Consider the following 57671-nt stretch of genomic DNA (forward strand, 5'->3'; position numbering starts at 1 on the left):
CGCGGGCGCGACCCCTTGATTGCATTTGTGGCCACGCTGGGCTACAGCCGCGCAAGCTGGGTGCGTTTTACCAACAACGAACGTGCCGACACGCTGTAAGCGATCCACGAACCACAGGGCTCAGATCGCCAGTTCCGTGGCTAAATCATGGGCATGCAGATTCCACGGCAATAGCGCCTCCACTTCTTCGACCGTTTTAGCCGCCGGCAGGCATGTCAGCACGCGTTTAAGCCAGGTATATGGCTCCAGTCCGTTCGCTTTGGCGGTCTCGACCAAGGAATAGATCACGGCGCTGGCGTGCGCGCCAGCGGGTGTATCGCTGAACAGCCAGCCTTTTCTTCCCACAACAAAGGGACGGATGCAATTCTCGACGGCATTGTTGTCCACGGGCAGATCGCCGCGCTCGGTATAGCGCACCAGGCGCGACCAGTATTTGCTCAGATACGCGAGCGCCTCGCCCAACGTGGTCTTGGGCGCCACCACCGGCAGGGTCGCATCCAGCCATTCGCGCAGCGCGGCTAGCACGGGCAGGCTACGCTCCTGGCGCGCCCGCAACCGTTGCTCGTCAGTGGCGTCCGTCATTTCTCGTTCGATACGGTACAGGCGGGCGAAGAACTCGATGGCCTGATCGGCACGACCCCGTTTGCCCTTGGGCTGTGCGCGCTTAGCTTCGACGAATTTGCGGCGCGCGTGCGCGGCGCAAATCAAATGCTCGATGCCGCCTTCGCGCACCGCCAGGTTGTAGCCGTCGTAACCGTCGGTCATCAGATACCCACGCCAGCCTTCGAGCAGGCGCAGCGGCACCTGCCCGGAGCGGCTCGGATCGTAATCGTACAGGATCACGGGTTTGCCCGGCGGACCACCGCGCTGCACCCACATATAGCTTTGGGAGGTGGGATCTTTATCGGGCTCTTTGAGCACCTGCACAGTCGTTTCATCCATGTGGATGACGGGCGAGTCGAGCAAGACGTCGCGGGCCAGGTTATGCAAGGGCTGCAAGGCCTTGGCCGCGTTGATGGCGCAGCGGGCCAGCGTCTGGCGCGGGATATCCACGCCGCTGCGCTCAAGCACACGGGCGAAGCGGTTCAGCGGCAGACCGTCCACATATTTGACGGTCAGCAACATGGCCAGGAATCCGGCGCTAAAGTTGCTGCGCGGCAAGGCGGCGGGCGGCATGGGCGCAATGACCGGCGCGGCATCCTTGCCCGGACAGGCGTAGCGCGGGCGAACCGTGCGAAGCACCTGCACTTGCATGGGAATGATGTTCAGCTGCTCGCTGACTTCTTCACCAATCTTGACCATGTGCTTGCCGCAGGCGCACAGACGTTGTTCTTGCGGCACATCGATGACGATGTCCACGCGCGGCAATTGCGGTGGCAACGCACGGCGTTTGCCACGCCCCGAGGATCGCATACGGGCGGCGCCGTTCTCGGTGTCGTCCTGTTCATCGGCATCCTCGCCCAGATCCGGCGCGGCCAGCGCCTCGGCCTCGTTAAAAAGCAGCCCCTGGCCAAGATGGGTCTCGCTGCTGGCGCCGAACATTCTGTGGCGCGCCAGACGCGCCTCTTCAAGCAGCCTCTGAACTTGGCGGGCCACCTCGGTGGCCACCCGTTGATCGAATTCGGTCGATAAGTGACGAGCGATTTCTTGTTCGAACTGCGCGGCCATGCGCGCTCGTTCGGCTTGCAGTAAGGCCTGTAATTCGTCCTGCGTCGCCGGCAAAGCGGCCGGCGCGTTGATCGCGGGAAGCTTAAGCTTGAATGGCGTGTTGGCGCGCTGGGCAGACGGAATCGGCATGCCGTCATTTTACCCGATTACCCTATGAAACGGCCTGGTAATTCAAGGTTTTATGCGGCTTATTAACCCATAAATCAAAGCCTTCGAGCAACCATTCAAACTCTTGCAGCGTCAGCGTGTGTACGACCTGACTCGAGGCCGGATCGGGCCACGCAAAGCGCTGCTTTTCCAGGCGCTTTTGCCATAGGCAAAAGCCATTGCGGTGCCAGTACAACGCCTTGATCTTGTTGCGCGCCCGGTTCACGAACACGAACAGCGCATCGCCAAACGGATTCATCTGCAATTCGTGCTCGACTAGAACGGCCAGCCCATCGATCTGCTTTCTGAAGTCCACCGGCTGGCGGCACAGATACACCGAGCCAATGCGGCTGCCCGGATGCATCAGCGCACCTGGCGCGAGACCGCCGCGCCCAGCGCGGCCAACCACTGCGCACTGGGCAACTGCGCCAGCTCCAGGCGCACCCCCGGGGCCAGAATGAGTGAACACGGCACGCGCGCATCGGCATCGCTGATCTGCACCGGCACGAACTGTCGGCTCGGTTGCGGCGCCGCCGGCAATGCCACCGCCGACGATGAGGCTTCTGACTTCAAGCGTTTGCGCCAGTAATACAGCGCCGACACCGACAAGCCTTCGCGCCTGGCATACGCCTTGGCGGGGATACCCTCAGCGGCGATCGCCGCCAAGTGATCCGACCAGTACTGCCTTCCTTTCGACATCTGCATGTGCCCTCAAAATTGAACAGAGGCCATCTTGGCTTATTCAACGCAACGCCGAAAGGATGTGCTTGGTGGATCACTTACGTAAGAGCGGTGCGCGTAGTTGTTTTTACACGGCCGAGGCGATCATCCTGAAGCCGGATGCATACAAAGCTATTTTCGCCGTTGGCGATGGTGTTTTCCCGGTGATATTCGGCTCATCTCAGCGAGGCCGCTAGGGCCAGGTTCGGCGGCTACGCTCAGCTTGAAACCGGCCTCCGTCCAATTTGAGTTTTTAGCGGCATGAAGAAGGGGGGGCATAACCAAATAGCGCGCTGAAGTGAACTCCCCACATCTCATAATATGAAAATACCGTTAAATCAGTAGATTATACGTAAATATTAATGTTGATTATGTTGTCAGGTGGGGAGTTTAGTTCGATTTTTATCGCCAAATAACTTGGCGTCTAGCACTTTTGGAACTAAATTCCCCACATTGATGCCGGAATGTCGCTGTACCCCTGTGTCAGACTAGTTGCCCAGCAACGGGCACATGACAGGCGTTGCGAGCCTACGAGCTAGTGGTTCGCGGCTCGCAATGACACGACGGCACTGTTGTCTGGCTGATCTGCATCAAAGGACTCACCAATGTTCTGACACGGGAACAGTTCTTCCTCCGCCTGAGTCCGTAATTCACTGTGTTGATCGCATACACGATCGTACTTAGCAGCTTGTATCTTGTATTGCAGCAGAGGGAACCACCAGAACGTCGCATCTTGCATTGGTGAGAACCTTTCGTGCGACACTTCCAAGCAAGTGTTGAGCTATTGCGTTTTCGCCTTGTGTACCGAGGATCACAAGGTCTGTTGCCCTTCGACGCGAGGCACGGATCAGCGTGATGGAGGCATCTCCCTGGATGATTCTGACACGCGCCGCCTTCGGCAATCGACCATTTTCACCGAACATTTTTATGACCTGCCGGCGTGCGGTTTTGGCCTTTGCATCACGGTAGCGGTCGATTTCGGTTTGGGAAGTGTTTGCCTTGAGCATGGCCAACTCGAATGCGAGCGGAATGTCGAAGACATGGATAAGCTCACGCGAAGCCATGGGTGACAAGCGGGAAGCCCACAGCGCAGCCGCTTGAGCATGGTCCGAAAAGTCCACTCCAACTGCGATATGGCTATAGGGCGCACCAGCTTCCTTGCGCACGACGAGCACAGGACAAGGAGCGCATCTGACCACGCGATCGGCTGTAGAGCCGAACACCCTCTCGCGCAAACCTTTGGCGGCACCCGGACCGATAACAATTAAATCAGCTTTATGTGACGTGGCCAAGTTTTCAATGATGTCATGAGGCTTTCCAGCTTCCACGTGCGTGATCGCCGGCTTGTCTGCCGTCTCAAGTAGGGATTGAAGCTGACGTGCGTTCTGATCCACGAGCATGCCAACAAGCGCGACCAGGTCGATTAAGGGCGGCAGGCTGGCATCGTGAAGAGGTGGGTTTTCGACAACGTGCACGGCAACGAGCTGCGCCTTATGCTGCTTGGCTAGTTGAATGGCACGGTCGGCAACACGTTGGCTGTCGTCTTCAAGAGCAAGGGCGACCAGTATGGTCTTGATTGACATAGGGCTCTTCCTTTCGGAGTCGACACAAGGGGCGGCGCGGCGCCGCCCCTTGTGTTCGCTGGTTGTCAGTGCGGGTAGCGCAGAATTGCTGCAAGATCATGGCCACCGGGTATATCTTCCTTTCTGACACCCAGAACCACCGCACCACTGGAGAATGCCCGAGCGGTGATCTCATCAATCACGCCATAAGCCTTGGCATCATCTTTATCCGCGAACGATACTGCGCCCGTTTCATCATCGACAAAACCGGCAACAACGGAATCGATATTAACCAGAAGTGTCTGGATCGCGCCGAACGTCGCCGCGCGTGCTGCGTCAGAAATGTCTGTTGTGGTGCGGCGTTCTCCTGCACGCTTTTCAAACAGTGCTTTTATGTCCGTAATTTGCTGGACGTAAGCGTTATCGAGAACCGGCCGCGTCCTTGCAGTCAGTTCGGCTTCGGTCAGATGATCGGGACTTTCCGCGATCGTCTCAGGCAATAGGTTCGAATAAGAGCAGATTTGCTTGAATACATCCGCGAGCCTCCCCGTTGCGGCCAGCACCAGCGAAGTTTCGCGGCCAGCCAGGATGGGCCGTAGTGCTGCGTCTACTTCACGAACATACTGCTGGAGCCGGACGTTATGGCCTTCCATACCTCGGATGCGACCGCTGAAAACGCGTTCATTGTTCGGGGCTCGACCTACCGACGACGCTACATCCTTGGGCAGCCCCGGCACCTTGAGCTCGACGGCAGGCAGATCGGCGTTCATTTCGAGCAGACGCACGGCATTTTCCGATAGCGCCAGAATGAACGCTGAATGTGGGAAGGTGATCGCACGAAACAATGGCTTGAGGTGATACCGGTCGGCGACCTGCGCCATGGAAACCAGATCGTTTGCAAGCCTATAAGTGCGAATACTGTCCGGTGTGGCGAAAACGGCCAGACTGTTAGCCTGGAAGCGCCAGAACTTGTCATCATCCAGAAGATCGTTGAGGCCATCCAGCAGCGCACCCAACCGCCTTTTATCGAACGCGGTTTCCTCAAGCTGCGCTTGTGCCTCTTTGATAAGGTTTCCCATTTGGATCCGGGATGCCTGAGCGTTCTGTGTGACGGGGGTTGTTTTCAAATATATTGAAACGCAGGCATCGGCACGCTTATCGGCGAGTAGAGTAAATTCGTTCCGGGTCGGAATGTCGACATAAAGCATAAACGTACCTTTCTTGGTTTCTTCTCTACCCCTTCGGGTGGAAATTAACAGTTATGGCTGCTAGAGCAATGTTTGATGATACTCGATCGCATTTTTGAAAAAATTGCGACATAACAATAATCGACTTGGCGATATCGTAACGCTTCTATTAACTCGTTCTTTGCGAAATATCAAACGGAAGCACTGCCAAACCTACTTTTGAGCTTGCTTCAAGCAATTAAAGTAAGTAGTGTATTACTTACTTACGGGGGTAATACTGAGATGGCCGACACAATCGCAATTAACACGCCTGAACCAACGGTAAACAAACTTCCCGATGCTCTCGACTCCCTGACGCACACGGCACTGGCGCGCGTCACGCGCGGGTTGTCGCCAACGGCAGGCCTGATGGCGTGGCATGACTGGGTAATCCATCTTGCGATATCGCCGGGCAAGCAGCGCAGCCTGTTCGACAAGGCGCTGGACAAGCAGCAGCGCTTCACCCAATATGCGCTACGTGCAACGGCCACGCCTCATTGCTTAAACTGTGTCGAACCTCTGGAGCAAGATCGCCGCTTTGCTGACCCTGCCTGGCAGCAATGGCCCTTTAACCTGATCCATCAGGGTTTTCTGCTGCAGCAGCAATGGTGGCACAACGCAACGACGGGCGTGCGCGGTGTATCGCGCCATCACGAAGACCTGGTCACTTTTGCCGGTCGTCAGTGGCTCGATATGTGGTCGCCGGTCAACTTTCCATGGACTAACCCCGAGGTCTTGCAGGCAACCGCACGTACAGGTGGCGCAAATCTTTGGCGCGGGGCAATGAACTTCCTTGAAGATGCGCGGCGCCATAATTTGGATGAGCCGCCTTTCGGCACCGAAGCTTTCGAGGTTGGTAAGGACGTGGCTGTCACGCCGGGCAAGGTGGTTTATCGCAATCGCCTGATCGAACTGATTCAGTATGCCCCCACAACGCCCAAGGTGCACGCCACACCAATACTGATCATCCCTTCGTGGATCATGAAGTATTATATTCTCGACCTGTCACCACACAATTCGATGGTCAAGTACCTCGTTGACCAGGGGCACACGGTGTTCATCGTTTCCTGGAAGAATCCCGGCTATGCCGACCGTAATCTGGGCATGGAAGACTACCGGCGGCTCGGAGTCATGGAGGCGCTCGATGCCGTCACGGCGATCGTGCCGGAACAAAAGGTGGACGCGGTCGGATACTGTCTGGGCGGAACGCTGCTCTCAATTGCGGCTGCCGCCATGGCGCGCGACGGCGATGAGAGGCTGCGCAGCCTCACGCTGCTGGCAGCGGGAGTCGACTTTCGTGAACCTGGCGAGCTGTCGCTGTTCATAGACGAGAGTCAGCTTGCCTGGCTGGAATCGCTCATGTGGGACAAAGGCTATCTGGATGGCGAGCAGATGGCGGGCGCCTTCCAGCTGCTCAATTCGAACGACCTGATCTGGTCGCGCCGCATGCGCGAATACCTGCTGGGCGAGCGTCAGGTCCTATTCGACCTGATGGCTTGGAACGCCGATGCCACGCGTCTGCCGTTTCGCATGCACAGCGAATATCTCAGGCGTCTGTACCTTAATAATGACTTCTCCGAGGGGCGCTACGAGGTCGACGGCCGGCCGGCGGTGCCCGGTGATATCCGCACACCGATTTTTGCCGTCGGTACCGTCCGCGATCACGTAACGCCCTGGCGGTCTGCCTACAAGATCCATCAATTGAGCAGCGGTAGCGACGTAAGTTTTGTGCTTACCAGCGGGGGGCACAACGCGGGGGTGGTGAGCGAACCGGGTCGTCCCCGGCGCAGCTTCCAGATATCCACGCGCAAGGCCGGCGAGCGCTATACCGATCCGCAGCGCTGGCGTGCTGACACGCCGCTTCAAGAGGGCTCGTGGTGGCCAAGCTGGCAAAAGTGGCTTTCCAGGCGCTCTTCTGGGCGCGTGGCGCCACCGCCTATGGGAGCAAAAGCAGTGGGGTATGCACAGATCGCTGATGCGCCTGGCACCTACGTCATGGAAAGATAGGGGTCAGGGTGCACATAATGGCTGGCCGGCGTAGACACGGTTCGCCCGTCGGATGAGCCGACTTTGTATTCAATCAAGGTTTACTAGACCAAGGAGGTCATAATGAGCACCGAAAACTTTTCCGTTAATCTCTATAAAACCAATCTCGAGTTACAGCTGCGCATCATGCAATTATTGCAAGACAACAGGCAACGTTGGCTGGAGGCCGCGCAGCAACGCAATACCGATGCCATGGCGAAGACTGAGGCTGAAATTGAAGGTTTGTCGCAGGCGGTGGATTTGCAGTCGTTTGTGACGCTACCCGCTGATACAGTTGAGCGCTTGTTCCAGACTGGTATGAGCAGCACGCAAACAATGAACGAAATAGCCATTAAAAACCAGACGGAGCTTACGGCTGGTCTCCAGCAGGCTCTTCAGGATTGGCAGAAGGGAGTGACCCAGCTTTTGGGCAGCAGTGCAAATTTCGCTCCATGGTTGCTAAGCAGTATGTCGTTGGCTGGTAAATCAGCTCCGGCTGCAAAGCAGAAAAAGACTGCGGAATAGGGAATGATCATATGAGCGACCAAAAGCGCACCGCACTGGTGACCGGCGGTAATCGGGGTCTGGGCGAGGCGATTGCCCGGGCACTATATGATGCTGGCTACGAAGTGATCATCACGCATACGCCGGGCAATCGCAAGGCTGCTGATTGGGTTAAAGGACTCGCCGCGCAAGGCATTCGCTTTTCAGCCTATGGTGTGGATGTTTCCGTCTATGAGTCCGTGCAGGAATTGGCCCGCAAGATCCATGCCGATGGGCGACAAATAGACATTCTTGTTAATAATGCGGGCATTACCCGAGACGCCACTCTGCGCAAACTTGATAAAGCCAACTGGGACTTGGTGCTTCGCACCAATCTGGACTCCATGTTCAATGTCACCAAGCCTTTCGTCGAGGCCATGATGGAACGGGGCTGGGGCCGCATTATCAATATTTCGTCGATCAACGGTAGCAAGGGACAGTTCGGCCAGACCAACTATTCAGCAGCCAAGGCGGGCGTACACGGCTTTACCATGGCGCTTGCGCAAGAGGTTGCGCGCAAAGGCGTTACGGTAAATACCGTCGCGCCAGGTTATCTTGCCACCGAGATGGTGGCGGCGGTTCCCGAAGAGACCTTGCAGCGAATCGTCAGCGGAATCCCTGTGGGTCGTCTGGGTGAGCCCGCCGAGATTGCGGCGTTGGTGACATTCATTGCTAGCGATGCTGCCGCTTTTATGACCGGGAGTAAAGTCTCTATGAATGGCGGCCAGCATATGCAATAACATCCTAGACGGTACATGCAGCCCTTCTCTATCGCGTAAAACGAAAGCAATATTATGATCGACACGGACTCACGCTCGTCCCAATCCGGCACCATGTCGGCCAATACGATACGCGGCGTTCAACGCCTTATCGAGCATGTACGCAATATGCAGGCTGTTCGTATGGCGGTGGCGCACCCGTGTGATGCTCTCAGCCTGTCCGGCGCGATCGATGCCCGCAACGCCGGCATCATTGTGCCGGTGTTGGTGGCGCCTCAGGCCAAATTGCGCGCCATCGCAAAAGAGGCCGGCATCGACCTTGCCGGCTGCGAGATCATCGATGTGCCGCACAGCCACGCGGCCGCTGCCGTCGCCGCAGAGATGGCGGGCAAGGGGGAGGTCGAGACCCTGATGAAGGGCAGCCTGCATACCGAGGAATTCCTGAGCGCGATCCTTTCTCCCTGCGCGGGCCTGCGTACTGAACGCCGCATCACCCACTGCTATGTGATGGAAACCGCTGCCTATCCGCGTCCATTCATCATTACGGATGCCGCCGTCAATGTCGCGCCCACACTGGAAGACAAAGCCGATATTGTGCGTAATGCCATTAGTTTGGCGCATGCTTTAGGCGTGGCTGAGCCCAAGGTAGCGATTCTTGCAGCGGTGGAAACCATCAATCCACGTATGCAATCGACGCTGGATGCGGCGGCATTATGCAAAATGGCTGATCGCGGCCAAATCAAAGGCGGTTTACTTGATGGACCGTTGGCTCTGGACAATGCCGTCTCGCCAGATGCCGCTCGGGTCAAGGGGATCCGTTCGGCGGTTGCGGGCCAGGCCGATATTCTGGTTGTGCCTGACTTGGAGAGTGGCAATATGCTGGCCAAGCAGTTGGAGTTTCTTGGGCAGGCCGACAGCGCCGGCATCGTCATGGGCGCGCGCGTGCCCATCGTGCTGACCAGTCGGGCCGATTCCAGCCAGACACGCCTGGTCTCTTGTGCCATCGCCCTGCTGCTGGCGCATCGCTACCGCAGTACACCCCCTTGATCGATTTTATTATTTCTTATTAGAGGACTTTCCGATGAAACTCAACTTCAAAGGCGACAGCGTCCTGGTGACTGGTGCTGGTTCGGGCATCGGCGGTGCATCAAAACCATCTGGCGAGCTGTCTCCAGAAGAGTGGCGACGCGTCATCGATGTCAATCTGAGTGGCGTGCAGTATGGCTTGCGCTTTCAGATTCCCGCCATGCTCAAGTCCGGAGGCGGCGCCATCGTCAATATGTCTTCGATCCTCGGCTTGGTCGGCAGCGCCTTGGTCGTGGATGGTGGCTATACCGCCGTCTGACCTCACCGTATAGGGCTTGCTTATGTCCAGCGATTTGATCCTCGTCCTTAATTGCGGCTCCTCCAGCATCAAGTTCGCGCTGTTCGATGCACGCTCCGAGGCGCTGACGCGCCTGCCCTTGTGGAATGGCAAGGTTCAGGGCATTGGCGGGCCGACGCCGGACTATGGCGAAACCGGTGTGCCGGTCCGCCGCGTCGAGCTGGATGCCGAACATCCGTACACCGCCGCCTTGCAGTTGATCCGCGAGCAGGTGGCTCAAAGACTGCAAGGCCGTCGTATTGTTGCGGTGGCGCATCGCGTGGTGCATGGCGGAAAACGCTATTTTGCGCCGACCCTGGTTACGGCAGACGTCATCGAGGATTTGCGCAGCTATATTCCCTTGGCCCCTTTGCACCAGCCGTTTCCGCTGGAAGCCATGGGTATATTGCTCGCTCAGCACCCCGACCTGCCGCAGGTCGCCTGCTTTGACACTGCCTTTCACTATGATCTGCCGTTAGTGGAACAAGTCTTGCCACTGCCGTATTCAGTCTGGAAGCAGGGCTTGCGCCGCTATGGCTTTCATGGACTTTCCTACGAATACATGACCTATGCCTTGCCCGAGCGATACGGCGATCTTGCTCAGGGCCGGGTGATTGTTGCACACCTGGGCAGTGGCGCTAGCCTGTGCGCAATACAAGGACTTCAAAGCGTGGCGACAACCATGGGTTTCTCTGCCTTGGACGGCCTGATGATGGGTACCCGCACGGGCGCACTTGATCCGGGTGCGGTGCTGTACCTGATGGAGATCGATAAACTCTCGCTGCAGGAAGTCGGCCACATGCTTTACCATCAATCTGGACTGCTGGGTGTGTCGGGTCTCTCATCCGAACCGCGCGTGATCGTACAACATGAAAACGACCCCGGTGAAACGGGCCTGCGAGCACAGCTTTCCCTGGCGCTTTACGTACGTCGTATTGTTCGCGAGATTGGCGCCTTGACGGCAGTGCTGGGCGGGCTGGATCTGCTGGTTTTTACCGCCGGCGTCGGCGAACACAATGCGTTTGTACGCGAGCGCGTATGCCATGATCTCGCTTTTCTGGGTGTCGAGCTCGACAAGGACACTAATGCCAGCAATGCCACACTGATTTCCACGCCCGATAGCCGGGTGCGCGTGGCCGTGGAACCGACCAACGAGGAATGGGTCATCGCACAACACACTCTGACGCTGCTTGAGTAAGCCTCAAATGCCAAGCAGGACGATGTGCCCCCATTACGCGGGAAAATCAGCAGTCGGGGCATCCCAGCCGCCGCCAAGCGCCTTGTAAAGCGCGACCAGTTGCACGGCGGCCGTCGTGTGGGCATGCACGTTTGCGGTTTCGGCCTCGTGCAGCACGCGTTCGGCAGCCAGCAGCTCAACCAACGCAATGTCGCCAGCCGCATAGCGCGCCTTGGCATGACCGTAGCTACGGCGGGTAGCCTCCACCGTCATTTGGCGCCGGTCCAGCGTATCCAGACCGGCGCGATAGTCACTCAGTGCGCGTTCAGCATCGCCAAGCGCTGTTAATACGGCCTGCTCATAGGCCAGTGCGGCTTGTTGCCCCGTCGCTTCGCGGGCACGAATCTCGGCGCGTACGCGGCCTCCGTCGAAAAGTCGCCAGGAAATCAGAGGCAGGACGGAGAATCGTGTGCTAGAGGAACTGAACCAATCACCGGTGGCTAGTGCCTGGAAACCACCGCCAACACCGATCGACAGCTTCGGAAATAGCTCGGCGGTGGCAACGCCAATGTCGGCCGTGCTGGCTGCCAGGCGTCGCTCGGCGGCGAGCACATCGGGTCGGCGACGCAGCACATCGGCACGCTCGCCCACCGGCAAGGGCAATAAAGTAAACGGCGTTGCGACAGTATTCAGCAGCGCCAGTTCACGCTCCGGCGGTGCGCCCAACAGCACGCCCAGACTCAACACAGCAGCACGCTGACGAGCCTGAATGCCCGGCAGCGTGGCATTGGCAGCGGCCCATTGTGCATAGGCCGCGTCCACATCCGAAGTGGACGCATCGCCTAGCGCTTGGCGCTTACGCACCAGTTTGAGTGTGTGCTCCAGGGTTTTCAGCATGGCTTGTTGGGTTTGCAATTCCTGTTCAGCACCGGCGGCGGTGAACCAAGCACGGGCGACCTCGGCCACGATACGCATGCGTACCCCCTGCGCATCGGCTTCGGCTGCCTGCAGCTGCGCATCGGCGCCCTCCAGCGCGCGCTGTTTGGCACCAAACAGATCGGCCTCCCAGGCCGCATCGAAGCCCGCGTCGTAAATCGTTTGAGTGGCTTCGAGGCCGGGCATAGAACCAACTGGTAAGGGGCCGTTCTCGCTTTGCCTACGTCGGTTAACGCTGGCACTCGCGCCTGCGACAGGGAGCTGCTCACCAGCGACCCGATCGCGCAGTGCGCGTGCTTCGTCGATGCGCGCTGCTGCAACCCGCAGATCGAGGTTGGCGGCCAATGCGGTGTCAATCAGGCGCTCGAGCACCGGGTCACCTAGCGTTGACCACCAGCGTGCTAGATCCGTCGGTGCCGATGTGACCGTGTCGGCCTGGCTCCAGCCATCACCAGTGGTAACTGGCGGTGGCGCGTAATAGTCGGGCCCGACCGCACAAGCTGTCAGAAATACGCTAGCCAGCAGTAGCGCGACGGGGCGCAAGCGCCGGATCGCTTGATGTAATGCGCAAGCCCTGGCGGTTGGGTCAGTGTGTGTCATTGCAAACGCTCTCGAACGAAAACAGTGGCCATCGTGAGTGATACCAGAGCGATGATCGCCAGCGGCCAGAGACTGGCGAGGATATCGCCCAGCGGCAACGCCTTGAGGAAGCTGCCCTGTACGATGATCAGGAAATGGGTCAATGGAATGGCCTGGGCCAGCCATTGCAGCAGCGTCGGCATGTTTTCCACCGGTGTCGCAAAGCCCGACATCAGCACGGCAGGCACGCCGATGGCAAAACCGCCAAGTATGGCTTGCTGCTGGGTCGCGCTGATAGCAGAAATCATCAAGCCGATACCCACCACGGAAAGGATGAATAGCACCAGACTCATCAAAAGCAGCCAGAACGAACCGCTAAAAGGAATCTGAAACAGTACGATGGCTGCGGCGATCATCATTAAGCCCAGCATCGTGCCGATGGCCAGTGCCGGTAATGATTTGGAAATAATGATCTCAGGCGTCGAGGTGGGCGAAACCAATAGCTGGTCGAAGGTGCCCAGCTCGCGTTCGCGAGCAATCGACAGAGAGGTAATGAGCAAGGCGCTAAAAAGAGCCAGGATGCCGGAGAGGCCGGGCACGATAAACCAGCGGTAAATCAGATTGGGATTGAACCAGTTGCGTACCACTAGCGGCGCCGCAGGCATAATCTCGGGGTTTATCTGGGCGCCGACCTCGGCGGCAATAGCCGACAGATAGCTGACCGTAATCTGGCCTGAATTGCTGCGCCGGCCATCGATCAATACCTGCACCTGACCACTGTCACCGGCAGCGATGGCACGGGAGAAATCCATGGGAATATCGAGCGCGGCAATCACTTTGCTCCGGTCGATCAAGCTGCGCAGTTCCTGGTTGTTGGCCACGTGGTGGATCTGGTTGATGAATTCGGCGCGGTCCAGGCGTGTCACCAGTTCGTGCGACCAACGGCCCGCATCCTGGTTGTGCACGGCAATATCGACATTACGCACTTCCAGCGTGGCTGCGAAGGCGAACACCAACAGCTGCAGCAGGGGTGGTACAAACACGACCATTCGGCTGCGCGGATCGCGCAGGATGCTAAGCACTTCTTTGATGATCTGAGCGCGCAGCCGGGTGAAGGAGAAGGCGCTGGATAGGTGTGACATAGCGTCTACTCCAGATTCTTACGCGTGGCGCGCTTGGCCAGCACAAAAAAGAACACGCCGATGGCCGCCATAGCCAACAGATTTGGCAGGAACGCCGCCCAGATGTCGCCGGCCAGAAATACCGTTTTCAAGGAAGAGACGAAATAACGTGCAGGAACGAACCAGGTGAGGATCTGGATCGGCCACGGCATGGCGTCAATCTCGTACAGGAAGCCCGAGAGCATGAAGGCGGGCAAAAAACCGGAGAACAGCGCAATCTGCGCTGCCAGAAACTGGTTTCGGGTAACCGAGGAGATCAGCAAACCCTGGCCCAGCGCGGGCACCATGAACACGGCAGAGAGTAGCAGAAGCGCGGCCAATGATCCGCGCAGCGGCACATCAAATACAAACACCGCCAGCGCCGCAGCGCCTAGCGTGGACAGCATGCCGAGCACGAAATAAGGCAGCAGCTTGCCAATCAGGATTTCCACCACCGAAGCGGGGGTGGACAACACCGCCTCCATGGTGCCGCGTTCCCATTCGCGCGCCACCACCAGCGCGGTGAGCATGGTGCCGATGATGGTCATGACGATGGCGATAGCACCGGGCACGAGCGAGCGGCGGCTTTCCAGTTCGGCGTTGAACCAGTAGCGCGGCTCCAGCACCACGGCGGTGGAAGGTGCTTCGGCACCCAGCCCGGCGCGCCAGGTCTGCACGACCCCTTGTGCGTAGTTGGCAACGTAGTTCGCGGTATTGGGTTGCGAACCATCGGTGATGACCTGGATCAGCGGCTCACCGTCACGCCTGGCAAGCCTTTGCTCAAAGTCCTGCGGGATCACCACGAATCCGCGCAGCTTGCCCGATACGACTTGCTCGGCCACTTCGCGCCTATCCTGCGCAAACGTCACGTCCAGATAGCGGGTACCGGCAAAAGCGGCGGCGAGCTCCTGGGCAGGCGCCGATGGCGACTCCAGCACCACGCCGATGCGCACGTCGCGCACATCCAGCGAAACCGCATAGGCAAACAGAAACAGCAACACCACCGGCAATACGAAAGCAATCAGCAGCGTGGACGGATCGCGTATCGCCTGCAGACTTTCCTTGAGCACCAGAGCCCACAAACGCTGCGGATCGAAGCGCCGCATGGCGGCGGCAGACATCTGATTGGCGCGGTACAAGTTGTTCAGGTCGCTCATGCCGCCGCCTTGATGCGGGCTTCGTCGGCCAGGTCAGCGGACTCGACCAAATGGATGAACGTATCTTCCATGGTCGGATCGGGCCGGGCCTCGCTGACTGTATCGCGCTTGAGCGCATCGGGTGTATCCAAAGCAATCAACCGGGCGCGGTATAGCATGGCCACCCGGTCGCAGTACTCGGCCTCGTCCATGAAATGGGTCGTGACCATTATCGTTACGCCCTTGCGGGCGAGACCATTGATGTGAGTCCAGAACTCGCGCCGCGTGATGGGATCCACGCCTGATGTCGGCTCATCCAGAAACAGCACAGGCGGGCGATGCATGACCGCGCAGGCCAGCGCCAGGCGTTGTTTGAAGCCCAATGGCAGCGAGTCGGGCGCTGCGGACAACCAAGATTCAAGATCGAAAGTAGCTATCATCTCGTCGATGCGCGTACGCCGCGTGGCGCCTTCCAGTCCGTACACGCCTGCGGAGAACTCCAGGTTTTGTCGCACCGACAGCAAGCCATAGAGCGAGAACTTCTGCGCCATATAGCCAAGCTGGGCTTTGGCCGCGCCGGTGGCCCGACGCAGGTCCAGACCCACCACATGCGCTTCCCCATGGGTGGGTTTGAGCAGCCCGCACAACATCTTGAAGGTGGTTGATTTGCCCGCTCCATTGGGGCCGAGCAGCCCGAAGATTTCGCCTTTATTCACCTCGAAACTGACGTTGTCGGTGGCGGTGAAATCACCGAAGCGTTTGGTCAGGTTGCGGCAGGAAACGGCAATATTCGAATCGAGTTCTACCGGCGATAGGCGCTCGGCCAGCGCCGATGTGCCGCCGGGGCCGCCACCCAGCAGATCGATGAAGGCATCCTCGAAGCGGGGCGGCACTGCAGCCAGGCGCGCATCAACCCGATCGGCCAGCGTCTGGACCTGTCCGACGTTGGAGTCGGCTCGCAGCACCACACGCACGCCGGCACCTTGGATGACACCATCGCCGATGCTGTCGAGATTCAGCGCCTCGGCGAGCACTGCACGGCGCTGCTCGCCAACGTCCTCCAGGCGAAAGCTGCGATCCTGAAGACGCCCGGTCAATCTGGCTGGCGGACCGTCGTAAGCAAGCTGACCCTCGTTGAGCAACAGTACGCTGTCGCAGCGTTCGGCCTCGTCGAGATAGGCGGTGGACCAAACCACGGCCATGCCCTCGTCGGTCAGCGCCTGCACCATGCGCCACAGATCCTGGCGGCTGACCGGATCGACACCGACGCTGGGCTCATCCAGCAACAGCACTTTCGGGCGCGCCATCAGGGCGCAGGCCAGGCCCAGTTTTTGTTTCATGCCGCCGGACAGCTTTCCGGCCAAGCGCTTGGTAAATGGACCAAGGCGGGTGAAATCGAGCAGTTCGGCGAACAGGTCAGTGTGCTGATTGGCATCCATACCGCGCAAGCGTGCATACAGACGCATGTTTTCCATCACCGACAAATCTTCGTACAGGCCAAATCGCTGCGGCATGTAGCCGCTCGCAACGTGAATGGCATCGTTGTCGTCCACGACGTCGAAACCTGCCAGGGTGACGCGACCAGCGTTCGGCGCCAACAGGCCGGTGAGGATGCGCATCAGGGTCGTCTTGCCGGCGCCATCCGGTCCGACCAGGCCGGTGAGGCGCCCGTAGTGGATGCGAGCGCTCAAGGATCGCAAGGCGTGTACGTCGCCAAAATGCTTGTCCACATTGTCGATGACGACAGCAACATCGCCGTTTGTAGGTGACGTAGGGGTGTTGTTGGGCATATCAAGAACCCTTTTCGTGGGTGCCAGCAACAGTCCCGGTATCGACCTCGATGGTCACCGGCATGCCCTGACGCAGTCCAGTGTCGGCATCGGCGTTGTCAATCACGATCCGCAAGCGGTAAACCAGGTCGGTGCGAAGATCCGTGGTCTCTACTGTCTTGGGCGTGAACTCGGCGCGCGGCGAGATGAAGCCGATCTGGCCTTGATAGACCTTGTCGGAAGAATCGTTGCGCACGCGCACATGCGTCCCGGGAGCGATGCGACCCAGATCCGGTTCGCCGACATAAGCGCGCACGTATACCGGCGCGTCAAGGCTCAAGCTATATACCGTGCTTTGGTTGGCGACCATGCTGCCGGGTTCGCGCACACGTGCAATCACGGTGCCGTTGCTTGGCGCCGTCAATTCAGTATCGGCCAGGGCAGTGGCGGCCTGTGCCCGCGATGCGCTCGCCACAGCCAGTTTGGCTTCGCCGGCGGCGATGTCTTCGCTACGAAAGCCTTCCTCGGCTTGCGACAGTGCGGCTTCAGCCGCCTTGACTACGGCAACCGCTTGATCTCTGGCAGCGCGCGCGGCATCGACCGTTCGTTGGCTGCTGGCGCCGGATGCGAGCAGACCGCTTTGGCGCCGATAATTGCGCTCGGCGTCGCGGGCGGCAGCCGATGCCTGGTTGACTGCCGCCTGCGCCTGGGCGATTTCTTGCGGGCGCAGACCACGACGTAGCCTGTTCAGTTCCGCCTGCGCTACCTGTACCGAGGCTTCGGTGGCCGCCAGCGCGTCCCGATAGGGCTGTGCATCCAGCAGCGCCATGCGAGCGCCGGCGCTGACAGTATCGCCTTCATCGAAGGTCATTTGCGCTACGCGTCCGGGCTGGCGAAAGGCCAGTTGTACTTCGCGGATGTCGACGTTGCCGTACAGACGCAACAGGTCATGGTCAGGCGGCGTACGCTGCGTCCATAACCACGCGGCGCCCGCCGCGAGGACAGCGAGAACTATCACGATCCAGCGGACCTTGTGGGTGGGAGTTTTTTGGGGGCTCATGGGTGAATTCCGAGTCGAAAGGCTGGTTCGGTATAGTTGGGGTTTTGATGTTCCTGGGCTGCTTTTCGGGCCGAATCGAGTGAACTGAGGTTCATTGCGCGGGGACTTCGGAAACAGGGGGTGCCAGCAGGCGCCATGCTGCAAGTGCAATACCTGCCCACACGAGGGTGCGTGTGCTCATCGCGATGAGTGTGCGTAGTTCCCAGGTGCCGCCGAAATACAAAAATACGCCAAACGCCGCAAACGTCAGCGCGGTTGCTGCGGCAATGGCGGTGGACAGCATCATTGACCAGCGTCGGCGCAGCCACAGTCCGACCCCGGCGATGATGTAGAAAAAACCCGCCAGAAAGTTGAACCAGAGCACGAATGGCACATAGTTTCCGGCTGCGGCGCGTGAGACGCCGTCAAAGAACAAGACAGCGCCGCCTTCTTTGATGGTCAGCAGGCCGAAGCCGATGACAATCAGGGAAATCACACGCATCCAGATATGACGCTGACTGTGTACTGTCATAGTTATTGCTCCCGGTTCTTTTGAAAAGTTTACGGATCGTCGTGGCACTTGCGAAGCAGACGGATGTTTTATGTGCTGCTTTTGATACCGCGGCGGTAGATGGCAAATACCCCCGGCGCGTCGCGTCGGATGCCAGCTACGTCGCCGACTAACAGAGACTGCATGACCAAGCCCTGGATGGTGCCGATGAACAGGACGGCGGCGGCGTCGACATCCAGCTCCGCATCCAGGGGTCGTCTCAGAAAACGGAAAATAAAGCACGTTAAGCCGGATTTGCGCTGGGCCGTGACGTGCTTTGTGCTTAGCTGCGCTATTTAGCCATGTCGCTCGCGCAGCGCACGCACGCCGCGACCTAGTTTGCGACGCAACAAGGTGCGCAAGGTCGTGCCGTCGGAATAGCCGACCAAGCCGGCGATGCGCTCGATACTTTCCTCGGTCGTCTGCAATAAGTGCACCGCGCGCTCCACGCGCAAGTCTTGGAAATACGTCAACGGCGACTTGCCCAGCACGGCCTGCAGGCGCCGTCCCAGCGTCCGTTCGCTGCTGCCCACGGAGCGGGCGGCATCGCTCATCGAAAAGCCCAGGGCCAGTCGCTCTCTGGCCCACTGTTCGAAGCGCTCGACGATCGGGTCGGCATGCGCTACCTGATCGGCAATCATGAACACTGCTTGCGACGCGCGCGGCTCGATTAGCAGGTAGCGCGCGCATAGCGCGGCCAACGTTGGGCTCTGGCCACGCACCACGCCCAGCCCCAGATCGAGATGGGCCAGCGCCGCGCCTGCCGTGGTGAAACCGGGCGAATTAACCAGCATCCGTGATTCGTCGAGCGCCACCAGCGGATAGCGCTGATGAAACAGCGCTGATAGCCACCAGGATGTGGTCGCGCTTTGTCCGTCGAGCAGCCCGGTTTCGGCCAGCACGAAGGTGCTGGTGCAGGCGGCTCCAATATGCACGCCTGCTGCGGCCCATTGCCGCAGCCAGGTGCCAGCCTCGATGACGTCGGGACGCGTCAACGCCGCTAACAAAGGCTGCGGCATTTTGCTGCCCAGTGCGGGGAGCAGCACGACATCGGGCCTGGGCAAGGCCGTCACCCGCGTGACGGGAACGCTCAACCCCTGCGCCGTGTGCACCTCTTGGCGCACTCCCACTAGGCGCATGTCTAGCTGCAACGAAGACTGCTCGCGCTGCCCCAACTCGTTGGCGGTACCGATGACGTCCAGCAGCGACGCAAGGCCAATATCGAATACCCCATTGAGGGCAAATACATAGATGAGCATGGCGGATAATATATCATTAATGGCGATTCCGCCACTATACTCCGCTACCGCTCGAGCCTAAGATTTGTTCCTCCATCAACAACTCTCAAGGAACACACATCATGGTCAAGCTTGCTATTCGCGCCACACTGGTCGCAAAACCTGGCAAGGAAGCCGCCGTCGAAGCATTTCTCAAGAGCGCACTGCCGCTGGCCATGCGGGAGGCCGGTACCACGCTCTGGTTCGCGCTCAAGATCACGCCGTCGACGTTTGGCATCTTCGACGCCTTCGCCGACGAGGCGGGCCGTGACGCGCATCTGGCCGGGCCGATCGCCGCTGCACTGATGGCACAAGCGTCTGAACTGCTGGCTCATGCGCCCGTCATCGAAAAAATCGACGTGCTGGCCGTTAAGTTGCCAGCAGCGAGCTGAAAGCACAAGGAAATCGTGCGCCAAGCCGTTGGCCTGTTCACGTTGTCCAGTTGACCTATACCCTAACTAGGCGTCAGGCATTGCGTCCGACATGCGTCAGGATTGTCATTTTCAGAAGACGACTGCACCATTCAGCGCGGTTTGAAGCCTCTTGTGCATACGGCTCCTGACAGCCAGATATCAGGACTCCTCTGCACGAAACTCGTCTATGCTCAATACTCGTATGCACCAAAGCGAGATGAGCATGGCGACCGATACCGCACCGATTACCGAGCACGGCGTGGCCACCCTGCCAGAACAGGCATGGGAGCGTGCGCGTCGTCGCGCGGAGATCATTGGGCCGTTGGCGCAGTCGGAGACGGTTGGGCATGAAGCGGCCGACGCGGCAGCCCAGGCATTGGGGCTGTCCCGGCGGCAGGTCTACGTCCTGATCCGCCGTGCCCGGCTAGGATCGGGGCTGGTCACTGACTTGGCTCTTGGGCAGTCGAGCGGTGGCAAAGGTAAAGGCCGCTTGCCGGAGTCGGTCGAACGAATCATCCGCGAGTTACTGCAAAAGCGCTTCCTGACCAAGCAGAAGCGTAGCTTGGCGGCGTTCCACCGCGAAGTTGTGCGGGCGTGCAAGCTGCAAAAGCTGCGGGTGCCGGCGCGCAACACGGTGGCTCTGCGGATCGCCGGCCTCGATCCGCGCGAGGTCACTCACCGCCGGGAAGGACAAGATGCCGCCCGCGACCTGCAAGGTGTTGGTGGTGTTCCGCCACCCGTCTCCGCGCCGCTGGAGCAGGTGCAGATCGACCACACAGTCATCGACCTGATCGTGGTGGACGAGCGCGACCGGCAACCGATTGGCCGTCCATACCTGACCCTCGCCATCGACGTATTCACCCGCTGCGTGGTTGGCATGGTCGTTACGCTGGAAGCCCCGTCCGCCGTCTCGGTCGGCTTGTGCTTGGTGCATGCCGCCTGCGACAAGCGCCCTTGGTTGGAAGGGTTGAACGTAGAGATGGATTGGCCGATGAGCGGCAAGCCCAGACTGCTCTACTTGGACAACGCGGCTGAGTTCAAGAGCGAGGCGCTGCGCCGTGGCTGCGAGCAGCATGGCATCCGGTTGGACTATCGCCCGCTCGGGCAGCCGCACTACGGCGGTATCGTGGAACGGATCATCGGCACGGCGATGCAGATGATCCACGACGAATTGCCGGGGACGACCTTCTCCAATCCTGACCAGCGCGGGGAATACGCCTCCGAGAAGATGGCCGCCCTGACACTGCGCGAGCTGGAGCGCTGGCTCACATTGGCGGTCGGCACCTATCACGGCTCCGTGCACAACGGCCTGCTCCAACCGCCGGCCGCGCGCTGGGCCGAAGCTATCACGCGGACCGGCGTGCCAACCGTCATCACTCGCGCTACGGCTTTTCTGGTCGATTTTCTGCCCATCATCCGCCGCACGCTGACCCGCACCGGCTTCGTCATCGACCACATCCACTACTACGCCGATGCGCTCAAGCCGTGGATAGCTCGGCGGGACCGCTTGCCTGCGTTCCTGATCCGGCGCGACCCGCGCGACATCAGCCGCATATGGGTGCTGGAACCAGAGGGGCAGCACTACCTGGAAATTCCCTACCGTACCTTGTCGCACCCGGCTGTCACCCTCTGGGAACAACGACAGGCGCTGGCGAAATTGCGGCAGCAAGGGCGCGAACAGGTGGATGAGTCGGCGTTGTTCCGCATGATCGGCCAGATGCGCGAAATCGTTACCACCGCGCAGAAGGCTACGCGCAAGGCGCGGCGCGACGCGGATCGACGCCAGCATCTCAAGGCAACGGCAACGCCTGTCAAAACCACGCCACCACCGGGCGCTGACATGGATGGGCAGCAGGCAGACAACCAGCCGCCGGCCAAACCGTTCGACCAGATTGAGGAGTGGTAGCCGTGGAAGAATATCCCATCATCGACTTGTCCCACCTGCTGCCGGCGGCCCAGGGCTTGGCCCGTCTCCCGGCGGACGAACGCATCCATCGCCTTCGCGCCGACCGCTGGATCGGCTATCCGCGAGCAGTCGAGGCGCTGAACCGGCTGGAAATCCTGTATACGTGGCCAAACAAGCAACGCATGCCCAACCTGCTGCTGGTCGGCCCGACCAACAACGGCAAGTCGATGATCGTCGAGAAGTTCCGGCGCACGCATCCGGCCAGAGCCGACGCCGACCAGGAGCACATTCCGGTACTGGTCGTGCAGATGCCATCCGAACCGTCGGTAATCCGCTTCTACGTCGCGCTGCTCGCGGCGATGGGTGCGCCATTGCGACCGCGCCCACGGCTGCCAGAAATGGAACAACTGGCGCTGGCACTGCTGCGCAAGGTCGGCGTGCGCATGCTGGTGATCGACGAGTTGCACAACGTCCTGGCCGGTAACAGCGTCAATCGCCGGGAATTCCTCAATCTCCTGCGCTTCCTCGGCAATGAACTGCGCATCCCACTGGTCGGGGTCGGCACGCGCGACGCCTACCTGGCCATCCGCTCCGATGACCAGTTGGAAAATCGCTTCGAGCCGATGATGCTGCCGGTATGGGAGGCCAATCACGATTGCTGCTCACTGCTGGCCAGTTTCGCCGCTTCGCTTCCACTGCGGCGACCCTCGTCGATTGCCACGCTGGACATGGCCCGCTACCTGCTCACACGCAGCGAGGGCACCATCGGCGAACTGGCGCACTTGCTGATGGCGGCGGCCATCGTCGCCGTGGAGAGCGGCGAGGAAGCGATCAACCATCGCACGCTGAGCATGGCCGATTACACCGGTCCCAGCGAGCGGCGGCGGCAATTCGAGCGGGAACTGATGTGAAGCCAGCGCCACGCTGGCCACTGCATCCGGCCCCCAGAGAAGGCGAAGCCTTGTCTTCGTGGCTCAACCGCGTGGCCCTTTGCTATCACATGGAGGTGTCCGAGCTGCTGGAGCACGATCTTGGTCACGCTCAGGTTGATGACCTGGATACCGCGCCACCACTGGCGCTGTTGGCGATGCTCTCCCAGCGGAGCGGCATCGAGCCGGACCGGCTGCGTTGCATGAGTTTCGCCGGCTGGGTGCCTTGGCTACTGGACAGCCTTGATGATCAGATTCCAGACGCATTGGAAACCTATGCGTTCCAGCTCTCGGTGCTGCTGCCGAAACTCCGCCGTAGGACGCGATCCATCACGAGCTGGCGTGCCTGGCTGCCCAGCCAGCCGATACATCGCGCCTGTCCTCTCTGTCTGAACGACCCGGCAAACCAAGCCGTACTGCTTGCATGGAAGCTGCCCCTGATGCTGAGCTGCCCGCTGCATGGCTGCTGGCTAGAATCCTATTGGGGCGTGCCTGGGCGGTTTCTCGGCTGGGAGAACGCCGACACTGCGTCGCGCACCGCCAGCGACGCGATTGCAGTGATGGACCGGCGTACCTGGCAGGCACTGACGACCGGCCATGTGGAACTGCCGTGCCGACGCATCCACGCTGGATTGTGGTTTCGACTGCTACGCACGCTGCTCGATGAGCTGAACACCCCGCTTTCGGCGTGCGGAACCTACGCGGGGTATCTCCGCCAAGTCTGGCAAGGCTGCGGGCATCCGCTGCGTGCTGGGCAAAGTCTGTGGCGACCGTATGAAACCCTGAACCCGGCAATACGGTTGCAGATGCTGGAGGCGGCGGCAACGGCAATCAGCTTGATCGAGGTGAGGGATATCAGCCCGCCAGGCGAGCATGCAAAGCTGTTCTGGTCCGAGCCCCAAACCGGGTTCACCAGTGGTCTGCCGGCGAAACCGCCGAAGCCCGAACCCGTCAATCACTGGCAACGGGCGGTCCAAGCTATCAGTGAGGCGATCATTGAAGCCCGGCACGACCCCGAGACGGCACGCTCGCTGTTCGCGTTGGCTTCCTATGGTCGGCGCGATCCCGCTTCCCTGGAACAGTTGCGCGCCACCTTTGCAAAGGAAGGCATTCCCCCGGAATTTCTGTCACATTACGAGGCTGATGGACCCTTTGCATGTCTTAGACAGAATGACGGGTTAAGTGACAAATTTTGACGACCAGAACTTTCCGGTGCACACTGTCACATAATCGAACGTATATGTGACAGGTGCAAGATGCTGATTGGCTACATGCGGGTATCGAAAGCAGACGGCTCACAGGCCACCGACTTGCAGCGTGATGCACTGATCGCTGCCGGCGTCGATCCGGCCCATCTCTACGAGGATCAAGCGTCGGGCAAACGCGAGGATCGTCCCGGCCTGTTGAGCTGCCTGAAGGCGCTACGACCGGGGGATACGTTGATGGTGTGGAAACTTGACCGGCTCGGGCGCGATCTGCGGCATCTCATCAACACCGTGCATGACCTGACCGGGCGAGGCATCGGTCTGAAAGTGTTGACTGGGCACGGTGCAGCCATTGACACCACGACGGCCGCCGGCAAGTTGGTCTTCGGCATCTTCGCCGCGCTGGCCGAGTTCGAGCGCGAACTGATTACCGAGCGCACGATTGCAGGATTGGCTTCGGCGAGGGCGCGCGGTAGGAAGGGCGGCCGGCCCTTCAAGATGACTGCCGCCAAGTTGCGGCTGGCGATGGCCGCTATGGGGCAGCCCGAAACCAAGGTCGGCGATCTATGTCAGGAACTGGGCATCACAAGACAGACCTTGTATCGGCACATTTCGCCGAAGGGCGAGTTGCGCCTTGATGGCGAGAAACTGCTCAGTCAAGTTTGATGGCAGGACAGCGGTTACTGTAGACGAATCGTGACGACTGGTTGAGTCAGTATGTCCTACCTGTTATCACTTGAACGCCAATAACAGAACGCCTCCGGCGACCATCGAAATGCCGGACCACTCCCTCAGTGACGGGCGTTCGCCCAAAAAGGCGAAAGCAAATACCGCCACCAGGACAAGACTGAGTTTATCCACTGGCGCAACCTTGGATGCATCGCCAATCTTGAGTGCGCGGAAGTAGCAGACCCACGATGCCCCTGTCGCCAAGCCGGACAGCCCGAGAAAAAGCCATGTCTTGGGTGATAACTCCAAGGGGTTGGTCCATTTCCCCGTGTAGGCAACAAACGCCGACAGGACGACGATGATGATGGCCGTGCGGATCAAGGTGGCCAGATCGGAATCAACTCCCTGAATGCCAACCTTGGCAAAAATAGCCGTCAGTGCCGCAAGGATAGCGGACAGCAAAGCCCAATAAAACCACCCCGCCGAATTAACCATTTAGCCTGCCTCCGCGTTTCTCAAACCGCTACCGCATGGGAGCGATAACGGCAACATTTAAGCCAGTTTGCTTCTCTTGATCTGAGAAGTCGAGGCGGATTTCAGCACCGATGCGATTGGCAATCGTCTGGACAATGGATAGTCCCAGACCCGAGCCGATCTGCTCGCTCCCCAGCGTGCGGTAGAAGGGATCAAACACTCGATCCCGTTCAGCCAACGGAATGCCAGGCCCACTGTCCTGAATACGTAGTACGACCTTCCCTTCCGAAACACCCACAGAAAGATCAACACGCCCTCCCTCTGGCGTGTAGCGGATGGCGTTATCGACTAGGTTCTTGACCACAGCGATCATGTCCAGCTCGCTTGCCCACACTTCGGCGTCCAGCGCGCCTTCGACACCGATGTCGATGTGCTTGGCCTCGGCCAGCGGCATGAGGTCTTCCAGCACGCGGCGGTAGATGCTCTGGACAGATACAGGCGACTTCGGCAGGTCGGTGGCCGACTGTGCCTTGGCCAAGGTCAAGAGTTGATCGAGCAGGCTGCGGCCGCGCTCGATCCCTTGGCGCAAAACCGTCAGCCGTTCGCGCGCCACGCTGGACATTTCCGCTTCCGCGAGCCGTTCTGCTTGCAGCGACATGGCTGTCAGCGGCGAACGTAGCTCGTGCGCGGCATCCGCCACAAAGCGGCGCTGAGATTCCATCGACTGGCTGACACGAGCGAGCAGGCGATTGATCGCCACGGCAAACGGACGTACCTCGACCGGAAGGTGGCGGTCTTCGACGGGATGCAGTTCCTGCTCTGCCCGCTGGTCTATTTCCTTGGACAGCGCCGCGATGGGCTGGAACATCTTGCGCACCAGGTCAGCAACGATCAACAGCAGCACCGGCACGAGAATCAAGAAAGGCATCACCGTGCGCAGTGCCCCGTCGCGGGCAATTTCATTGCGGAAACCGGACTCCTGAGCCACAGCAATGCGTTCGCCGCTCGCCGTGGTCTTGACCAGCACGCGAAACGTCTCGCCACCAACTTCCAGCGTGTGCAATCCATCCGCCAAGGTCGCCGGGAGCGGGAGCACGCCTCCTGCATCCACGCCTACCGTAGAGGGACTGACCTCACCCAAGCGCTGGACGATCACGCGCGACTCTTCATCGACATCCTTGAGACGGATATCGGTGGTTGGCACGGCAGGCAACAAGCGCTGGCGATCCATGAGCTGCGCCACCTGGCGCAGTACATCGTCCTGTAGTTCGTGCGCTTCATCGAAGGCGGACAGGAACGAGAATACGCCCGCCACAACGGCCACCACGAGGATGACCAGCGACAAGGTGAAGGACAGCTTGAGCTGAACTGATTCGTTCAAGCGCCTTTTGAGACCATCCATCCGACCCCCCTGACGTTCTTGATGACCTCGCCACCGAGCTTGCGCCGCAGTGCGTGGATCAGATATTCGACGGCATTGCTTTCGACTTCTTCCCCCCAGCCATAGATGCGATCCTCCAGTTCGCTGCGCGAAAGGATGGCACCAGGCCGAACCAGCAAGGCTTGCAGTAACGAGAACTCGCGGTTGGACAGTTGCACTTGGGGGCCATCATTGGCACAAGCCTCTTTGGTGGCCGGGTCGAGCGTCACCACGCCGTTGCTGAGCACGGGAGCTGCCGTGCCACCTTTGCGCCTCAGGACGGCGCGCATCCGGGCCAGCAGTTCCGCCATCTGAAAGGGCTTGGACACATAGTCGTCGGCCCCGCCATCCAGGCCGCGCAGGCGATCATCCAGACCATCGCGAGCCGTGATGATGAGCAGGGGAACCGGGTTGTCCTTGGCTCGGATGCTGGCCAGCACCTCCAGCCCATCCTTTCCGGGCAGACCGAGGTCGAGTAGCACCAGGTCGTAATGCTGGCAGCCCAGCGTGGTGAGCGCCGTCTGCCCGTCCTTCACCCAGTCGGCGGCGTAGGACGCATCCTTCAATGCGCCCTGGATCGCGTCACCGATCATGGGATCGTCTTCGACAAGCAATACCCGCATTCCCCCTCCGTTCAATCGTTGTTCAATGTGCCGTCCTGGCTGCTCTCTGCCTGAACAGCAGGATCGCAGTCAGCATGAAGGCCAACAGTGCGGCCGATGCCGAATAGCGGCTCAACGCCAGACCACCCGCGCTCAGTGGCTTGTCCAGAAAATCCCCGACCACGGCACCCAGCGGGCGAGTCAGGATGAACGCCGCCCAGAACAGCAGCGTGCGGGACACGCTCGTCCAGTAGTAGGCTGCCACGACCAGCGCGAGCAGCCCGCCGAACACGACGGCCGCACCCGTGTAGCCCAAGCCCGCCGTGTCGGCTGTCCAGTCGCCTAACGCGGTGCCCAGCGTTTGGGAGAACATGATCGTCAGCCAGTAGAAGGCTTCTGCCTTGGGCGAGCTGACCGTGCTCACCGACACGGAGCCGAGGGTGCGATGCCAGACGAAGAGCGAGCCGAGCAGCAAGGCCAGCAGCAAGCTCGAACCTCCAGCGTACCCGATTCCCAGCGATCGATCCGCAAAATCGGCCGATGTCGTGCCGACCGTGGTCGTGGCGATGATGGTTGTCCAGTACAGGAAGGGATGGAAGCCTTTGGCCTTGACCTGCGCGACGACGGCAGCCAGGAAGATCGCCGCGAAGATGGCTGTACCGACCAGGTAGCCCAGGTTCATGGACATCGAAACCGCATCACCGCCAGTTTCACCGAGCGTCGTGGCGGCAATCTTGATGAGCCAGAAGCCCAGCGTGACTTCGGGCACCTTGGCCAGCGCGTGTTCAGTGGATGTTTTCATGGGGCGCGCTCACTTTCCTTCGAGCGTGTTAAAGGTTTTCAGCAGGGCATCCATCGCAGCCTTGCAGTCAGCCTGGCTTGGCGTGTCTGCGCGAAGCGTCGCAAGCGACTTGTCGATGGCCTTGTCGAGCAGATGCCAGTCATCTGCCGCGCGCGGTTTGAGTCCGGCTTCGGCCGAATCCCATGCGACTTCCAAGTCCTTGATGCGTGACTTGGCAGCAGGCAGATCGCCCTTGTCAACGATGGCGGCGACATCGGTGGCGATGCTGCGGAAGGCCGACAGGTCGCCCAGCTTGGATGCAGTTTTGACTTGCAAGGCCGAGACAGTCTGGGCCGGTGTAGTTGATGCCGAGCTTGCGTTGTTCTGATCGGCAGATTTGGAACAACCAGCCGCGAGGACCACGAGCACGGCGGCCGAAATGGCGGCAACAGGGCGAGCGATTGAGTGCTTTATGAGCATGTTTTTCTCCTTGTGTAGAGCGAAGATGGTTATTCGACGAGCTGGGCCGAGCGGCGTCCATTCATGCCGATCTGCGCGACGGCCACCAGCATGACGATCACCGTGAGGAACAAGGCGCTTGTCCACATGGCACCCATGCCAAGGCCGCCATAGGTCTTGGCCTGAGTCAGCAAGTCGCCGAGTGCGGCCCCGAAGGGGCGGGTCAATATGTAGGCGATCCAGAAGGTCAGAACGGCGTTGCCGCCCATGCGCCAGGCGGTATAGGTGATGCCAATCAGCACACCGAACGCCACCGCGCCCCAGGTAAAGCCCAAGCCCAACGCCTCGGTCGCCAAATCGCCAGCAGCCGTGCCCAGCGCGAACGTGCAGAGGATGGCAGCCCAATAGAACAGCTCCCGGCTGCGCGTCACAATGTCGTGAATGGACAGGGTGCGCTCGATCCGATACCAGACGAAGAAGATCGCGGCGAGCGCAACGGCGAACGCCGAGGTGCTGATGTACAGGCTGACGCCAAGGCCATCGGTCAGCAGATCGGTGATCTGGGTGCCGACCACGCTGACCAGTACCACCGTCAGCCAGTAAATCCAAGGGGTATAGCGTCGGGTGCGCAACTGCATGAACAAGGCGGCCGCCAACAGGGCAGCCATGACGGTTCGAGTCACGCCTTGCCCCCACCCTGCGTTGACCGCCAGGAAATCGGCTCCCGTCTCGCCCACCGTGGTGGACATGATCTTGATGATCCAGAACGACAGCGCGACTTCCGGGACTTTATTGAGCCAGCCAGTGGTGCTGCTCGTGGGCAATTTGTTCATGGTGTTCTCCTGCCGGGGGTGAAATGGTTTGCCAGCAGTTTGAACATGCTGACTTAGCCCGCCCATAGGCTCACTCGCGCACCCATCCAAGCGCGATCAACCCGCTGAAAAGCCGCCGATGGATTCCGGTGGCAAGTTGATAACTTGGCAATAGATACCAGTGTGCTTCACGTAACGTCAGCCAGGCACAGATTGCAGCAACGGCGATGGCCCCGAGCATGTCGAATGGGAAGTGCACTCCAAGGTAGATGCGCGCCCAGGCAATGGGAACGCCCAGCAAAGCCAAAGTCACGCCTGCAATTCGTGGGCCTCGTTGCAGCGCGAGGCTGAAGGCAACCGCCCACCACAGCGTCAGGTGATCGCTTGGGAAAGACGAATCGGCAACATGAGGGATGAGGGTGTGACCCAGGCCGATCATGAAAGGTCGGGGATGCAACCAAGCCAGGCCGATGATCTGGTTGATGAGCAGGCCCAGCAATCCCGATGCGCTAGCAACGAGCATCGTCTTGCGGGTAGGCTCGCCGCCGCGAAGCCAGCCGATGCCGATCAGGAGTGGAACCGCCCAGATGAGCTGTTCGGCCAAGAAGGTGGCCAACGTCAGAGCCAAAGCACTGGGATGCTCCGGTGCGTTGAGCCAGAGAAAAAATGTATGGTTGAGTGATTCCATGAGGTCTCCGGGCCGGATCGCCTCCGAGGGAAACGATCCGGCCATACTGTCGGGAGTCAGTCCCGCTTGTCGTGGTCATCATCGTGATCCGCCTTGTCCTCGGCAGACGAGATGACCGTGCCCTTGTCGGCATCGACCCGGACATCGAAGACCTTGGCCCCGCTGACGACTTCCACGTCGTAGACCCAGCCTTGCTTCGAGTTCTCGTACTCGGCGCGTGACGCCTTGCCATTGGCGTGCTGCTCGGCGACGGTGACCGCCTGTGTGAGGGGAATCTTGGCCTTGCTGATTGCCAGTGCGTCGTTTTCCATACCGCCATTGGCGGCGTAGGCGACCGCGCCGGTTGCAGCGATGGCGACGGCCAGAAGGGAAAGTTTGGTATAGCGGTACATGATGCTTCTCCAGAAGAGTGCAGGGATTTGCACAGTGGAGAAGGTACGCAGGCAGACTTAGCTCGCACTGAGCCGGGAAGTTTTCGCTCTCGCCGATGTAGTGTTATCGACTCCTGACAATTGGTGCAGTCGTCTTCTGAAAATGACAAGGATGTAGTCCTATTGAGCCTTTATTGACACACTCAATAAAGGCTCATAGATTCTTTCTTGACACATTAGCGCAGGAGACGCACATGAAAGGTCAACGCATCGGGTACGTGCGGGTCAGTAGCTTCGACCAAAACCCAGAACGCCAGCTAGAACAGAGCCAGGTGGACAAGGTGTTCACCGACAAGGCTTCGGGCAAAGATACGCGGCGCCCGCGGCTCGACACGCTGCTGACCTTCGTGCGCGAAGGCGATACCGTGGTGGTGCACAGCATGGATCGCCTGGCGCGCAACCTCGATGACTTGCGCCGTCTGGTGCAAATGCTCACCAAGCGCGGCGTACGCATCGAGTTCGTCAAGGAATGCCTGACCTTCACCGGCGAGGACTCGCCGATGGCGAATCTGATGCTGTCCGTGATGGGTGCATTCGCCGAATTCGAGCGCGCCCTGATCCGCGAAAGGCAGCGTGAGGGCATCGCGCTCGCCAAGCAGCGCGGTGCCTACCGGGGCCGCAAGAAAGCGCTATCGCCAGAGCGTGCGGCCGAACTGCGTCAGCGCGCGAACGCTGGTGAGCAGAAGGCGAAGCTGGCCCGCGAGTTTGGCGTCAGTCGGGAGACCCTGTATCAATACTTGAGAACGGATCATTAGCATGCCACGTCGTTCCATTCTGTCCGCCACCGAGCGGGATAGCCTGCTGGCGTTGCCGAACACCAAGGACGATTTAATCCGGCATTACTCACTCAGTGATAGTGACCTTTCGATCATCCGGCAGCGGCGCGGGCCTGCGAATCGGCTGGGCTTCGCGGTGCAGCTATGCTACCTCCGCTTTCCGGGCATTGTCCTTGGCGTCGATCAGCCGCCGTTCCCGCCCTTGCTGAAACTGGTCGCCGACCAGCTCAAGGTCGGTGTTGAAAGCTGGAACGATTACGGGCAGCGGCGGGAACAGACTCGGCGCGAACATCTCGTCGAGCTGCAAACTGTGTTCGGCTTCCAGCCGTTCACCATGAGTCACTACCGGCAGGCCGTTCACACATTGACGGGTCTGGCCATGCAGACCGACAAGGGCATCGTACTGGCCGATGCCTTGATCGAACATTTGCGGCAGCAGTCGATCATCTTGCCCGCACTCAACGCCATCGAGCGTGCCAGTGCCGAGGCCATCACCCGCGCCAACCGGCGCATCCACGAAGCCCTGTACGAGCCGCTGACGACCGGGCATCGCCGCCGCCTCGACGATCTGCTGAAACGCCGAGACAACGGCAAGACGACCTGGCTGGCCTGGTTGCGCCAGTCGCCCGTCAAACCGAACTCGCGCCACATGCTGGAACACATCGAACGCCTCAAAGCCTGGCAGGCGCTCGATCTGCCTACCGGCATCGAGCGGCTGGTTCATCAAAACCGGCTGCTCAAGATCGCCCGCGAGGGCGGCCAGATGACACCCGCCGACTTGGCCAAGTTCGAGCCTCAGCGGCGCTACGCTACTTTGGTGACGGTGGCCATTGAGGGCATGGCCACCGTCACCGACGAAATTATCGACCTGCACGACCGCATCCTGGGCAAGCTGTTCAACGCCGCCAAGAACAAGCATCAGCAGCAGTTCCAGGCATCGGGCAAAGCCATCAACGCCAAGGTGCGCCTGTACGGGCGCATCGGCCAGGCGCTGATCGACGCCAAACAATCGGGCGGCGACCCATTCGCCGCCATCGAGGCCGTCATGTCTTGGGATGCGTTCGCTGTGAGCGTCACCGAGGCGCAAAAGCTCGCGCAGCCCGATGACTTCGATTTCCTGCACCGCATCGGCGAGAGTTACTCCACCTTGCGCCGCTACGCGCCGGAATTCCTCGACGTGCTCAAGCTGCGGGCCGCGCCCGCTGCCAAGGACGTTCTCGACGCCATTGAGGTGCTGCGCGGTATGAACACCGACAACGCCCGCAAGGTGCCCGCCGATGCGCCGACCGGCTTCATCAAGCCGCGCTGGCAGAAGCTGGTAATGACCGACACCGGAATCGACCGGCGCTACTACGAACTGTGCGCCCTGTCGGAACTCAAGAACTCCCTGCGCTCGGGCGACATCTGGGTGCAGGGTTCGCGCCAGTTCAAGGACTTCGAGGACTACCTGGTGCCGCCCGCGAAGTTCGCCAGCCTCAAGCAGTCCAGTGAATTACCGCTGGCCGTGGCCACCGACTGCGACCAGTACCTGAGCGAGCGCTTGGAGCTGCTGGAAGCGCAGCTCGCCACGGTCAACCGCATGGCGGCGGCGAACGATCTGCCGGACGCCATCCTCACAGAGTCGGGCCTGAAAATCACGCCGCTCGATGCGGCGGTGCCGGACACTGCGCAAGCGTTGATCGACCAGACGGCCATGATCCTGCCGCACGTCAAGATCACAGAATTGCTGCTTGAAGTCGATGAATGGACGGGCTTCACCCGCCACTTCACGCACCTGAAATCGGGCGATCTGGCCAAGGACAAGAACCTGTTGCTGACCACGATCCTGGCCGACGCGATCAACCTGGGGCTGACGAAAATGGCCGAGTCCTGCCCCGGAACGACCTACGCCAAGCTCGCCTGGCTGCAAGCCTGGCATACCCGTGACGAAACCTACGGGGCGGCGCTGGCCGAACTGGTGAACGCCCAGTTCCGGCACCCGTTCGCCGGGCATTGGGGCGATGGCACTACGTCATCGTCGGACGGCCAGAACTTCCGAACAGGGAGCAAGGCCGAGAGCACCGGACACATCAATCCAAAATATGGCAGCAGCCCAGGGCGGACGTTCTACACCCACATCTCCGACCAGTACGCGCCGTTTCATACTAAGGTGGTCAATGTCGGCGTGCGCGACTCGACCTACGTGCTCGATGGTCTGCTGTACCACGAGTCCGACCTGCGCATCGAGGAACACTACACAGACACGGCGGGCTTCACCGATCACGTCTTCGCCTTGATGCACCTGTTGGGCTTCCGTTTCGCGCCGCGCATCCGCGACCTGGGCGACACCAAGCTCTACATTCCCAAGGGCGAAACCACCTATGATGCCCTCAAGCCGATGATTGGTGGCACGCTCAACATCAAGCATGTCCGCGCCCATTGGGATGAAATCCTGCGGCTGGCCACCTCGATCAAACAGGGCACGGTGACGGCCTCGCTGATGTTGCGCAAGCTCGGCAGCTATCCGCGCCAGAATGGCTTGGCCGTAGCCTTGCGCGAGCTGGGGCGCATCGAGCGCACGCTGTTCATCTTGGACTGGCTGCAAAGCGTCGAGCTGCGCCGCCGCGTCCATGCCGGGCTGAACAAGGGCGAAGCCCGCAACGCGCTGGCCAGGGCGGTGTTCTTCAACCGGCTGGGCGAAATCCGTGACCGCAGCTTTGAGCAGCAGCGCTACCGTGCCAGCGGCCTCAACTTGGTGACGGCGGCTGTCGTGTTGTGGAACACGGTCTACCTGGAGCGCGCAGCGCATGCCTTGCGTGGCAACGGCCATGCCGTCGATGAGGCGCTGTTGCAGTACCTGTCGCCACTGGGCTGGGAGCACATCAACCTGACCGGAGATTACCTCTGGCGCAGCAGCGCCAAGATCGGCGCGGGCAAATTCAGGCCGCTACGACCGCTGCAACCGGCTTAGCGTGCTTTATTTTCCGTTTTCTGAGGCGACCCCAATTAACGGTAGCAGTTTCGATGCTAACCACCGTAATCTAAATTTTCCTTGTCTATTTTCCATAATTCCAATATTATTGAATAATGGAAACAAAGAACATCATTTTGGCTTTATCAGCGCTTGCTCAAGAGTCTCGTCTTGCTGTGTTTCGACTGCTTGTGCAGGCGGGGCCACAAGGCTTAGCCGCGACCAAAATTGCTGAAGCGTTGGCACTGGCGCCATCTTCGTTGTCGTTCCATTTGAAAGAACTGACCTACGCTAATTTAATCACGCAAACCCGTGAAGGACGTTCGCTTATCTATTCGGCAAATTTTGAAACGATGAATGGTGTATTGGGTTTTCTGACCGAAAACTGTTGCGGTGGAAATCCGTGTACGCCGGTTTGTATTCCTGCGTGCTCTAACGAGGTACTTCCATCGTGAGGCGCCTGCAATACACGTTTTCGCTGCTAAACCACTGATTATGGCGATTTTCCCTCGTGTGCAGTGTCGCTTTCAGTACATCCCACTTTAATTATGAGCTGTTGCTAAGCCAAGAGATCGCAATGACTGAAAAAACGTATAACGTCCTGTTTTTGTGCACGGGTAATTCGGCGCGTAGCATTATGGCGGAAGCTTTGGTAACCACGCTTGGCAATGGCAGGTTCAAAGGCTATAGCGCCGGCAGTCAGCCAGGGGGGACGGTGAACCCATTGGCCTTTGAAAAAGTACAAAAGACCGGTTACCCCGCGGATAAGCTGCGTAGCAAGAACTGGGACGAATTTGCCCGAGCGGATGCACCCCATATGGATTTTATTATCACGGTTTGCGATAACGCGGCAGGGGAGGTATGCCCCATTTGGCCTGGGCATCCCGCGTCCGCTCATTGGTCATTTCAAGATCCTGCCGCAGTGGAAGGGACTGATGACGAAAAACGTGCTGCCTTTGACAAAGTCTTCAGACAGATGGCAACACGGATGCATGCATTTATCAGTTTGCCCTTGCATAAGCTGGATAACGTAGCTATCCAGCAGGAAATCAGAAAGATTGGCGACCCTTCGATAGTCGCGATATAGATTAGCCAGGGCTTACCAGAAGCCAAGCTTGGGTTGACTACAGCCTGGCGGCCGCATTTTTACACGGAATTGCTTTATGTCTTCGTCTTCTACCGCGGCCCTAGCCGACGGGGTGGCACCGAGTATCGGGTTTTTTGAACGCTATCTGACCATTTGGGTAGCTCTTTGTATTGTGGTCGGTATCTTTTTAGGTCAAGCTTTGCCCGAGCTCTTTCAAAGCATTGCGGGCCTTGAAGTAGCCAAAGTCAATATCCCCGTAGGTATTTTGATCTGGGTCATGATCATCCCCATGCTCATCAAGATCGACTTCGGCGCGCTGGGGCAGATCAAGAGTCAGTGGCGCGGCATTGGGGTCACCCTGGGCATTAACTGGCTGGTCAAACCCTTTTCCATGGCATTTCTGGGTTGGCTGTTTATTCGCCATCTCTTTGCCGATTGGCTGCCTGCAGATCAGATTGATAGCTATATCGCTGGCTTGATCTTGCTGGCCGCCGCGCCCTGCACCGCTATGGTTTTTGTATGGAGCCAGCTTTGCAAAGGCGATCCGTATTTCACGCTGTCGCAAGTCGCTCTGAATGACGCCATCATGATTGTCGCGTTCGCGCCGCTGGTGGCATTGCTGCTGGGGCTGGCATCCATCACCGTGCCGTGGGACACCTTGATGACCTCGGTCGGTCTGTACATCATCGTTCCTGTCATCCTGGCGCAGCGGATACGCAAGGCGCTCTTGGCAAAAGGGCAAGCCGCCTTCGAACTGGTTGTATCAAGCCTGGGGCCGTACTCCATTGCCGCGCTGTTGCTGACCTTAGTCTTGCTCTTTGCCTTCCAGGGCGAGTCCATCGTGAAGCAACCGCTGATTATTGCCCTGCTGGCGGTGCCGATACTGATTCAAGTGTTTTTTAATTCCGGCCTAGCCTATCTGCTTAATCGCAAGCTGGGCGTGCCGCATTGTGTGGCCGGCCCGTCCAGCTTGATCGGCGCGTCCAATTTCTTTGAGCTGGCCGTTGCCACGGCGATCAGCCTGTTTGGTTTCCAATCTGGAGCGGCTTTGGCTACGGTAGTGGGCGTTCTGATTGAGGTCCCGGTCATGCTGTTGGTGGTCAATATCGTGAACCGATCCCAGCATTGGTACGAAGTAAAAATTTAAGCAGAGGTTTTCATCATGAATATCACCATTTATCACAATCCAAAGTGCGGAACCTCTCGCAATACCTTGGGCTTGATTCGTAATGCCGGCGTAGAGCCCACCATTATCGAGTATTTAGATAATCCACCGTCCCACAAAGAGCTAAAGGACTTGATCTCAGGCGCGGGATTAACCGTCCGGCAAGCGATCCGAGAAAAAGGAACTCCATACACTGAGTTAGGTCTGAATAATCCGGCTGTGTCCGATGACGAGCTGCTCGATGCCATGCTGGTCAACCCCATTCTTATTAACCGGCCGTTTGTGGTTACGCCCAGCGGTGTGCGTCTGTGCCGGCCTTCGGAGTTGGTGCTGGATATCCTGCTTTTAACGCAGAAAGGCCCATTTGCCAAAGAGGATGGTGAGCTGGTTATCGACAAACAAGGCCGCAGGGTGGCAATTTAATGGATAAACTTTCTCAGCTCCCCAACATCAGCGCTGCACATTTGGATATCCCAACTACGGAGAAGTTGGAGCCGCCCAAGATATCGACGCATCCGCCTCGTATTTTGCTGCTGTATGGCTCGTTACGTGAAACATCCTATAGCCGATTGCTTACGTTGGAAGCCGAGCGCTTGCTTCAACACTTTGGGGCAGAGACGCGTGTGTTCGACCCACACGGCTTGCCCATGGTCGACAGTGTCAACGCTGACCATCCCAAAGTTCAGGAGCTGCGCAAGCTCTCGGAGTGGTCGGAGGGCCAGGTGTGGTGCAGCCCCGAGCGGCATGGCACATTGACCGGAGTTTTCAAATCACAAATTGATTGGCTCCCGCTTGAAATAGGGAGTGTTCGTCCAACGCAAGGGCGAACGCTGGCCGTCATGCAGGTATCAGGCGGCTCTCAATCGTTCAATGCCCTCAACGCCCTGCGTGTTTTGGGGCGATGGATGCGGATGGTCACTATCCCCAATCAATCGTCGGTAGCCAAGGCGTTTCAGGAGTTCGACGAGAAGGGCAGAATGAAGCCTTCGGCGTATTACGAGCGGCTGGTTGATGTCATGGAAGAGCTTTACAAGTTCACACTCATTATTCGTGATCGGTCTGATTATCTCACTAGCCGGTATAGCGAGCGTAAGGAAGCCGAGCCACCACTGCTTGCGGAATTGGCGGCGGCCGCCATGAGCCATGAAGTGGATCAGGGCGCTAGCTAAGTTGCAATGAATCTTGGTAGTGCGCCGACAGTGAGCCTATACTGGATCAATGAAATCCTGGGTCAAAATAGCCCCATGTATTTTGATTGTGTGGGTGGCCTTCCATGGGCGACATCATGAGCGTAAGCTTATCTCCGTACTTAAGTATAGTGTGCTACACATGTCTACTCTCAAATGTACGCAAGGTCTACGCCAGCCGGGCGTCATGCCAGCGTTGCTCGCGGCGCTGCTGTTCGGAGCGGGAACGCCGCTAGCTAAATTATTGCTTGAACATGTGAGCCCCTGGTTATTGGCAGGCCTGCTCTATCTGGGTTCCGGTATTGGACTCACGCTCTATCGCCTTCTGAGCCGTGCGCCAGCCGTTCACCTGTCTCGCCACGAGGTACCTTGGTTGACCGGGGCGATCATATCAGGCGGTATCATCGGCCCAGTATTGCTTATGCTTGGCCTGACAGGGATGCCAGCATCAGGCGCTTCCTTGCTGCTGAATGCCGAAGGGTTGTTTACGGCGCTATTGGCGTGGTTTGTTTTCAGAGAAAATTTTGATCATCGCATTGCGTTGGGCATGGTGGCCATCGTCGCCGGCGCGCTGGTATTGAGCTGGCCAGGCGAAGCGCGCTTCGCCGGTCTTTGGCCCGCATTGGCGGTGCTAGGAGCCTGCCTTGCCTGGGGCATTGACAATAATCTGACGCGTAAGGTTTCACTTACGGATGCCACGTGGATCGCCTCGGTAAAAGGGCTTGTGGCCGGCGTCGTGAATTTAACTTTAGCTTTTATTTTGGGCGCCTCGTTGCCCGCATGGCCAAGTCTGGCAGGCGCCATGATGGTGGGCTTTTTGGCGTATGGCGTAAGCTTGGCGTTGTTCGTCGTCAGTCTGCGCCATCTGGGTACGGCGCGGACTGGAGCGTACTTTTCGGTCGCACCATTTTTTGGTGCTGTTCTGGCTATTGCATTGGGTGAGCCCGTAACTGTGCCCTTACTTGTCGCTGGCGGATTGATGGCAATTGGCATTTGGTTGCACCTGACCGAACGCCATGGCCATGTCCATGTGCACGAGGAACTGGAACACCAACATCAACATACGCATGATGAGCATCATCAGCATTCGCACGATGCGCCCGTAGCGCCCGGTACAGCACATAGCCATAGGCATCGTCATGAACCGCTAATTCATAACCATGGGCACTTTCCAGACGCCCATCATCAACATAAACATTGATGCCATGCGGCTGAGGTCTCTGAAACAGAGTGCAGAGTATCTGGAGCAAGTGATTGGCGTTCTGCGTTCTTATCTTAAATGGGGAGCTGGCCGTACTACTGCGGTGTTTGCTGGGTTATTTCCTTTTGAGCGGCCAGCGCTTTGGAAGGCCAGGAACTTTTGATGTAAGCCAGCACAGCCAGGATATCGTGATCCGAAAGCAATTTGCCGTAGGCTGGCATATCGCTGACATACCCTGGAGGCGCTGTTACGCCAGGCACCAGACCGTTTTTAGTAATGGCAATTAAAACAGCGTCTGGATGATGCCAGGTATGCCCGGTTTCATCGTGCGGTGGGGCGGGCAAGCGTCCGTTCGCTTGACGAGTCCGCCAATCAGGCTGACCTTCTAACTGGGCGCCGTGACAAGCGGCACAATTATTGGCATACACTTTTTTCCCAAGTGCTACCAGTGTTTGATCTGAAGGATCAACATACGCGCTAGCCAAATCGGTGAACATCCCATACAGTGCTGTGCCAACACCCAGCGCCAATAGACCAACTACACCGGCTACCACTACCGTCGTTTTCACCACGGTTACCATTCAGTTTACCCCTTTTTATTTTACAGAAAATGTTGCCAAGCTCACATCGGCGCGAATGGGTGGAGCGTTCCAAACCAAGCTACCAATATTAGAATAAAAGCCGCAGCGGCGAGGGCGCCGGGCTTGGCTTGGTGATAGTTAAATCCATTGTTGAGGCTCATGGCGGATCAATTAGTGCGTCGTCATTGGAAAATCTAATCGCCTTTGAAATTACGCTGCCAGCCCTGGAATACAGCATGAGGTTGAGGCCACTGGCGCGATAGCGCTGCAGCTCAAAGCTGCGCTCCCGGATTCCGAATAAATCCCGTTTCACGATAACTTAATCTGTATAATAATTTGCAAGACGGAGCGCTGGAACCCAGGTGCGCTAGAACCAAGGGGCTATGGAGCATGAACATGAACATCAAGCGTAGAGATTTCGTCAAGGGGTGCGCAGCGGCCTGCGTTTTGTTGGTTCCCGGTATCGCCAGCGCGGCGAAAGGGCAAAGCGCGAACAACGCAGCGGCTTCAGTTGCCGATTCGCACATCGAGAAATCGATCAAGGCCAGCTTCGGCGGGGGCTTCTCGGTACAGAGTCATACCCAATCAGGCCAACTGACCCACGCCAACATCGAACATTTTGGCAACCGGTACGCGGTCACTTCTACAGACTTGCTCGACTGGAAGATCGTGGGTTCTCTCTGAGCAACCTGGGCTTCGCATCGTCTTCCGTCTGTAGATTATCGATTTCCAGGGGTGAAAACACTTGGATATCTATGGCCAAGATAACCTTTCAGCGCCGAGTTAATAAAGACAATTTGTAAAGGAGTTGAGCCGTGTCCGAGAATATCAAGAGCATACGCATCCACCCCGGTATCGGCATTGCCCGTATGGGAGACAGTGACGAGTTTTACATCGGTCCCGAAGCGCCGGGGGTCGTGGTCGATCCGGGCGGTAGCGATGGACCGGGGCCGAACGGTGGAACCTACCGCGACAGCGGGGCGCGATTGAAACGCCAGGCGCAGCGGTATCGGGTGTATGCCTATGATGCCAACGACAAGGTCGTCGCAGAGCTCACGTCGGATTCTGGCCTGGTCCAATCCGTACATTGGCGGGTTCATGTCAGGAACATGAAAGCGGCAAATTATGCGTTTCAGGGTGCGTATCTGTTTGACCCTGACGAGTTGCGAAACCCGTCCGTCCAGCCCGGCAAGAAGCCAATTGAACGTGATAAGTTAATCATCGATCCCGGTGTGCATACGATTGCCTCCGGACAGGCCGGACCGGTTGTCATGAAGGGTGATATTTTCACTGGCATTGAAAAAGGCACGTTGCCAGGCCAATTGCGTTTCGAGGGTTTCACGCCTAAGGACTCTTCGAAAGAGGTCGAGGTCACTTATAAAGCCGCCAAGGATATCGAGCTGGGGCAGCTTCGCCTCGATTCCAAAGACCGTCTGCTGTTCGTTCCCGCGCCGGGGAAAGGCGAATGTGTCACGACACCGAAGGTTGCGTTGTCGAACCCAAGTGAAACGGTCAACCCTCCGAACGGTCCCGACAACGGTAAAAACCCATTGACGAACCAGTTTGCCTATTTCAACATTCCAGGCTGGTGGGACGATACCTGCGGCGGTGAAATCGACGTCACGGTCACGCTCAAGGACGGCACTGTCTTGAGCACACGCGACAACGTGAAATCGGCCACGGACGAAGGCACGAGGAACCCGCGGGCAGGGGCATGGATCGTCACCGCACCACCGAAGTTTGCTCCCCACATGTACCATGTGGTGTCGATTCTGGATCGCGTCTACGAGGCGTTTCCCGAAGCTTACCCCTACGCCAAGCAGAAGACGAATTTCTACCGCGATGTCTATCCGGTGTTTGCCAACGCGGTGAACTACGGCTGGGTAAGCGCCGAGGCTTCGGGTGTCATGGGCAAGACAAAGAACCTTGCCCATGGTCCGAAGCAGCCAGGCAACTTGCTCAGCCCAGGGTACATAGCGGCGTTGGCCGATCCAGCAGAACAAAGCAAGCCGATAAGACAGATGATCTATGGTCTGATGCGGCGTGCACCCGGCAAGAACGGGCGGCTGGTCGATTCGTTGTTGCCCGCCCCCCCGCAGCGGCCAATCAGTTGGAAAAACGAAGAGTTTCAACGCTCCGAGGACGACACCAAGATGCCCAAGCTGTGGGGCACGGGGGGCAAACCGGCGCAGAATAAGCAACTGGGCAACAATTTCCCGGATCAATTCCTGAGCTTGACCGACTTGCAGTTGAATCATCTGAAGGAGTGGGCAGACGGAAACTTTGAGGTCGGTGTTCCGCCAAAACCCGTCTCCCTAGAGCAATTGCCATTGGCCCAGCAGCCGCATGCCCTCGACAGCTCGGCGCTCGAACCGACCATCGGTGGTGGCTTTCACCCGGGTATCGAGTTCCCCTACTTGATCATCTATCGCGAGAATTTCGCCGAGGCGTTTCGCGTGAATAAAGGCATTGAGCCGGGCTCTGTTGCTGCCTATATGTCTAGTCCGTGGCAGGGCGACTTCTGGTCGTGCAACAATGCATGGTGGCCGACACAACGGCCAGACATCGTTTTTGAGTATGATGCAAAAGACAAGACCAGAACCTATAAGGAATGGTTCCGCGGATACGATGCTGACGGTGAACCGCTATCGTCCACCGATGGTTACAACCAAATGGCTTTTGCTTGGTCGAAACTGGGAATGGTGCTTCCAATCAAGACCGAGGATGGCAGTTTCCTGAAAGACAACGGCCAGATCGTATTCGTCGAACAAGAACGTGATCCCGCATTGAACCGGCCACCCGCCAAAGACAAATAACTCGTGCCATCGACCCTGCCCGACCTGGCCGAGCCAACATGGGACGTTGTTATCGTCGGTGCGGGGCCAGCGGGAGCCGCAACCGCGATTACGCTGGCCAGGTTTGGCCAGCGTGTGCTTTTGGTGGAAGAGCGGGTATCTACTAGCTTCAAGCTGGGTGAATCGCTGCCACCAACCTCTATCGGTCTGGTCAAACACTTCCTGGGCGACCCTGAAGATCCAGAACAGCAACTTCCCGGCCTTTTCAGAACGGCCGGCAACGTTTCTCTATGGGCGACCGAACAGGCCGATATCGCGGATTTTTTCTTCACGTCGACCGGGTTCGGCCTGTGTGTCGAACGTTTGGCTTTCGACGAGGCCCTGCGCTTAAGTGCGCTTGCAGCCGGTGTGACCTTGCTCAAGGGTGTCCGCTTCCAGTCCTGCGCGCGCATCGCTGACAATACTTTCAATTGGCAATTGACGCTAGCCTCGGAAACACAGACGCGGCAGTATCGCGCCCGTTATTTGGTCGACTGTTCCGGTCGGCGATCGGTCGTGGCCAGAACGCTCAATGTCCAGACCGTCGACAACGACGACCGCCTGTTCGCCTACGCACAATGGTTTTCCTGCGCCGGCGACGATGATGACCGCTATACCCGGATCGAGGCCGGTCCACACGGCTGGTGGTATAGCAACCGCTTGCCAGGAACTGAAGACAACCAAAGCAGGCGATTGGTGGTTTTTCATTCCGACAAGGATCTCCCAGCGGCGAGAATGGCTGCGCGTAGGGAAGGCTTTGATCAGTTGCTGGACGACTCGACGCATATCACGCCATTGCTCAAAGCCAGGGGTTATCATCCTTGCGGGACAATCCGTGGCGCACCGGCCAATAGCCAACGATTACAAGATTTCTGCGGTGACGCCTGGATGGCGGTGGGCGATGCGGCGCAAGCCTATGATCCACTGTCGTCGCAAGGCATCGACAAAGCGCTCAGAACTGCCAGCCACGCCGGACATATGATCCACTACGCGCTGACAGACTGTCCGCAGGGCACAGTGGGATTGGACAGCCGCAATGAGTACATTCATCAATACGATGAGCAACAGCACCAACTCTGGCAAACGTACTTGTCGCAACGCGACTTCTATTATGGTATCCAGCCCCGCTGGTCTGATGAGCCCTTCTGGCAACGCCGGCGGCAGTTGGCGAAAGAAGCCAATCCTTCCTAACTTAAATTGGAGTACACCAAGGTGGGGCAGCAGTAGCCGCCGCATGGCTCCGGCCAAGCACACCATGTATAAGTCGTTTATAACGCGCCCAAGCGCACGGCAAGTGCCGCCAAGGTAACGAGCAAGACGGGCAAAGTCAGCACGATACCCACTTTGAAGTAGTATCCCCACGTGATAGTCATTCCCTTGCGCGCCAGCACGTGTAGCCACAGGAGTGTGGCAAGGCTGCCGATGGGGGTGATCTTGGGCCCAAGGTCGCTACCAATGATATTGGCATAGATCATGGCTTCCTTGATTACACCTGTTGCCTGACTGGCATCAATGGAAAGCGCTCCGACCAGAACAGTAGGCAAATTATTCATGATGGACGAGAGCAGGGCGGTCAGCACGCCGGTGCCCAAAGTAGCCGCCCACAAACCATGGCTGGCCAAATAATCGAGCAAGCCGGCTATCATTTCCGTCAGTCCAGCATTGCGCAGCCCATAAACAACCAAGTACATGCCTAGAGAGAAAATCACGATAGGCCAGGGTGCTTCGCGTACGACTTTGCGTGTGCTGATCACATGTCCGCGGCCTGCGACAATGAGCAGCGCCAGTGCACCCAGGGCGGCGATGGCACTGATCGGTACGCCAACCCCTTCAAGGGTAAAAAAGCTGATCAGCAGCAGCCCCAGTACTACCCAGCCGGCGCGAAAGGTCGCAAGGTCGCGAATCGCCGCTTTGGGCTGCTTGAGCTGATTGTCGTCGTAATGAACCGGGATACTGCGATGAAAATACAGCAACAGAACCAGCAAGGTAGCCGCAACGGAAACAAAGTTGACCGGAACCATGACCGCGGCATATCGGGCGAAGCTGATATCGAAAAAATCTGCTGAAACGATATTGACGAGATTGGACACAATAAGAGGAAGACTGCCCGTGTCGGCTATAAAGCCTGCCGCCATGACGAAGGCCAGTGTAGCGGCGGGAGTGAACCCTAACGCTAATAGCATGGCCATGACAATAGGCGTCAGAATCAAGGCAGCACCGTCATTGGCAAAGAACGCGGAAACCGTCGCTCCCAACAAAACAATCAGCGCGAATAACAGCCGACCACGTCCGCCGCCCCATCTTGCTACGTGCAGCGCCGTCCATTCGAAAAAACCGGCTTCATCCAAGAGCAAACTGATAATGATGATCGCCACGAACGTGCCGGTAGCGTTCCAGACAATGTGCCAAACAACGGGGATGTCGCCCAGACTGACTACACCAAAAACCAGTGCCAGCACAGCACCGATTGAGGCGCTCCAGCCAATGTTCAAGCCGCGTGGCTGCCAAATAACCAAAATAATGGTGACAATAAAAATTAATAGTGCAGCAAGCACGTTGGATCTCTCTTTACGACAAACGGGAAGGTGCCCTAAGCGGGCGGGTACATCAATTAAGGGCTAGTCGCGGGTTCTCTCGGTGGCAATACAAGAACCGACGCTTACGGGCGTGCATGGGTTCCCACCACAGCAGTTCTCGGAGAGGTAAGCCAGAAGCGAATTCATGACTGCGTATTCGGCTGAATAAAAAACGAAGCGGCCCTCTTGACGGGACGATAACAATCCGGCGTTGACCAGTTCCTTCAGGTGAAAGGAAAGCGAAGAGGGTGGAATCCCCACCAGCTCCGACAGGTGGCCGGCAGCTAACCCCGCAGGCCCCGCTTGTACCAGGTAGCGATATGCTTGCAATCGAGATTCGTGAGCGATGGCGGCGAGCGCTCGGACTATATTTTTCGTTTCCATTAATCAATAATACTCGAAATATCAAAATGAAGAAACCCAAATGCTGCCGTAACTGAAAAACGCGATAGGTGCAAGGTACGCGAGGAGAACAGTGGTCGATTCGGCAAGGGCGAACTCGATACGACGCCGATTCAGTGGCTGGGATAGGGAGGCATTTGGCTGTGCATTGGCCTGGATCAAACCGCTGTGGAATCGTCTGATTGAGGCGGCGTCTCAGCAGGCAGGAGATTCCCCTCAAGTCCGCAACTTTCTGACGCCACGCAATGAATTTACATTGTGAAAAGGATGTTATTTGTGTCACAATATATATGGCTTCAGTTTTCTGGCTTAATACATGCAGCTTATTGTCTTGTAAGGGAAATAGTCTTCCGTTTAATTGCTTACTACAGCGCTTTTCATGGAATTTGATTGGCTTTTCTTTAGATGGTGTGACGTTCGTTACACCATGTACAGTGTCTAAAAAGCGGGTAATGTATTAGTTGGTGTTGTGGTATTGCTACAGACAAAGTAGTTACATATAAGAATAAATTCTAATCGTTAATTGTAACCGAGATCAATCAAATATGAAGTTGTGGCGGGAGACAGGTAAACGTGAAGTGAGGCCCCCGGAGGGGACCTACTTCTTTAAAGTAGGTTCTCATTTGTGCAGTACATTTCGTCACGCAATTAGTCCTGTCGTGGCGGGGGTTGCTACGATGTTAGCAGTACTGCTGTTCTGCGGGTCAGCGCAGGCGGCAGCTCCCAGCGCAAACGCGCAAAATCCGCCTAATGTGGCTTTTTATTATCAGGATGATCTGCCTATAGATGAGCTGCAGGCGTTCGACATCGTCGTCGTCGACCCTACGCAAGTGGCCCTGCCCAAGGCCGATCTCGCGCCGCATACGGCTTGGTTCGCACGTTTAGATCTGCACGCTCAGGCAGGCACTAAGTCCGCTGGCGAAATCGTTAGCCAGTTGGTAACCCCTTTGTGGAACAAGGGCTATCGTGGGCTGTTGCTGGATGATGGTTCCACCCTTGGCGAGGCCACAGCGAAGTCTGATCAGTGGCTGCAGCAAGTAATGCAGGCGATTCACACTGAGTATCCGCAGATCCGCCTCATGTTGCGCAACCATCTGGAGCTGGCTCAGGTACGTGCGCAAGATCTTTATGCCTCCGTAGTCGATTCACTGTATTACCAGCCTAGAGGCTCAGGATCATTCTTGGCCATGGTGCCTGATTCTTTACGTGCTAGCGTGCTGCAGCAGGTCAAGACTTTACAGGCTAGTACAGGACTTCCCGTCGTTGCCATTGACTACTGCGCCGTCAATGACAAGCAGTGTCGGCGTCAAACCGCCAGCCAGCTTATTTCTGATGGAGTCATCCCTTTTGTCACTGCTCCAGGCATGGCAACCGTGGGCATTGGCCGGATTGAGGTCATGCCGCGCAAGATATTGTTGGTACAAGTTGTGGGTGCGGGGCAGCCACTCGACGAGACAGTTGGTGTGCACAGTATTGCAATGCCGCTTAATTATCTGGGCTACGACATTCAGTACGCAAATATTAACGGCAGGCTTCCCAGTGGGATTACCAATGATCGCTACGCGGGTATTGTCGTGTCCGTGGATCGCGCCGTGCGTAATTCGGGTGTCTGGAGCCAATGGCTGCTGGCGCGGATTCGCGAGGGCACACGCGTGGCTGTATTCGGTCAGTTTGGCTTTCCTATCGACACGCAGACGGCCAGAACCTTGAGTCTTGAGGTTGTGCCGGGTACGGCGCCGGTGGGTAGTGCGCCACAAGTGGTAGGCAAGTCGTCGATGATGGGGTTTGAGGTTATGCCCAACGCCGATATCCGGGATGCTGTAGGGATACGCGTCGATTCTTCGGGGAAATCGCTGCTTCGGCTGAAAGCGAATCAATATATCTACGATGCGGCTGGGTTGACTCCGTGGGGCGGGTTTTCGCTTAACCCCTATTCCGTATTCAGTCTTGGTGCTCTCGGACAAGACCGCTGGGCAATTCAGCCCATCCAGTTCTTGCAGCAGGCGCTGGCCTTGCCCATGATGCCCGTTCCGGACGTGACCACTGAAAACGGGCGCCGTCTGCTGTTCACGCACGTCGACGGAGATGGGTTTGCCTCGCGTGGTGAATTTTCGGGTTCAACCGGTAAGTACAGCGGGGAGATCTTATACGATCAGATTTTCACGCGCTATAAAATTCCCATGCAGCTATCTGTTATTGAAGGTGAAATGGGTGCTGCGGGAATGTACCCTAAGCTGGCGCCCATACTAGAGCCTATTGCCCGTAAGATGTTCGCGCTGCCCAATGTTGAAATTGCATCACACACTTTTTCTCATCCCTTCAATCTAGAGCAGATCGACGAGCAGACGGGCAAACGCATGGCGGGAAAGCCGAATCCCGAATGGGGTGGGGACGATGCGTTTTCCCTGGATATTCCGCACTACGAGTTCGATGTAAATCGCGAGATCAAAGGCACGATTGACTATATCAACCAGCGTCTTGCACCGCCCGGAAAATCTGTGCTGTCTGTGTTTTGGCCCGGAGACGCGGCGGCACCCAAAATAGCGCTGCGCCGTGCTGCCCAGGCAGGGGTGCTAAATATCAATGGTGGCGACACCGTTATAACCAAGAGCAAGAATAGTTGGACAAATATTGCGCCCTACGGCGTGGCCAAGGGGAACGAGCCCGATGAGTATCAGGTTTATGCCTCGATCATGAATGAAAATGTGTACACGGACGACTGGCAAGGACCTTTCTATGGTTTCGACCGCGTACTCGAAACTTTTGAGATGACCAACAAGCCGATTCGGTTCAAGGCCATTGATATTTACTATCATTTTTATTCTGGCACGAAGACGGCGTCCCTTAAGGCGTTGCATACCATCTTCGATGACGTTCTGAAGCAAGCTGTATTTCCTATTTTCACCACGGAATACATCAAAAAGGTGTTGGATTGGCGCAGCGTAGCTATTGCGCGTGAGGGCAATCGCTGGATCGTCAGGTCGGGCCAGAACCTGCGTGAGTTGCGGTGGTCTGGCGCAGGCGTTCCTGATCTGTCTTCGGCGTCAAATGTGTCCGGGTACTTGCCGGGCCCGGGTGGCTTATATATTCATATGGGTGGGGACCAGGCGTCTTTCACCATTGTTCCAGCGCAGACTAAGTCTGTTCCATATATAGCTGAAGCGTCCGGTTTTGTACGTCAGTTCGAGCGCACAGACAAAGGAATGCAATTTGAGTTTGGAGGCTATTACAAGCCTTTTATGAAGCTCAACGATGCATTGGGGTGCAAGGTCAGCATTGATGGAAAATCTGCTGTAGCGACAGGCAAGACAGGAGCATTGCAGTTGAACGTTAGCGGCAACGCTGCTAAACCTGTTGCCTATCATTTGGTCAAGGTGAATTGTGAATAACGATCGCGAACGATTATGCCCTTTGAGGTTTTCTGTGGTGATCGGGCTCGGAATTGTGGTGGCTTTGGCGACAGCTTATCCACGTGGCGACGGGCTTGCACGTAGCCTTTCGTCGCAACCTGCTTCTGAGTTGTCGGTGGCCTATTTGGAGGCCTCACTGCGTGCGCAACCCAGCTCGCCAGAGTATATGAATCTGCTGGCGACTCAGTACGTCAAGCTTGGCAGGTGGCAGCAGGCAATTCAGGTGGCGGACAGGCTCGAGCAACTGGCTAAGGACGGCAAGGCCCGCGAGCAAGCTTTGTTGATCAAAGTTGCTGCGACTGAACAGATGACTTATGAGGTCTCGCCAGACGATCCGCGCAGGGCGGAAAGGGTGGCTCGTTTTACCCAGGTGCTGGAAGAAACCTCACAGTACACCTGGAACGTTTCCGCGATGAAATCATTCGCCGAAATGGCCCGTCAGATCGGGGCGAAAGAGGTAATGACTGACTATTACCGCAAGCTAGCCGCCACGGACGCTGGGAATTCGGCACCGTGGCTCGAAAAAATAGGTGAAGTTGCGTTGGCGCATCAGGCCTATGACGACGCTGCCCTCGCTTATTTTTCGGCCTATGATGCTTCGCATACTTTGGACGCCAGACGTCATTATTTTATAGAGGCACTGAAGGCGCTCGAATCGGGAAATCTGGTTGATCGTGCATGCAGTGAAGGCGCGAAGCGTATAGACGCAGACCTAGCTCGTGATCCTCAGACTTTACGTTATCTCCTTGACCTGGCTCGACAGGCTAATCGTACTGACTTGGTTAGCCGGTATGCGCGTGCTTTGATACAGGTTCTGCCTTTGAGCATGGCTACTGTGCACCGGGCAAGTCTTATGGCGGCCGGGCCACGCGCCAGTGCAGTGCCTATCCCTTTGTATCAGGACGCGCTACCCAGGACGCGCTATCTGGCGCAAATGGTCGCCACGCAGGAAAAATCGCCGACAGCGGTCAAGCCAACTGTTGAAGCCCATGGCGTGCGTACAGATACACATGCAGAATACGAGCTTGTTTTCACTGCATTTGTTGAAAGCGGCCAGTTGGACGATGCCGAGCAGGTGGCACGTAAAGCGCTGGCAGCGCATATGGATCCTCCGGTATGGACACGGCGTCTGGCTGAAGTGGCTCAATGGAATAACCACCCAGACGAAGCACTAAAGTACTGGCAGTTGTATGCGCAGTCCTCGGGTAGCGGCCAGGCCTGGAGTAACGTGCTTACACTAGCTCCGCAATTGGATGACGACCAAGCTTATCTTGTAGCCTGGAAGCATACTGAGGCTGATAGCGAGCGCAATGCGACGGATTCCGAAGCCGGGCTGAACTCTCTGCTGGGCCGATACATGCAGTTAGGACACTGGGAGTCTGCCCAGCGCGTTGTCGACGGGCTGAAAGGAAAGGGTACGGCAAAGACGCAGCAAAAGGTGCTTTGGCTGGACACAGTAGTCGCTGAGCAACTGGCATACAGGTTTCCACCTGATAATCCAGGACGTGGCCAGGGGATGACGCATTATGTCGATGTGCTCAAGCAAACGACCGAGTATAAGTGGGATATTCCCGCTATGACCCAACTTGCAAAAATGGCGGGGCAAGCCGGAGCAGAATCAGTCAAAGAGCATTATTACCAGGCATTGGCGTCGACCGATGTGAGTAATGCTTCGAAGTGGCAAGAGCAGCTTGGAGAAGCCGCACTGGGTCGGCAGGCATACGACGAGGCGGCTAAGGCATATTTCGCCGCGCAAGATACGGCTTCGACGCTCGTAGACAAGCGGCGTAATTTTATCGCCGGGCTTAAGGCGTTGGTCTCGGGGGATCAGGTAGGTCGTGCCAGCAGCGAAGGAGAGAAGAGGGCGGGCGATCTTGCCAAAGATCCTGAAACCTTGCGCTATTTGATCAATGTAGCTCGACAAGCAAGCAACAGAGAGCTGATGGGGCTTTACGCGCGGAATCTAATTAAGTACGCAGATCAAAGCCGCCACGATATCAACCAATACTCAGGATATGCGGATTATGCGGCTTATGCTGCGGCCAATCATGTCGCTTTGGCTAAACTGGATCGTCTTCAGCTCTACAAAAAGTTGGTTCGGGACAACGCTCTTCTCAAGGCTACTGACCAGACAGGCATGCGTCTTGTCGCGCAGACCGAAGTGAAAGAGGGAGCAACAGACACGGCCACTAAAAGCAGCGATTATGATCTGGCGTTCCAGGCCTTTGTTGAAAGTAACCAGCTCAACGAAGCTGAGAAGTTGGCTCGCAGCGCTCTGGAACACCATCTCGATCCGCTCATATGGACGCGGCGGCTGGCCCAGATTGCCCAATGGAACAAGCACCCTGACGTAGCACTGAAGTATTGGTTGCAGTTTGCCAAGGAGTCAGGCAGCGACGAAGCTTGGGAAAATGTGCTGAAGCTTGCGCCGCAGCTTGATAACGACCAGGCCTATCTTGCCGCCCTTATCCATGCGGCAGATCGTTCCCCCGGTAACCTGCCGCTGCAAGACAAGGTAGTAGCGGCCTACGAGCGCCTGGGGCAGCCCGAGGCGGGCATGGCTTATCTCAACAGTCGGGCCAAGGGCGCGGTGCGCCGTCCCCTGCTAGAGCGTTACGCGGCACTTGCCGATCGATCCGGCGACGACAAGATCGCATTGCAGGCATATCGGAAGCTTTTGGTGGCTTACCCCGCCAGTTCCGTTTATGCGACGCATGTGGCCAGTCTCGAGTATCAGCAAGGTAATATGGCCGAAGCTTTGGCAGTCTTGCGCGATGTCCGAAGCAAAGTCGGCGACGACGCTGAAGCGGCACCTTATTGGCGTTTGTACGCCGAGCTAGCGCGTCAAACTCAAAACGACAAGGATGCTGAGTTCGCTTACAAGCATTTGCTGGCGACTGGGCAGTCTGATGCGCCGGACCTGACGGCGATGACCTATTTTTATCAGGCTCATCCGATTGACGCGGGCAGGGTTGCCGAGATGCAGTTTCGCAAGGACAGCTCTAGTGCCGCTCTGGCTTTTGCAATGCAATACTATACCGCTGCGGACGCTTGGCCGCGCATTCATACCTTGCTGGCAAGCCTTACCCCGGAACAACAGGCACAGTTCCATAACTCGGCCGCACTTTTGGCCGCACGCGCAGAATATTATCTGCATACTCAGCGCTGGGATGCTGCGTTGATTGATTTACGGCGTGCTGTGTTATTGCCGGATGCCGATGATGAAACCCGCATAACTTATTTGTGGGCCCTGGTTGATTTTGGGACTGACGAAGAACTAAATAAAGCTGTTACGAAGTGGCGCTCCATTGCCAAGATCAATTCGGGTTACTGGGGCGCGTTTGCCGCTGCGGAACTGCGTATTGGGCACCCCGCGCGAGCCCTTGTGTATTTGCGCCAGCAACGTGTGCAATCCGGTGATGATCCTCTCTGGTTGATGTCGCTGGCCGATGCTGAAGAGGCCTCGGGCAATACGAGCCAGGCTTGGGATCTTCGCCGCAAGAGCTGGAGTATTTTGCAGCATAAGGCGACGACTGGTCAGCTTGGCGACGTTTCAGGATTGGGCGTTAAGTTGAAGAAGGGAGATAAAGGACAGCGCCTGAATTCCGCTGATAGTCTTGATCTGATCGCGGCTCGCGTAACCTTAAGTCAGACGTTCGCCAATGGGACTTATTCCCGCGCTTTGCTCGTCGACATGCTGAAGCAGGAAGGGAGCAAGCCTGGGGCGGCTGCGGTAGCCAATTCTATCTTGGCCGATAATCCCGGCTTGCCTACACTCAATGAGGTGTTCGCTACGCCTAGTACTAAGCCGGTTGTGGGCTCGATTGCGAGTAAGCACCTCGAGCGTGAACGCTATATCAATGCCGTCGCCAAATCCACGGTAATGGCCTGGGCTGTTAGCGGTGAGTATAACGATCTGGGCCGCGCTTGGTTAGCACGCGAATATGCAAATCGTCTGTTGCGGCCTGCCGATGCTGAGATAGCTTTAGCCCTTGCATCCAATGATAAAGAAACGCTGGCCCGCGTACTCGATTCTCAACAAGGCCGCGTTTCCACTACCAACCGTATTGCCGCTTTGGTTCAAACGGGCCGCACAAGCGAGGGTGAAACAGTAGCGTTTCATGCGGCGCAGGGTGCGCCCGATAATGATGATCTGCACGCGACCATGGTAGAGACATTAATGCGCGATCGTCCGTACGTTGGGGCTGACGTAATGGGTTCTTGGTCTACTCCCCTGCGTTACGTTCAAAGCTCGGTAGCAGGCGGCCTCAAACTAACTAGTCGCATAGGTCTGAATTTCGAAGCTGTGCAACGCAACCAGCAAACGACAGATACAGATCAATTGGCGTGGGTCCCGGCGCACGACCGTGAGTTCAACCTGACACTAAGCGACAAGACCATAGACCGCGCTATGTCGCTAACTGTCGGTAATCGAAATGCAGTCAAGTCCTTCTATACGGGGCTATTACAAGGCGAGTTTGATCGCCGTGGTCCCTTGACTACTAGCTTTGCCGTAGGCATCAACCAGTTCACTGATTTGACTCCGCAGATGCAGGTCGGTGCCACAAAGGATCTCGCGCGCGTCGGTATGGACTGGAACCCCGAGTCGCGCTGGTTTGTACAGAGCGCTTTCGAAGTTAACCGTTATCATGCCCAGGACCGTGCATATATGGGCCGTGGATACGACTTGTCAGGCGCGATAGGCTACCGGGTTCGTTCGGAGTTTCCAGACTGGAACATCCGCGTTGTGGGTAGCCGTGGCATTTATGGTGTAAGCAATAATGTGATTTCTTCGCTGGGCTCACTCTTGCCGCCGGGAGAAATCCCGTCCGCGACTGAGTTTATGCCGCAAAACTATACGCAGTACGGGCTGATGGTGGGGTTGGGCACGGATGACCGCAACACATATTCGCGACCTTGGCGGCCTTTTGTGGATGTTGGTTATGTGCATGATAGTAACCAGGGCTGGGGTCCACAAGTAAACCTGGGCTTAAGCGGGCCCGTACTGGGCAATGATCACTTGCGAATTTTCTATGTTCATGAGTCTGCAGCAAGAGGCAGTGGCCAGCGCGTGTCGCAAATAGGTTTGTCGTATCGATTATTTTATTAAGCCGTGGCTGCGCACAGAACACGGCACTCACATTGATTGTTATTTAACGGAAACCGGAGCAAGAACATGAAAAATTTAGGTCTAAGTAAACTGTGTCGGTGGGGTTGTGTTGCTTTGTTGACGGTGCTGGCAGGTTGTTCGACGCTGGACGTCAGCAGTAATGCACCCATGCTGGCAAAAGCCGACCAACTGGCGGTATTGCCTATTGCCAACTATACCGAAACGCCCGACGCAGGTCAGCGTGCCCAAAGCATTGCGCAAAGCATTTTGCACCAGAAAGGATTGGTGGTGCAGCAATATCCGAATGACGATGCTGCTGACTCTTTGATTGGTGGTGCGGACCATAACCAGGCCCAGGCTCTGGACTGGGCACGCAAGAGCGGCGCGCAGTATGCTCTGGGCGGTTCGGTCCAAGAGTGGCGCTATAAAGTAGGTGTGGATGGCGAGCCCGTTGCAGGCCTGACCTTCAACCTGATCGATCTAAAAAGCGGAGCAGTGGTTTGGAGTGCTACCGGTAGTCGCAGCGGTTGGAGCCGTTCTAGTGTCGCCGGTGTGGGCCAGACGCTGATTCGGCAACTACTGTCACCATTGACGTCACGATAAGGATAGACTGCCGTGCAATCCGCTACGTTAAAGCAACAGGCTGTGTCCAAAGCTCGAAAAACTGATTCTATGGGACGGATTGGGCGGTACGGTCGTATGCTTGCTCCGGCAGCGGCCCGCCCGAGTGCGATCCTTGAAGTCGTCATCGGCATGGTCGTGATTGTCGGCATATGTTACGCGATCCGACCCGCCGATCCGATTTTGTTGGGCATCGGTTTCCCGTGGATTTGGCTGGCTGCTACGGTCTTTGCGGTGCGTTACGGAGCATCGTTGGGTGTGCTGGCGGGTTTGTGCATTGCCGTGGCGTGGGCATTGCTCTATGGCACTAGTGGCGATGCCGAGTTTCCAACTATGCTTTTTGTCGGTGGATTCGCGCAACTCGTGATTACAGGGCATTTTTGTGATGTATGGGCCAACCGTATGAAGCGCATGCAAAGTGCGCAGGACTATCTGGATGATCGTCTGGCGTCCTTGACCAATAATCATTATCTGCTGCGTATTTCTCACCAAAATTTAGAAAGAACGTTGCTGACCCAGCCTTCGACCTTGCGCGATGCTGTGCGGTATTTGCGTGATCTGCCTGTGTCGAATGCCCAAGACGAGACGCTCCCCAACGCTCAGTCCATGCTTGAGTTCGCGGCTCGTAGTTGTCAGCTTGGGGCGGCATCTGTATTTTGTGTGTCTGGCAACGGGCCCAAGTTTAGAGTTGTTGCGTCGGTGGGCGAAAGCTTCGCTCTCGATGCCGATGACCCTCTTGTTCGGGAGTGCTTGGAACAACGTGTTTTGGTTCATTTGCGTCATATAGATAACGAAGAAAGCGCGTACCTCGCGTGTGTCCCCATCATTTCGGCATCGCAAGAGCTAATGGGTATTCTGGTAGTTCGGTTAATGCCTTTTCTCTCGCTGAATTTTGACAATCTGCAGTTGTTGCTGGTGCTGCTTAGCTATTATGCGGACAGCATTGAGCAGCAGGAAATCGTGACGTCTGTGCAGGCCGGCGTAAGTCAATGTCCGTACGAGTTCGCGCTTGAGATTGGGCGTCTTGGCCATATGCAGCAGATTAGCGGGGTACCTTCTTCACTTGTTGCATTGGTATTCCCGCACGAACCACTAGCAGAGTCGTTGTTAAACCAAGTATTGCGGCAACACCGAGCGCTAGATTTGCGATGGACTTTCAATACGGAGCACGCACAAGTCCTTATTACCCTCATGCCGTTGACGGATGAAAATGGCATTAGCGGGTATCTATTGAGACTTGAGGACGAGTTCCGCAAGCAGTTCGATACGAATCTAACAGAGGCGCATGTGGCGGTGCACATTGGGGCTATCGATGCCAATCTCGCGACCTACGGGTTGGAAGGAATACTAGAGCGGTGTGGTTATCGTGCTTAGACTCCTGTTCGCTTGCGTCCTTGCCTTATTAGCGTGCTTTACACAGGCGTTAGCTGTACGTACGCTTTGGGCACCCGTTGGTTCGCTTGACCCAGTCTTGGTGTTTTTCCTGTGGCAAATAGTCGCGGCGTTTGTAATGGCGTTCTTTGTTTTGAGCGCCATGCCTTCGCATTATCACCACCCTCGGGGCGGGGCGTTCATCCACATTTTTGCAATCAGCTTGTTTCTTCCTGTTGCGGGTCCGCTTCTATTCCTGAGCCTCATTGTAGTAGCGATGGTATTCCCTCGGGCCGACAGTCCGGCGGATTCATATTGGGTTGAGGCTCCAAAATTTGTTACTTATCTGGCTTCTCGGGTGAAACACGGAGCGGGAGCTCGGCTGCGTGCTCGCCTTGACAACCATGAGGGAGCATCTGATGACCGTGTGGCAGCGATGGTTGCGATGAGAACGCTGCCGCCTCACATCACTGGAGGCATGTTGCGCGACTTGCTGTCTGATCCCGACGAGGAAATTCGCTTGCTGGCGTATGGCGTAGTCGACAATGCAGAAAAAAAGATCATGCAGCAGATCTTTATGGCACAAGAGCAAATGCCCGAAGCAGTCACTATTACGGAACAAGCGGATATCAATGCTCGTCTTGCCGAATTGTATTGGGAGCTGATTTATCAGAACCTCGTGCAAGGTGAAGTCTACAACTACACTCTCGAACGGGTCGAACACTATGCTCGCGAGGCAGTCACCCAGAATGACACATTGGCTTCCATGTATTATTTGCTCGGACGTTGTGCGCTATTGCGCAATAAGCCGAACGAGGCCAAAGAGTACCTCCAGCGAGCGCTGTTTAATCAATTTCCTGTCGAACGCTTGTTGCCCTGGTTGGGTGAAGTAGCGTTTCTGCAACACGACTACAGTCGGCTGGGTGAAATACTGCGTCCTTTGGATAACGGCACCTTGTCACCAACACTGCAGTCTACTGTGAACTACTGGTCTAAATGAATACGAATCTGAACCGCCAGGCGAAATCAGCTGATATCGCTCTGTTGCTAGAAGGCACGTTTCCGTACGTATCGGGAGGGGTGTCATCATGGGTCAATCAAATGATTCGGTCATTTCCCGAGATAACTTTTGCTGTCGTGTTTATTGGTAGTCGGCGCCAGGATTATGGCAAGCCGCGTTATGAACTGCCCGATAACGTCGTGCATTTCGAAGAGCACTACATTCATGAGTCGTCTGCTCCGACGCTAGTACGGGCTAGTGAAGGCAATCGGCCGGCTTTCGAGCGCGTGGCAGCGATGCATGACTCCTTTCGCAACGACAAAAGCCTTGGTGCCATCGGTAAGCTGATGCGGGAGATCATTCCGATGATGGCTGATGGCGGCGCCATTAGCGAACAGCAGTTCTTGAACAGCAAGAGCTCTTGGGATTCAATTACGGAAAACTACGAGAAATTCTGTACGGATCCGTCGTTCACGGATTATTTTTGGACGATACGCATAATGCATAAGCCTCTGTGGCAGCTTGCGCGTATCAGCGAAAACTTGATCCCGGTCAAAATGTATCACACCGTATCCACAGGCTATGCTGGTTTTCTTGGTGCACTACTGCGTTTTCGTACTGCCCGTCCTTTGCTGGTGTCCGAGCACGGCATTTACACGAAGGAACGCAAGATCGATCTGCTTCAAAGCGAATGGATTCGCGATAATCGTGGCCTCTTTGAAAAGGATATTTCTCAGGTCAGCTATTTTCAAGATCTGTGGGTGCGTTTCTTCGAAGTGATGGGCAAGGTTTGTTACGAAGCCGCTGACGATATCGTCTCCTTGTACGAAGCCAATCGCCGGCGACAGCATCGCGACGGGGCGCCCGAAGAGAAGACGCAATGTATCCCTAATGGTATTGATGTATCTCGCTTCGCCGCGTTGCGCGCGCAACGGGCTGCCAGCGTGCCACCTGTCGTAGCACTCATTGGGCGGGTTGTACCTATCAAGGACATCAAGACTTTCATCCGCGCCAT

Annotated in this window: 51 protein-coding genes and 2 pseudogenes (1 of these 53 running past the window's edge); 29 read left to right on the forward strand and 24 right to left on the reverse strand. The window is 57.4% G+C overall.

The features are described 5' to 3' along the window. Positions 1–120 precede the first annotated feature (120 nt). The 5 genes from tnpC to DFR37_RS19910 all read right to left on the reverse strand — a co-directional run bounded on the left by tnpC (position 121) and on the right by DFR37_RS19910 (position 5305). Positions 121–1668: an IS66 family transposase gene (tnpC, locus tag DFR37_RS19890; RefSeq protein WP_379881361.1), complete on the reverse strand. Its 1548-nt coding sequence runs from the start codon at positions 1666–1668 to the stop codon at positions 121–123. 151 nt (positions 1669–1819) lie between these two features. Continuing rightward, the gene (gene tnpB / locus DFR37_RS19895) at positions 1820–2179 is read right to left on the reverse strand and encodes an IS66 family insertion sequence element accessory protein TnpB (RefSeq protein WP_113934941.1); all 360 of its coding nucleotides are present in this window, start codon (positions 2177–2179) and stop codon (positions 1820–1822) included. Beyond that, the gene (gene tnpA, locus DFR37_RS19900; protein ID WP_113934942.1) at positions 2179–2520 is read right to left on the reverse strand and encodes an IS66 family insertion sequence element accessory protein TnpA; all 342 of its coding nucleotides are present in this window, start codon (positions 2518–2520) and stop codon (positions 2179–2181) included. The genes tnpB and tnpA overlap by 1 nt, the downstream gene beginning before the upstream one ends. A gap of 695 nt (positions 2521–3215) precedes the next feature. Next, positions 3216–4118, reverse strand: a complete 903-nt coding sequence (locus DFR37_RS19905; protein ID WP_113934943.1) for a universal stress protein — start codon at positions 4116–4118, stop codon at positions 3216–3218. A 65-nt stretch (positions 4119–4183) separates the two neighbouring features. Then, complete coding sequence (locus tag DFR37_RS19910; protein ID WP_113934944.1) at positions 4184–5305, reverse strand: baeRF11 domain-containing protein; 1122 nt, start codon at positions 5303–5305, stop codon at positions 4184–4186. A gap of 261 nt (positions 5306–5566) precedes the next feature. On the opposite strand from DFR37_RS19910, the gene DFR37_RS19915 reads away from it, so the two are divergent. From DFR37_RS19915 to DFR37_RS19940, 6 genes are all read left to right on the forward strand, one after another. Beyond that, a complete protein-coding gene (locus tag DFR37_RS19915) occupies positions 5567–7330 on the forward strand; it encodes a PHA/PHB synthase family protein (protein ID WP_113934945.1) in 1764 nt (587 codons plus the stop codon). A gap of 102 nt (positions 7331–7432) precedes the next feature. After that, positions 7433–7873: a phasin family protein gene (locus tag DFR37_RS19920; protein WP_113934946.1), complete on the forward strand. Its 441-nt coding sequence runs from the start codon at positions 7433–7435 to the stop codon at positions 7871–7873. An 11-nt stretch (positions 7874–7884) separates the two neighbouring features. Continuing rightward, entirely contained in the window at positions 7885–8631 is a 747-nt protein-coding gene (gene phbB / locus DFR37_RS19925) for an acetoacetyl-CoA reductase (protein WP_113934947.1), read from the forward strand. A 54-nt stretch (positions 8632–8685) separates the two neighbouring features. Next, positions 8686–9657 carry a bifunctional enoyl-CoA hydratase/phosphate acetyltransferase gene (locus DFR37_RS19930; protein WP_113934948.1) on the forward strand — a complete coding sequence of 324 codons (972 nt, stop codon included), beginning with the start codon at positions 8686–8688 and terminating at the stop codon, positions 9655–9657. 34 nt (positions 9658–9691) lie between these two features. Then, positions 9692–9955 carry an SDR family NAD(P)-dependent oxidoreductase gene (locus tag DFR37_RS19935; protein ID WP_113934949.1) on the forward strand — a complete coding sequence of 88 codons (264 nt, stop codon included), beginning with the start codon at positions 9692–9694 and terminating at the stop codon, positions 9953–9955. Positions 9956–9977: 22 nt separating this feature from the next. Continuing rightward, positions 9978–11171 (forward strand): acetate/propionate family kinase, encoded by a 1194-nt coding sequence (locus DFR37_RS19940; protein WP_113934950.1) that lies wholly within the window; start codon positions 9978–9980, stop codon positions 11169–11171. A gap of 33 nt (positions 11172–11204) precedes the next feature. Here DFR37_RS19940 and DFR37_RS19945 read toward each other — a convergent pair whose 3' ends face one another. From DFR37_RS19945 to DFR37_RS19980, 8 genes and pseudogenes are all read right to left on the reverse strand, one after another. Beyond that, positions 11205–12686 (reverse strand): efflux transporter outer membrane subunit, encoded by a 1482-nt coding sequence (locus DFR37_RS19945; protein WP_113934951.1) that lies wholly within the window; start codon positions 12684–12686, stop codon positions 11205–11207. Then, the gene (locus DFR37_RS19950) at positions 12683–13807 is read right to left on the reverse strand and encodes an ABC transporter permease (RefSeq protein ID WP_113934952.1); all 1125 of its coding nucleotides are present in this window, start codon (positions 13805–13807) and stop codon (positions 12683–12685) included. The genes DFR37_RS19945 and DFR37_RS19950 overlap by 4 nt, the downstream gene beginning before the upstream one ends. A gap of 5 nt (positions 13808–13812) precedes the next feature. Further along, the gene (locus DFR37_RS19955) at positions 13813–14982 is read right to left on the reverse strand and encodes an ABC transporter permease (protein WP_211317303.1); all 1170 of its coding nucleotides are present in this window, start codon (positions 14980–14982) and stop codon (positions 13813–13815) included. Continuing rightward, positions 14979–16751, reverse strand: a complete 1773-nt coding sequence (locus tag DFR37_RS19960; protein ID WP_113934953.1) for an ATP-binding cassette domain-containing protein — start codon at positions 16749–16751, stop codon at positions 14979–14981. The genes DFR37_RS19955 and DFR37_RS19960 overlap by 4 nt, the downstream gene beginning before the upstream one ends. 1 nt (position 16752) lies before the next feature. Further along, positions 16753–17790: a secretion protein HlyD gene (hlyD, locus tag DFR37_RS19965; protein ID WP_113934954.1), complete on the reverse strand. Its 1038-nt coding sequence runs from the start codon at positions 17788–17790 to the stop codon at positions 16753–16755. Positions 17791–17881: 91 nt separating this feature from the next. Next, positions 17882–18301, reverse strand: a complete 420-nt coding sequence (locus tag DFR37_RS19970) for a hypothetical protein (RefSeq protein ID WP_113934955.1) — start codon at positions 18299–18301, stop codon at positions 17882–17884. Between the two features lie 68 nt (positions 18302–18369). Continuing rightward, positions 18370–18531 (reverse strand): annotated as a pseudogene (locus DFR37_RS23370) (TetR/AcrR family transcriptional regulator); the annotation flags it as partial. An 84-nt stretch (positions 18532–18615) separates the two neighbouring features. Next, positions 18616–19578 (reverse strand): GlxA family transcriptional regulator, encoded by a 963-nt coding sequence (locus DFR37_RS19980; protein WP_034303871.1) that lies wholly within the window; start codon positions 19576–19578, stop codon positions 18616–18618. A gap of 101 nt (positions 19579–19679) precedes the next feature. Between DFR37_RS19980 and DFR37_RS19985 the strand changes: the two genes are divergently transcribed. The 5 genes from DFR37_RS19985 to DFR37_RS20005 all read left to right on the forward strand — a co-directional run bounded on the left by DFR37_RS19985 (position 19680) and on the right by DFR37_RS20005 (position 24715). Beyond that, entirely contained in the window at positions 19680–19988 is a 309-nt protein-coding gene (locus DFR37_RS19985; protein ID WP_034303872.1) for a putative quinol monooxygenase, read from the forward strand. A 208-nt stretch (positions 19989–20196) separates the two neighbouring features. Continuing rightward, positions 20197–21915 carry a Mu transposase C-terminal domain-containing protein gene (locus DFR37_RS19990; protein WP_113934956.1) on the forward strand — a complete coding sequence of 573 codons (1719 nt, stop codon included), beginning with the start codon at positions 20197–20199 and terminating at the stop codon, positions 21913–21915. 2 nt (positions 21916–21917) lie between these two features. Beyond that, positions 21918–22826: a TniB family NTP-binding protein gene (locus DFR37_RS19995; RefSeq protein WP_009687862.1), complete on the forward strand. Its 909-nt coding sequence runs from the start codon at positions 21918–21920 to the stop codon at positions 22824–22826. Then, on the forward strand, positions 22823–24040 hold the full coding sequence (locus DFR37_RS20000) for a TniQ family protein (protein WP_113934957.1): 1218 nt from the start codon (positions 22823–22825) through the stop codon (positions 24038–24040). The genes DFR37_RS19995 and DFR37_RS20000 overlap by 4 nt, the downstream gene beginning before the upstream one ends. 60 nt (positions 24041–24100) lie before the next feature. After that, positions 24101–24715: a recombinase family protein gene (locus DFR37_RS20005; RefSeq protein WP_062739166.1), complete on the forward strand. Its 615-nt coding sequence runs from the start codon at positions 24101–24103 to the stop codon at positions 24713–24715. Between the two features lie 66 nt (positions 24716–24781). Here DFR37_RS20005 and DFR37_RS20010 read toward each other — a convergent pair whose 3' ends face one another. The 8 genes from DFR37_RS20010 to DFR37_RS20045 all read right to left on the reverse strand — a co-directional run bounded on the left by DFR37_RS20010 (position 24782) and on the right by DFR37_RS20045 (position 30346). Continuing rightward, the gene (locus DFR37_RS20010; RefSeq protein WP_005797960.1) at positions 24782–25213 is read right to left on the reverse strand and encodes an EamA family transporter; all 432 of its coding nucleotides are present in this window, start codon (positions 25211–25213) and stop codon (positions 24782–24784) included. A gap of 28 nt (positions 25214–25241) precedes the next feature. Next, positions 25242–26594, reverse strand: a complete 1353-nt coding sequence (locus DFR37_RS20015; RefSeq protein ID WP_113934958.1) for a sensor histidine kinase — start codon at positions 26592–26594, stop codon at positions 25242–25244. Further along, entirely contained in the window at positions 26570–27235 is a 666-nt protein-coding gene (locus DFR37_RS20020; protein WP_005797956.1) for a response regulator transcription factor, read from the reverse strand. The genes DFR37_RS20015 and DFR37_RS20020 overlap by 25 nt, the downstream gene beginning before the upstream one ends. Before the next feature lie 22 nt (positions 27236–27257). Next, positions 27258–28016, reverse strand: coding sequence for a COG4705 family protein (locus DFR37_RS20025; RefSeq protein ID WP_113934959.1), 759 nt, complete (start codon positions 28014–28016; stop codon positions 27258–27260). Positions 28017–28025: 9 nt separating this feature from the next. Next, complete coding sequence (locus tag DFR37_RS20030) at positions 28026–28475, reverse strand: hypothetical protein (RefSeq protein ID WP_005797953.1); 450 nt, start codon at positions 28473–28475, stop codon at positions 28026–28028. Positions 28476–28504: 29 nt separating this feature from the next. Further along, the gene (locus tag DFR37_RS20035; RefSeq protein ID WP_005797951.1) at positions 28505–29287 is read right to left on the reverse strand and encodes a COG4705 family protein; all 783 of its coding nucleotides are present in this window, start codon (positions 29285–29287) and stop codon (positions 28505–28507) included. 70 nt (positions 29288–29357) lie between these two features. Then, positions 29358–29954: an undecaprenyl-diphosphatase gene (locus tag DFR37_RS20040; protein ID WP_040329257.1), complete on the reverse strand. Its 597-nt coding sequence runs from the start codon at positions 29952–29954 to the stop codon at positions 29358–29360. A gap of 56 nt (positions 29955–30010) precedes the next feature. Continuing rightward, positions 30011–30346 (reverse strand): PepSY domain-containing protein, encoded by a 336-nt coding sequence (locus DFR37_RS20045; RefSeq protein ID WP_005797945.1) that lies wholly within the window; start codon positions 30344–30346, stop codon positions 30011–30013. Between the two features lie 233 nt (positions 30347–30579). Between DFR37_RS20045 and DFR37_RS20050 the strand changes: the two genes are divergently transcribed. The 8 genes from DFR37_RS20050 (at position 30580) to DFR37_RS20085 (ending at position 38751) form a co-directional block, all read left to right on the forward strand. Then, positions 30580–31140, forward strand: coding sequence for a recombinase family protein (locus tag DFR37_RS20050; RefSeq protein WP_034303873.1), 561 nt, complete (start codon positions 30580–30582; stop codon positions 31138–31140). A 1-nt stretch (position 31141) separates the two neighbouring features. Next, the gene (locus DFR37_RS20055; protein WP_034303874.1) at positions 31142–34111 is read left to right on the forward strand and encodes a Tn3 family transposase; all 2970 of its coding nucleotides are present in this window, start codon (positions 31142–31144) and stop codon (positions 34109–34111) included. 116 nt (positions 34112–34227) lie between these two features. Beyond that, positions 34228–34566: an ArsR/SmtB family transcription factor gene (locus DFR37_RS20060; protein WP_113934960.1), complete on the forward strand. Its 339-nt coding sequence runs from the start codon at positions 34228–34230 to the stop codon at positions 34564–34566. A 122-nt stretch (positions 34567–34688) separates the two neighbouring features. Continuing rightward, positions 34689–35198 carry an arsenate reductase ArsC gene (locus DFR37_RS20065; protein WP_113934961.1) on the forward strand — a complete coding sequence of 170 codons (510 nt, stop codon included), beginning with the start codon at positions 34689–34691 and terminating at the stop codon, positions 35196–35198. A 76-nt stretch (positions 35199–35274) separates the two neighbouring features. Further along, on the forward strand, positions 35275–36345 hold the full coding sequence (gene arsB, locus DFR37_RS20070) for an ACR3 family arsenite efflux transporter (RefSeq protein ID WP_113934962.1): 1071 nt from the start codon (positions 35275–35277) through the stop codon (positions 36343–36345). A gap of 15 nt (positions 36346–36360) precedes the next feature. Beyond that, positions 36361–36786: an arsenate reductase (glutaredoxin) gene (gene arsC / locus DFR37_RS20075; RefSeq protein ID WP_113934963.1), complete on the forward strand. Its 426-nt coding sequence runs from the start codon at positions 36361–36363 to the stop codon at positions 36784–36786. Beyond that, the gene (gene arsH, locus DFR37_RS20080; RefSeq protein WP_113934964.1) at positions 36786–37532 is read left to right on the forward strand and encodes an arsenical resistance protein ArsH; all 747 of its coding nucleotides are present in this window, start codon (positions 36786–36788) and stop codon (positions 37530–37532) included. The genes arsC and arsH overlap by 1 nt, the downstream gene beginning before the upstream one ends. A 160-nt stretch (positions 37533–37692) precedes the next feature. Then, complete coding sequence (locus tag DFR37_RS20085) at positions 37693–38751, forward strand: DMT family transporter (protein ID WP_113934965.1); 1059 nt, start codon at positions 37693–37695, stop codon at positions 38749–38751. A 95-nt stretch (positions 38752–38846) separates the two neighbouring features. Here DFR37_RS20085 and DFR37_RS20090 read toward each other — a convergent pair whose 3' ends face one another. After that, positions 38847–39332, reverse strand: a complete 486-nt coding sequence (locus tag DFR37_RS20090) for a c-type cytochrome (protein WP_113934966.1) — start codon at positions 39330–39332, stop codon at positions 38847–38849. Between the two features lie 107 nt (positions 39333–39439). Between DFR37_RS20090 and DFR37_RS23505 the strand changes: the two are divergent. The 4 genes and pseudogenes from DFR37_RS23505 to DFR37_RS20110 all read left to right on the forward strand — a co-directional run. Next, positions 39440–39595 (forward strand): annotated as a pseudogene (locus tag DFR37_RS23505) (ATP-binding protein); the annotation flags it as partial. 133 nt (positions 39596–39728) lie between these two features. Beyond that, complete coding sequence (locus DFR37_RS20100; protein WP_113934967.1) at positions 39729–40016, forward strand: twin-arginine translocation signal domain-containing protein; 288 nt, start codon at positions 39729–39731, stop codon at positions 40014–40016. A gap of 131 nt (positions 40017–40147) precedes the next feature. After that, entirely contained in the window at positions 40148–42148 is a 2001-nt protein-coding gene (locus tag DFR37_RS20105; RefSeq protein ID WP_113934968.1) for a LodA/GoxA family CTQ-dependent oxidase, read from the forward strand. A gap of 3 nt (positions 42149–42151) precedes the next feature. Beyond that, complete coding sequence (locus tag DFR37_RS20110; protein ID WP_113934969.1) at positions 42152–43357, forward strand: NAD(P)/FAD-dependent oxidoreductase; 1206 nt, start codon at positions 42152–42154, stop codon at positions 43355–43357. Between the two features lie 77 nt (positions 43358–43434). On the opposite strand, the gene DFR37_RS20115 is transcribed toward DFR37_RS20110, so the two are convergent. Then, the gene (locus DFR37_RS20115) at positions 43435–44721 is read right to left on the reverse strand and encodes an arsenic transporter (protein WP_113934970.1); all 1287 of its coding nucleotides are present in this window, start codon (positions 44719–44721) and stop codon (positions 43435–43437) included. Positions 44722–44784: 63 nt separating this feature from the next. Then, positions 44785–45126, reverse strand: a complete 342-nt coding sequence (locus tag DFR37_RS20120) for an ArsR/SmtB family transcription factor (protein WP_113934971.1) — start codon at positions 45124–45126, stop codon at positions 44785–44787. A 695-nt stretch (positions 45127–45821) separates the two neighbouring features. Between DFR37_RS20120 and DFR37_RS20125 the strand changes: the two genes are divergently transcribed. The 6 genes from DFR37_RS20125 to pelF form a co-directional block, all read left to right on the forward strand. Continuing rightward, a complete protein-coding gene (locus DFR37_RS20125) occupies positions 45822–48533 on the forward strand; it encodes a bifunctional glycoside hydrolase/polysaccharide deacetylase family protein (protein WP_170139963.1) in 2712 nt (903 codons plus the stop codon). Beyond that, positions 48526–53664, forward strand: coding sequence for a tetratricopeptide repeat protein (locus DFR37_RS20130; protein WP_147251640.1), 5139 nt, complete (start codon positions 48526–48528; stop codon positions 53662–53664). Before DFR37_RS20125 ends, DFR37_RS20130 begins: the two co-directional genes overlap by 8 nt. A 66-nt stretch (positions 53665–53730) precedes the next feature. Beyond that, a complete protein-coding gene (locus DFR37_RS20135; RefSeq protein WP_113934974.1) occupies positions 53731–54267 on the forward strand; it encodes a penicillin-binding protein activator LpoB in 537 nt (178 codons plus the stop codon). 12 nt (positions 54268–54279) lie between these two features. Next, a complete protein-coding gene (locus tag DFR37_RS20140; RefSeq protein ID WP_242341924.1) occupies positions 54280–55659 on the forward strand; it encodes a PelD GGDEF domain-containing protein in 1380 nt (459 codons plus the stop codon). 136 nt (positions 55660–55795) lie between these two features. After that, positions 55796–56656, forward strand: a complete 861-nt coding sequence (locus DFR37_RS22860; RefSeq protein WP_147251641.1) for a tetratricopeptide repeat protein — start codon at positions 55796–55798, stop codon at positions 56654–56656. Further along, positions 56653–57671 carry the 5' portion of a GT4 family glycosyltransferase PelF gene (gene pelF / locus DFR37_RS20150; protein ID WP_113934977.1) on the forward strand. Its footprint extends 535 nt past the window's final position, so 1019 of the gene's 1554 nt are visible here — the first part of the coding sequence; it begins with the start codon at positions 56653–56655; the stop codon falls past the right edge of the window. Before DFR37_RS22860 ends, pelF begins: the two co-directional genes overlap by 4 nt.

The organism is Eoetvoesiella caeni, from assembly GCF_003315175.1.
Taxonomy (GTDB): Bacteria; Pseudomonadota; Gammaproteobacteria; order Burkholderiales; family Burkholderiaceae_B; genus Eoetvoesia; species Eoetvoesia caeni.

What these genes read in the sequence shown, in the direction of transcription:
- DFR37_RS19935 (WP_113934949.1), top strand. Translation starts at nt 9,692, where the DNA reads ATGAAACTCAACTTCAAAGGCGACAGCGTCCTGGTGACTGGTGCTGGT.
- DFR37_RS19915 (WP_113934945.1), top strand. Translation starts at nt 5,567, where the DNA reads ATGGCCGACACAATCGCAATTAACACGCCTGAACCAACGGTAAACAAA.
- DFR37_RS19930 (WP_113934948.1), top strand. Translation starts at nt 8,686, where the DNA reads ATGATCGACACGGACTCACGCTCGTCCCAATCCGGCACCATGTCGGCC.
- tnpA (WP_113934942.1), bottom strand. Translation starts at nt 2,520, where the DNA reads ATGCAGATGTCGAAAGGAAGGCAGTACTGGTCGGATCACTTGGCGGCG.
- DFR37_RS20125 (WP_170139963.1), top strand. Translation starts at nt 45,822, where the DNA reads ATGTTAGCAGTACTGCTGTTCTGCGGGTCAGCGCAGGCGGCAGCTCCC.
- DFR37_RS20020 (WP_005797956.1), bottom strand. Translation starts at nt 27,235, where the DNA reads ATGCGGGTATTGCTTGTCGAAGACGATCCCATGATCGGTGACGCGATC.
- DFR37_RS19990 (WP_113934956.1), top strand. Translation starts at nt 20,197, where the DNA reads ATGCTCAATACTCGTATGCACCAAAGCGAGATGAGCATGGCGACCGAT.
- DFR37_RS19960 (WP_113934953.1), bottom strand. Translation starts at nt 16,751, where the DNA reads ATGCCCAACAACACCCCTACGTCACCTACAAACGGCGATGTTGCTGTC.
- DFR37_RS19985 (WP_034303872.1), top strand. Translation starts at nt 19,680, where the DNA reads ATGGTCAAGCTTGCTATTCGCGCCACACTGGTCGCAAAACCTGGCAAG.
- tnpB (WP_113934941.1), bottom strand. Translation starts at nt 2,179, where the DNA reads ATGCATCCGGGCAGCCGCATTGGCTCGGTGTATCTGTGCCGCCAGCCG.
- arsC (WP_113934963.1), top strand. Translation starts at nt 36,361, where the DNA reads ATGAATATCACCATTTATCACAATCCAAAGTGCGGAACCTCTCGCAAT.
- DFR37_RS20090 (WP_113934966.1), bottom strand. Translation starts at nt 39,332, where the DNA reads ATGGTAACCGTGGTGAAAACGACGGTAGTGGTAGCCGGTGTAGTTGGT.
- DFR37_RS20005 (WP_062739166.1), top strand. Translation starts at nt 24,101, where the DNA reads ATGCTGATTGGCTACATGCGGGTATCGAAAGCAGACGGCTCACAGGCC.
- DFR37_RS19980 (WP_034303871.1), bottom strand. Translation starts at nt 19,578, where the DNA reads ATGCTCATCTATGTATTTGCCCTCAATGGGGTATTCGATATTGGCCTT.
- DFR37_RS19945 (WP_113934951.1), bottom strand. Translation starts at nt 12,686, where the DNA reads ATGACACACACTGACCCAACCGCCAGGGCTTGCGCATTACATCAAGCG.
- DFR37_RS19970 (WP_113934955.1), bottom strand. Translation starts at nt 18,301, where the DNA reads ATGACAGTACACAGTCAGCGTCATATCTGGATGCGTGTGATTTCCCTG.
- arsH (WP_113934964.1), top strand. Translation starts at nt 36,786, where the DNA reads ATGGATAAACTTTCTCAGCTCCCCAACATCAGCGCTGCACATTTGGAT.
- DFR37_RS20010 (WP_005797960.1), bottom strand. Translation starts at nt 25,213, where the DNA reads ATGGTTAATTCGGCGGGGTGGTTTTATTGGGCTTTGCTGTCCGCTATC.
- DFR37_RS22860 (WP_147251641.1), top strand. Translation starts at nt 55,796, where the DNA reads ATGGCGTTCTTTGTTTTGAGCGCCATGCCTTCGCATTATCACCACCCT.
- phbB (WP_113934947.1), top strand. Translation starts at nt 7,885, where the DNA reads ATGAGCGACCAAAAGCGCACCGCACTGGTGACCGGCGGTAATCGGGGT.
- DFR37_RS20035 (WP_005797951.1), bottom strand. Translation starts at nt 29,287, where the DNA reads ATGAACAAATTGCCCACGAGCAGCACCACTGGCTGGCTCAATAAAGTC.
- DFR37_RS19920 (WP_113934946.1), top strand. Translation starts at nt 7,433, where the DNA reads ATGAGCACCGAAAACTTTTCCGTTAATCTCTATAAAACCAATCTCGAG.
- DFR37_RS20050 (WP_034303873.1), top strand. Translation starts at nt 30,580, where the DNA reads ATGAAAGGTCAACGCATCGGGTACGTGCGGGTCAGTAGCTTCGACCAA.
- DFR37_RS20065 (WP_113934961.1), top strand. Translation starts at nt 34,689, where the DNA reads ATGACTGAAAAAACGTATAACGTCCTGTTTTTGTGCACGGGTAATTCG.
- DFR37_RS20120 (WP_113934971.1), bottom strand. Translation starts at nt 45,126, where the DNA reads ATGGAAACGAAAAATATAGTCCGAGCGCTCGCCGCCATCGCTCACGAA.
- DFR37_RS20030 (WP_005797953.1), bottom strand. Translation starts at nt 28,475, where the DNA reads ATGCTCATAAAGCACTCAATCGCTCGCCCTGTTGCCGCCATTTCGGCC.
- DFR37_RS19910 (WP_113934944.1), bottom strand. Translation starts at nt 5,305, where the DNA reads ATGCTTTATGTCGACATTCCGACCCGGAACGAATTTACTCTACTCGCC.
- DFR37_RS19940 (WP_113934950.1), top strand. Translation starts at nt 9,978, where the DNA reads ATGTCCAGCGATTTGATCCTCGTCCTTAATTGCGGCTCCTCCAGCATC.
- DFR37_RS20040 (WP_040329257.1), bottom strand. Translation starts at nt 29,954, where the DNA reads ATGGAATCACTCAACCATACATTTTTTCTCTGGCTCAACGCACCGGAG.
- hlyD (WP_113934954.1), bottom strand. Translation starts at nt 17,790, where the DNA reads ATGAGCCCCCAAAAAACTCCCACCCACAAGGTCCGCTGGATCGTGATA.
- arsB (WP_113934962.1), top strand. Translation starts at nt 35,275, where the DNA reads ATGTCTTCGTCTTCTACCGCGGCCCTAGCCGACGGGGTGGCACCGAGT.
- DFR37_RS20015 (WP_113934958.1), bottom strand. Translation starts at nt 26,594, where the DNA reads ATGGATGGTCTCAAAAGGCGCTTGAACGAATCAGTTCAGCTCAAGCTG.
- DFR37_RS20060 (WP_113934960.1), top strand. Translation starts at nt 34,228, where the DNA reads ATGGAAACAAAGAACATCATTTTGGCTTTATCAGCGCTTGCTCAAGAG.
- DFR37_RS19950 (WP_113934952.1), bottom strand. Translation starts at nt 13,807, where the DNA reads ATGTCACACCTATCCAGCGCCTTCTCCTTCACCCGGCTGCGCGCTCAG.
- tnpC (WP_379881361.1), bottom strand. Translation starts at nt 1,668, where the DNA reads ATGGCCGCGCAGTTCGAACAAGAAATCGCTCGTCACTTATCGACCGAA.
- DFR37_RS20100 (WP_113934967.1), top strand. Translation starts at nt 39,729, where the DNA reads ATGAACATCAAGCGTAGAGATTTCGTCAAGGGGTGCGCAGCGGCCTGC.
- DFR37_RS19955 (WP_211317303.1), bottom strand. Translation starts at nt 14,982, where the DNA reads ATGAGCGACCTGAACAACTTGTACCGCGCCAATCAGATGTCTGCCGCC.
- DFR37_RS20055 (WP_034303874.1), top strand. Translation starts at nt 31,142, where the DNA reads ATGCCACGTCGTTCCATTCTGTCCGCCACCGAGCGGGATAGCCTGCTG.
- DFR37_RS20085 (WP_113934965.1), top strand. Translation starts at nt 37,693, where the DNA reads ATGTCTACTCTCAAATGTACGCAAGGTCTACGCCAGCCGGGCGTCATG.
- DFR37_RS20025 (WP_113934959.1), bottom strand. Translation starts at nt 28,016, where the DNA reads ATGAAAACATCCACTGAACACGCGCTGGCCAAGGTGCCCGAAGTCACG.
- DFR37_RS20045 (WP_005797945.1), bottom strand. Translation starts at nt 30,346, where the DNA reads ATGTACCGCTATACCAAACTTTCCCTTCTGGCCGTCGCCATCGCTGCA.
- DFR37_RS19905 (WP_113934943.1), bottom strand. Translation starts at nt 4,118, where the DNA reads ATGTCAATCAAGACCATACTGGTCGCCCTTGCTCTTGAAGACGACAGC.
- DFR37_RS20135 (WP_113934974.1), top strand. Translation starts at nt 53,731, where the DNA reads ATGAAAAATTTAGGTCTAAGTAAACTGTGTCGGTGGGGTTGTGTTGCT.